The sequence below is a fragment of the Bradyrhizobium sp. LeoA1Lang genome, from assembly GCF_055413685.1.
This window is the reverse complement of record NZ_JBVAPG010000013.1, coordinates 1-55,905: the sequence shown is the minus strand read 5'-3', so window position 1 is coordinate 55,905 and position 55,905 is coordinate 1. Positions and strand designations below refer to the sequence as shown.

The following is a 55,905-nucleotide window of genomic DNA, read 5'->3' as shown; positions in this document are numbered from 1 at the left end:
CTTCCGCCGCGGTGACGCTCGGCGCGCATGCGCAGCTCAACACCTTTGGCATGGTCTCGGGCGCTGGTGTCAGCCGCTATCAGCCGACCATCGTCTTTGCGGGCGAGGGCGCGCGGGTCGACACCAACGGCGTCAACCTGATCAAGGGTCGGCAGCATGCCGACACCACGATGTTCATGGATCACGCGGTGCCGCACTGCGCCAGCCGCGAGGTGTTCCGCGCCGTGATCGACGACCGCGCCCACTCGGTGTTCCAGGGCCGCATCGTCGTCCGTCCGGACGCGCAGAAGACCGACGCCAAGATGATGACGCGGGCGCTCCTGCTCTCCGACGAGGCCGAGGCCGACAACAAGCCGGAACTCGAGATTTTTGCCGACGACGTCACCTGCGGCCATGGCGCGACCACCGGCGCGCTGGACGAAAGCCTCTTGTTCTATCTGCGTGCGCGCGGTCTTCCCGAGAAGGAAGCGCAGGCGCTCCTGATCCAGGCCTTCGTCGGCGAGGCCATCGAATCGATCGCGAACGATTCGCTGCGAGAGCATGTGATCGCGGCGGCACAGCGCTGGCTGGAGGCACGGGGATGAGTACGCATCCGGCGGTCGCCAATGGCGCTTACGATATCGCGCGGGTGCGCGAGGATTTTCCGGCGCTTGCGCTTAAGGTCTACGGCAAGCCGCTGGTCTATCTCGACAACGCGGCCTCCGCGCAGAAACCGAACGCGGTGCTCGACCGTATGGCCGAGGCCTACAAGACCGAATACGCCAATGTGCATCGCGGCCTGCACTACCTCGCCAATGCCGCGACGGAGGCTTACGAAGGCGCCCGCACCAAAGTGGCGAAGTTCGTCAACGCCCGGCGCAGCGAAGAGATCATCTTCACCCGCAACGTCACCGAGGCGATCAACCTGGTCGCCTCCTCATGGGGTGAGCCCAATATCGGGCAGGGCGATGAGATCGTGCTCTCGATCATGGAGCACCATTCCAACATCGTGCCCTGGCATTTCCTGCGTGAGCGGCATGGCGCTGTCATCAAATGGGCGCCGGTCGATGACGACGGCAATTTCCTGATCGAGGAATTCGAGAAGCTCATCTCGCCGCGCACCAAGCTGGTGGCGATCACGCAGATGTCGAACGCGCTCGGAACGCTGGTTCCGGTCAAGGAGGTCGTCAGGATCGCGCATGACCGCGGCATTCCCGTGCTGGTCGACGGCGCGCAGGGTGCCGTGCATCTGCCGATCGACGTCCAGGACCTCGACTGCGATTTCTACGCCTTCACCGGCCACAAGGTTTACGGCCCGACTGGCATCGGCGCGCTCTATGCCAAGCACGAGCACCTGGTCGCGATGCGTCCGTATAACGGCGGCGGCGAGATGATCCGCGAGGTCGCAAAGGACTGGGTCACCTATGGCGACCCGCCGCACAAATTCGAGGCCGGAACCCCGCCGATCGTCCAGGCGATCGGGCTGGGCGCTGCGATCGACTACGTCAATTCGATCGGCAAGGAGCGCATCGCCGCCCATGAGCACGACCTGCTCACCTACGCCCAGGAGCGCCTGCGCGAGATCAATTCGCTGCGGCTGATCGGCACCGCCCGGGAGAAGGGGCCGGTGATCTCCTTCGAGATGAAGGGCGCCCACCCCCATGATGTCGCGACCGTGATCGATCGCCAGGGCATTGCGGTGCGCGCCGGCACCCATTGCGTGATGCCGCTCTTAGAGCGGTTCAATGTCACAGCCACGTGCCGGGCCTCGTTCGGCATGTATAATACGAGGGAAGAGGTCGACCATCTGGCGCAAGCCTTGATCAAGGCCGGGGAATTGTTCGCATGACCGAGACAGCCGACGACGTCAAAACCGCCCATGTGGAGACGAGCTCCGCCTTGCCGCCGGAAGAGACCGAGCGTCTCAGCCAGGAGATCGTGGCCGCGTTGAAGACGGTGTTCGACCCGGAAATCCCGGCCGACATCTATGAGCTCGGATTGATCTACAAGGTCGATCTCAAGGACGACCGCAGCGTCGACGTCTTGATGACGCTGACCACGCCGAACTGCCCGGCGGCCGGCGAATTGCCGACCATGGTGGAGAATGCGCTGGCCAGTGTTCCCGGCATCGGCGTCGTCAACGTCAACCTGGTCTGGGAGCCGGCGTGGACGCCGGATCGGATGAGCGACGAGGCCCGTCTCGTGCTCAATATGTGGTGAGGGTCATTGCCGAAGCTATCCGGTGTCATCGAGACCGCACTCTATGTCGATGACCTCGACCGCGCCCGCGCGTTCTACACCGATGTGCTTGGCCTTGAGCCGCTGACGAGCGATTCGCGGTTTATGGCCTTCGACATAGGAGGCCGCAATGTGCTGCTGCTGTTTCGTCGCGGCGCCACGCTCGAGACGGTTCATCTGCCCGGCGGCACCATTCCGCCGCACGATGGCAACGGCCCGATCCATGCGGCCTTTGCCATCGCCGCGGACGAACTGCCGGCCTGGGAAAAGCGGCTTGGCGAGCACGATGTCGCGATCGAAGGCAGGACCGATTGGCCGCGCGGCGGCAAAAGCATCTACTTCCGCGATCCGGACAATCACCTGCTGGAACTGGTCACACCGGGAGTATGGGCCATCTACTAGGCGAGGCGTTCGGAGGAGTTCTAGCCAATTGCAAACATGAGACCTTCACAGCCGGAATTTCGTTGTTATTTTTGAGATGACAGACTTTGCCGCTCTGCATCGTAGGGAGAGAGAGCCGCTGCAATGGACACCATCGCACCAGTTGCCAAGCCGAAGCCGCGGCCGCGCCCGCAGGTGATGAAACTGACGGACGCCGCGGCAGCGCGGATCACGGAACTGACCAAGCGCGCCGATTCCGAGATCGTCGGCCTTCGCGTCGGCATCAAGAATGGCGGCTGCGCCGGCCAATCCTATACGGTCGAATACGCCCACGAGATCCGGCCGACCGACGAGGTGGTCGAGGACAAGGGCGTGAAGATCCTGGTCGACCCCAAGGCGGTCCTGTTCCTGCTCGGCACCGAGATGGACTACAAGGCCGACAAGATGCAGGCGCAGTTCATCTTCAACAACCCGAACCAGGTCTCCGCCTGCGGCTGCGGCGAGTCGGTGCAGCTCACGCCGGCGAAGGTGTAACGAGCTGCCGCAGCTTGCGCTAACCTCATCCTGAGGAGGCCGCGCTGCGGCCGTCTCGAAGGATGGCCACGGGCGAGAGCGGGGCCTCATGGTTCTCAAGGCGATGCGAAGCATCGTCCGGGGACGCGCTGGCGCGCTCCTCACCATGAGGGGTTGCAGTGGGGGCTGGCGCATGATGGACCGCGAATTCCTGATCGACCTGTTTGCCGATTTTGGTCCGGTCACCATCCGCCGCATGTTCTCCGGCTACGGTATTTCCGCTGACGGTACCAACTTCGCGCTGTCGCTGCGCGCGGGGCTCTATTTCCGTGCCGATGAAGAGACCATTCCGCGGTTTGAAGCGGAAGGCTCGAAGCCGTTCCAATATCAGACGAGCACCCGGACCGTTACGGTGAACTCCTACTGGCAGTTGCCGGCGCGGTTGTTCGACGATTCGGAAGAGCTGGCGCAATGGGCAAGGGCCGCACTCGCCGCCGCGCAGCGCGCCGCGTTGCGCAAGCGGCCGAAGGGGAGGAAGGCGGCGAAGAAGGCCTCGGCGAAGAAAGCCAAGAAGACGCCAAGTCGTAGGGTGGGCAAAGCGAAGCGTGCCCACCGTTCCAGATAGCGCGTGCGATGGTGGGCACGGCGCAAGTGCGCCTTTGCCCACCCTACGCAGCTCCAGCCCGTCATTGCGAGGAGCGCAGCGACGAAGCAATCCATGTCTCCACAAGCGGTGAGATGGATTGCTTCGCTTCGCTCGCAATGACGGGGAAAGAGCATGCTGGAAAACGCGAAAACCGCCGCGAAGCCGTCAAGCAACGCGGCTGCGGATCTCGGCGGTGTATTCGGGGTCGACTTCGCAGACCACGCGATTGCGGCCGGCGCGTTTGGCGGCATAGAGGCAGGCGTCGGCACGTTCGATCAGCGCATCCGTGTCGTCGCCCGCCTTCAGCAGGGAGACACCGACCGAGATGGTGACGCGGCCGAGAATCTCGCCGGTGGATTTCTTCTTCAATTCCTTCGCCATCACGGCGCGGCGGATGTGGTCGGCCACCGTCAGCGCCTGGCGTAGGCTGGTGTTGGGCAGCACGACCGCGAATTCCTCGCCGCCGTAGCGCGCGGTGATGTCCTGGCCCTTGATGGTCTGCTTCAAGGACATGCCGACCAGCCGCAGCACCTGGTCGCCGGTGAGATGGCCGTAGGAATCGTTGAACGATTTGAAATGGTCGATGTCGAACATCAGCAGCGACAGCGGCTGGTCATTGGCGATCGCGGTCTGCACTGCCATCTCGATCGAGCGGTCGAAATATTTGCGGTTGCCGAGTCCGGTCAGCGGATCGGTCAGGCTCTCGGCCCGGATCGCCTCCAAGCTGTGCTGGAGATTGCTGATTTCGGTCTTTGACAGCGCCAGGCGGTTCTCGAGCGCCTTGTTAGTTTCGCGCATCTCGTGCGTGGACTTCACAAGCTGCTCGATGATCGGCTTGAGCTGGTCGCGATTCTTCACGCTCGCGAGCCTTTCGCTGGCGCCGCTCAGGCTTGCGTCGTAGCTCGCAGACATGCCGAGCGCGTCCGAGATCAGCGTCACGACATCGTCGATCTCGCCGATGACACGCGCGCCGACCTTGTCGATACGATCGGAGGTCTTGATGTGGGAGAGATAGGTCTCGTAGATCTGCTCGAGATCGGCTTCGCTCAGCTTGCCGTTGCGCGCCAGAGTCTCGTTGATGATCTTATTGAGCGGAGCGTTGTATCCGGTCGCATAGACGTACCAGATTTCGTAATTGCGGGGGACGGCGGTCTGACGAAGCGACCTGATCTGGCCAAGCGCAACCTCGGCAAAAGCCATCGTGCGTTCGTGTTCGTCCAGCAGCTTGACCACTGATCAAGTCCCCAATGCCGAGCCGCGCCGCTCAGCCGCAATAACTAAAAGTATCGTTGCCACGCTAATGGAGGATAATGAACGCCCCGTAAATAGGGGAATCGCACGCCGCGCGCCGACGATTCTGATGGAAGAATCGGCGGCACGAAAAAAACGAACCAAGCCAAGAGATTAGGGCGTCGGCCTGATCCGGGCCGACGCTGTGCAAAGCGCTAGACGCGGGCCCGCACGGGGCGCAGCAGAAACGCAGGGAGATGCGAATGATCGGCCGGCTCTGAGTCGACGTCGCGCTGCGTGCGTCGCGGCTCCGGACGGCCGATCGAAGGCACGCGCGGGCTAGTGGCGGCCGGCGGCTGCGAATTGGCATTGCGGCTATCGCGGCCGTGACCAACTCGCGGCTCACGTTCGCGCCGCGAGTTGCGGCCGCTGCGCTCGCGCGATCCGTCACGCCGCCGCGCCTCGCGCGGCTGCTCGTCGGTCTCGTTCTCATCCGATTGAATTGTGAAGTCGCCTTCAGCACGCGGGATCGGCTGGCCGATCAGCTTCTCGATCGCAGCGACCGACTTGGTGTCGAGCGGCGTGACGATCGAGATTGCGGTACCGGTGCGGCCCGCGCGGCCAGTGCGGCCGATGCGGTGAACGTAGTCGTCGGGATGATGGGGGACGTCGAAATTGAAGACGTGGCTGACGGCGGGGATGTCGAGGCCGCGGGCGGCGACGTCGGAAGCGACCAGCAGCGGCAGCTCGCCCTTGCGGAACTGATCGAGCGCGGCCGTACGGGCGGACTGGTCCATGTCGCCGTGGAGCGCGCCGACGCTGAAGCCGTGCTTCTGCAGCGACTTGTGAAGAACGGCGACTTCGCGCTTGCGATTGCAGAAGATAATCGCGTTGTTGAGATCTTTGGCCCCGCGCAGCAGGCGGCGGAGGATTTCACGCTTCTGGTGCGGCTCGCGTCCGGAGGGCACCTGCGATTGCGTGACGGTGACGGCGGTGGTGGCGGGCTTGGAGACTTCGACCTTCACGGGGTTGTGGAGGAAGGCCTCGGTGATGCGCCGGATTTCCGGCGGCATGGTGGCGGTGAAGAACAGCGTCTGTCGGGTGAAGGGCACCAGTTTGCAGATGCGCTCGATATCGGGGATGAAGCCCATGTCCAGCATGCGGTCCGCTTCATCGATCACGAGCAGCTCGACGCCGGTGAGCAATAGTCCGCCGCGCTCGGTATGGTCGAGCAGCCGGCCGGGGGTTGCGATCAGGACGTCGACGCCGCGGGTCAATTTGCTGTCCTGGTCGCCGAACGAGACGCCGCCGATCAGGAGCGCCACGTTGAGTTTCTGGCCGGCGCCATAGCGGTCGAAGTTTTCCTTCACCTGGGCGGCGAGCTCGCGCGTCGGCTCGAGGATCAGGGTCCGTGGCATCCTTGCCCGGGCCCGGCCTTTCTCGAGGATGGTGAGCATCGGAAGCACGAAGGCCGCGGTCTTGCCGGTGCCGGTCTGGGCGATGCCGAGGACATCGCGGCGGGCGAGAACGTGGGGAATCGCCTGTTCCTGGATGGGCGTGGGATTGGTGTATCCGGTGGCCGCTACGGCGGCCAAGACCTTGTCGGAAAGGCCGAGATTGGAAAAAGACATTGAGCCTCTTGTCGACACCGCCGTTCGGAATCGAGGGTAAAAAGGCTGCCGCGTTTCGCCCCGAAACGGCGCGCTTCTGAAAAAAGCTCGGGGGCTCTGACTGACGCTGACGGGCGGCAAACTCAGGGAATCGCGTTTCGATCCAAGGCCGCGTTGACCGGAACATAGGTTCGAAATCGCCAAAGTCAATCTGGGAACCGCCTAAATGGCCGAAAAAGCTTAATGTTTTCGCACAAATAACGGGCGAGCTGTCATTTGGCCGTCAAATGGCGGGGCGGTACTGACGGAGCGCGAAACCTCGTACACTGAACCGGTTGGGGCGGTGTACCGACTATGGCATCGACGGTCGCGCGTTACGGGGCGCCCAGAGCATGATCCGGAAAAGTGGAAACCGGTTTTCCCTCGCGACAAACGCGAAGCGTTTGCGCGGAGATCATGCTCAAACAAAGGGATGAGATCATGATCCGATTCCGTCTAATCGGATCATGATCTAGTGAGACGGGGCAGAGAATGGCTGGCTTTCTTTCGAGAGTTCTGATGGTCGCGGGCATTGCCCTGGCATCGGCAACTCTCGCCGCGCCGGCGCGTGCGGAAAAGCGCGTGGCGCTGGTCGTCGGCAACAATGATTACAAAAACGTCCCGAAACTGCAAAAGGCGGTCAACGACGCCCGCACCATGGCCGACACGCTGAAGCAGCTCGGCTTCTCCGTGATGATCGCCGAGAACCAGAACCGGCAGCAATTCTCCGAGACGCTGCTAGCCTTCGACAAGGCGATCGAGCCCGGCGACACTGCGTTCTTCTTCTATGCCGGCCATGGCTTCGAGATCGCCGGCCAGAATTTCCTGCTGCCGACCGACGTGCCGGCGGCGACCGAGGGCCAGGAAGAATTGGTGCGCGACGCCTCTGTTCTCGCCGACCGCATCGTCGAGCGCCTGCAGAACAAGAAGGCGCGCACCTCGATCCTGGTGTTCGACGCCTGCCGCAATAATCCGTTCGAGCGGCCGGGAACGCGCGCAGTCGCCGGCGGCGGCGGGCTGGCGCCGATGACGCAGTTGCCGGAGGGCGTGTTCTCGGTGTTCTCGGCAGGCCCGCGCCAGACCGCCCTCGATCGGCTGTCGAATGACGATACCAATCCCAATTCGGTGTTCACCCGTACCTTCGCCAAGCAGTTGCTGCAGCCCGGCAAGAATCTGGTGCAGGTCGCCCAGCACACCCGGCGCCTGGTCAGCGAGGCGGCCGAGACCATCAGGCACAAGCAGATCCCGGTCTACTTCGATCAGATGGTGGATGACGTGTTCCTGAACGGCATGGCGAAAGGGCCGGATATGGCGGGAGCTGCCGAGGCACCGCAGAAGCTTGCAGCATTGCCGCCGGTTTCGGTGCCGCGCATTCCGAAGGACGATTCCGTCAACGCGCCGATCGCAAGTTTCTCCCGCCATAATGGCGGCTGGACGGTGGTGTTCTCGCTCGCGGACCCTGCGCTCGGAATCTCCTGGCGGATGGGCGACAGCGGCGATTTCCGCGAGACCGGGTTCATCGATACACTCGATCCGCGCACCCGCAAGCGGATGCCCAATCCGTCGATCGAGTTGGCCGCCGATGCGCCGGCCGGCACCATCCAGGTTCGCTATGTCGATGCGGCCGGGGAGACGCAAGGGCCGTTTCCGATCCGCTTCGATCCTGAAGCGGCACTGATCCGCGACCAGCGCAAGATCCTCGACATGACCGCGACGAGCTGGCTGTCGTTCCGCGAGTTCAACGGGCTCCTGGTCTATTACACCCATCTGATGTCCTATCGCTGCGCGATCCGCGAGGCGCGCGTCGGTATCGACAGCGCAGTGCCGGACAAGGTGCTGAAGATGCCGCCCTGCGATGCCCGCGACCCCAGCGTGATCCCGCACGAGGCGCAGCCCTATCTGAAGCTTGCGCCGCAGACCAAGTCGGTCTCGGTGGAGCTCACCTATCGCGACGGCAGCGTGTCGGAGATCAAGACGTTCCGCCGCTAAGCTCGTCTCTCTCGTCATCGTCCGGCTTGACCGGACGATCCAGTATTGCAGAGGCGCCTGAGTTTAATGGAGAGGCTGGCGCATACTGGATGCCCCGCGTTCGCGGGGCACGGCGGCGGAGAGCGATTTCATCAAATTGAGCGTGTCTCGGACGCTATGCTTACACTACAATCGACGTGAAGATCGATGCGGCGTGGAGACAGATCATGGTCGACAACGTGACGCAGCACCCGTCAGCGCGCCGGATAAAGGTGCGCTGCTGCATCGTCGGTGGCGGCCCGGCGGGCATGATGCTTGGCTATCTCCTGGGCCGCGCCGGCATCGATGTGGTGGTGCTGGAGAAGCACGCCGACTTCTTCCGCGACTTTCGCGGCGACACCGTGCATCCCTCGACCCTGCAGGTGATGGATGAACTCGGGCTGATCGACGGCTTCCTCAAGCTGCCGCACCAGGAATTGCAGAAGCTCGAAGGGATGTTCGGCGGCACCAAGGTCCGGATCGCCGATCTCTCCCGCGTCGACGCAAAATACCCGTTCATCGCTTTCATGCCGCAATGGGACTTTCTCAACTTCCTGCGTGAGAACGGCAGGCGTTTCGCCTCGCTGCAGGTGCTGATGAGCACGGAGGCGATCGATCTGATCCGCAATGGCGAAGCGGTCGCCGGCGTGAGGGCGACGACGCCGGAGGGGGCGCTCGACATCGAGGCCGATCTGACGATTGCCTGCGACGGCCGTCACTCCACAGTACGCGAGCGCGCCGGCCTTGCGGTCGAGGAGATTGGCGCGCCGATGGACGTGTTGTGGTTCCGCGTCGGGCGGCGGCCGGACGAAAACGAGAACCTGTTCGCGCGCGTCGAGCCCGGCAAAATGATGGTCACGTTCAACCGCGGCGATTACTGGCAATGCGCTTATGTCATCGCCAAGGGACAATACGACGCCGTCAAGGCGAGGGGACTTGCGGCGCTGCTGGATGACGTGGTGCGGCTGGCGCCGATCCTGAAGTCCGGCATGTCCGATGTCAAAGGCTGGGACGACGTGAAGCTTCTGACGGTTGCGATCAATCGCCTGAAGCGCTGGACGCTGCCGGGGCTGCTCTGCATCGGCGACGCCGCGCATGCGATGTCGCCGGTCGGCGGCGTCGGCGTCAACCTGGCGGTGCAGGACGCGGTCGCGACCGCCAATCTGCTGGCGGCAAAGCTTGCGGGCGGCTGTCCGACCGAGGATGAACTCGACGCTGTGCGTCAGCGGCGCGAATTTCCGATGAAGATGACTCAGACGATGCAGACCATCGTGCAGAACAAGATCATCAGCGCTGCGCTCGGGCCAGCCGGCCAGCCGGTCAAGGTTCCGCTAGTGGTGCGGCTGGTCACCGCCATACCCTGGCTGCAGGGCATCACCGCGCGCTTCGTCGGGATCGGCGTGCGCCCCGAACATGTGCAGTCGCCCGCGCTCTCCTGAATCAGCCCATGATCGAATAGCCGCCATCGACGGGGATGGCGGTGCCGGTGATGAAATCGGAAGCCGGCGAAGCGAGGAACACCGCGATCCCTGAGAGATCGCCGATATCGCCCCAGCGCGCCGCCGGCGTGCGCGCCAGCACCCGCTCATGCAGCCCGGCGATCTCGCTGCGGCCGCGCCGGGTCAGGTCGGTGTCGATCCAGCCGGGCAGGATCGCGTTGATCTGGATGTTGTCGGCCGCCCAGGCACAGGCACAGGAGCGCGTGAACTGCACGATGCCGCCTTTGCTGGCGGCATAGGCCGGCGCGAAGCTGGCGCCGAAGATCGACATCATCGAGCCGATATTGATGATCTTGCCGCCGCCGGCCTCTTTCATCGCCGGATAGACCGCCTGCGAGCACAGGAAGGCACTGGTGAGGTTGGTGGCGATCACGCTATCCCATTCGCCGATATCGAGCGCATGCGGCGGCTTGCGGATATTGATGCCGGCGTTGTTGACGAGGATATCGATCCGCCCGAGCTCGGCTTCGACGCGCGCCACCATGTCGGCGACGGCTTTGCCGTCGGTCACATCGGCGGCGACTGCAACGGCCTTGCCGCCGCGCTGCTGGAGTTCGGCGACCGCGGCCGCCAACTTCTCTTCGTTGCGGCCGACGACGGCGATCGCAGCGCCGGCATCGGCCAGCCCACGCGCCATCCCAAGTCCGATTCCACCATTGCCGCCGGTGACGATCGCAACCTTGCCAGTAAGGTCGAAGAGGGGCGTTCCCATCGTTATTTTCCGTTTCTGTTGAGATCGGGGGAAGATGCCGAATCGGGCGCACCTTTGCCAGCCCCGGCTGTCGCAGGCGTGCCAGCCTTGCAACGAGCGCCAGCCGCAGACGCAAAAAAGCCCCGGACAATGCCGGGGCTTCTGCCTGCTAGTTCAGCAGAGATCAGTACTTGGCGACGAACGGGGTGCCCCAGTTGAAGCGGTAGACGATCGAGGTGCTGATGGTCTGCACCCAGGGCTTGAAGGTCGTCGAAATTCCCGTCGGCACACCAACGAACGACTCCGGTAGGGAGATGCGGTCGTAGAACGCGGAGCGGTATTCGGTCTTCATGAACCAGCCGGGTGCGCTGATGCCGAAGATGTCGAGGTTGTTCTCAACGCCGCCACCGACGAACCAGCCATCACGACGGAAGGAAGGAGTGGTGACTCCGGTCGGGTTCCCGGCCAGGTCGTTCATGGCCGTGCTCGACCATTCCGAGCCCGAATAGCCGCCGTTGACGTAGGAGTAGACATTCGGTGCAACGAGATAGCCGAGGCGCACACCAGCCGCATAGCTGGTCCGAAGCTTCTGGCGTCCCTCAATATTGCCGATTGGATCGGTCAGCGAACCGCGAAGGCTGCCGAACTGGCCGTCGGCAAACACGCCGGCAACCCACCGGCCGTTGAACTGCCAGTCGTAACCGATACCAACGGTACCGAACCAGCCGTCGCCACCGAGCCGCGTGTCGCGCGACAGCGGAATCCCACCAGCGGTGGTTTCAATGTTGCTGTCGGCGTTCCACAGACCGCCGCCGCCACCGCCAAAGACGTAGAAGCCCGTCCAGTTATAGGCCGGTGCAACGGGCGGCGGCGCCTTCGTATACGGCCGAGCGCCAAGATCAGCCGCCGAGGCCGACCCCGTCAGTGCTGCAACCGCGGCCACAGCGAGCGCCAATTTCTTCATGTCCAAATCCCCAACTTGCATGACGAGCGCCTGACGGCTGCGTCGATTCCATTCCGTAGCTGCACAAACTATAGCTATTTCAACCAGGAATGCTGTTGCGGGACAGGCACACTCGCCTGAAAACGCTCCGGTACTCTTCGGCCCGGAGCGGCCTGCGTACCGCGGCAGGATCAAAAATCTGCCGCGTGTACATAGGGTTAGACTGGAAGGCGATGACTAGACGTCGAGCAGGTCGTCGCTGGCAAATTCAGCCTTGTCGGAAATGAAGGCGAACCGCGCCTCGGCCTTGGTGCCCATCAATCGCTCAACCGAATCGGCGGTGCCCTCGCGGTCGTCGGCAAGCAGAACGACCCGCAGCATGGTGCGCTTGGCCGGGTCCATCGTGGTTTCCTTGAGCTGCGCCGGCATCATCTCGCCGAGGCCTTTGAAGCGGTTGACCTCGACCTTGGCGTTGGCATTGAACTCGCTCTTGATCAGCGCGTCCTTGTGCGCGTCGTCGCGGGCATAGACCGATTTGGAGCCGTGGGTGAGCTTGTAGAGCGGCGGCACCGCCAGATAGAGGTGCCCTTCGTCGATCAGCCGTGGCATCTGGCGGTAAAAGAAGGTGATCAGCAGCGACGCGATATGGGCGCCGTCGACGTCGGCGTCGGTCATGATGACGATGCGCTGATACCGCAGATCCTCTTCGCGGTAATGCGCGCCGGTGCCGCAGCCGATCGCCTGCACGAGGTCGCTGAGCTGGACATTGCCCATCAGCTTGTCCTTGCCGGCAGAGGCGACGTTGAGGATTTTGCCGCGCAGGGGCAACACGGCCTGCAGCTTGCGATCGCGCGCCTGCTTGGCGCTGCCGCCGGCCGAGTCGCCTTCGACGATGAAGAGCTCGGAACCTGCAAGTCCGGCGTCGGTACAATCGGCGAGCTTGCCGGGCAGGCGGGCCTTCTTGCCTGCGGTCTTGCGCGCGACCTCTTTCTCCTGGCGGCGGCGCAGCCGCTCCTCGGCGCGGTCGATCACGAAATCGAGCAGCCGGTTGGCCTGCACCGGATTGCCCGACAGCCAGTGATCGAACGGATCCTTGATCGCCTGCTCGACGATGCGCTGGGCCTCCGCCGTGGCCAGCCGGTCCTTGGTTTGGCCCTGGAATTCCGGCTCGCGCACGAACACGCTGAGCATGACCGCCGCGCCGACCATGACGTCTTCCGAGGTCACGGACGCAGCCCGCTTGCCCTGGCCGACGCGCTCGGCGTGGTCCTTCAGGCCGCGCAACAGTGCGCTCCGCATGCCGGATTCATGGGTGCCGCCATCGGGGGTCGGAACCGTGTTGCAGTAGGAGGAGAGGAAGCCGTCGGCATCCGCCGTCCAGGCCACCGCCCATTCGCAGGCGCCGTGGGCGCCGTTGCGGCCCGACTTGCCGGAGAAGATGTCCGGATGCACCAGCGTGTCGGCATGGATCGCGGCGGCGAGGTAATCCTTCAATCCGCCGGGGAAGTGGAAGGTTGCCTCCGCCGGCACATCCTCAACGCCCTTCAAGAGCTCCTGGTCGCAATGCCAACGGATCTCGACACCGCCGAACAGATACGCTTTTGAGCGCGTCATTTTGAACAGGCGCTGCGGCTTGAATGTGGCCTTGGCGCCGAAGATGTCGGTATCGGGCTTGAAGCGGATGCGCGTGCCGCGGCGGTTGCTGACCTTGCCAAGGTCTTCGAGCTTGCCCTTGGGATGGCCGCGCTCGAACGTCATGCGGTGGAGCTTCTGGCCGCGCGCCACCTCGACCTCGAGCCGCGAGGAGAGGGCGTTGACCACGGAAATGCCGACGCCGTGCAGACCGCCCGAGGTCTCATAGACCTTGGAGTCGAACTTGCCGCCCGAATGCAGCGTGCACATGATGACTTCAAGCGCGGACTTTTTCGGGAATTTCGGGTGCGGATCGATCGGGATGCCGCGGCCGTTGTCGGTGACCGTCAGGAAACCGTCCGCGGTCAACTCCACTTCGATGAAGGTGGCGTGCCCCGCCAGCGCCTCGTCCATGGAGTTGTCGATGACTTCGGCGAACAGATGGTGGAGCGCCTTTTCGTCGGTGCCGCCGATATACATGCCGGGCCGCCGGCGGACCGGCTCCAGCCCTTCGAGCACCTCGATATCAGCAGCGGTATAGTCAGCCTCAGCGGAACCCGAGCGCGCAGCGACCTTCAGCGGCGCCCGGCCTTTAGGCTCGGCACCGGCGAACAGGTCGTCATTGGATTTGGTTTTTGCAGCGGATTTCAGTGATTTGGACATGGCTCTTCATAGATTGCGCAAACAGCACGCAGCGAATCAGTCATTCTGACTATGACACGGATAGGCTTAAAAAGTGACCGCCGGGCAGCGGCAATCGATGCCTCGCCCGGCGGTCACAGAAATAGATAGGAACTCTCGATCAGGCGCGCGAGGTGCGGAACACGATCAGGGCAAACAGGGCCATGGAGCCCACCACCAGCAATGAGCCGACGACGGGGGCGATCTCGAACGAGGATCCCTTCAGGAGCACGACGGCCACGCCCGCGGGGAACAGGATCGCGCCCAGAATGTGCATCCAGCCTTGGATCCGGGCCAGCATCGTCGCCCCGGCGGCCGGAATCAGGCGGTAATAGAGCCCAAACAGGAACAAAAGCACGCCGCCGACGAGATTCAGATGGGCGTGCGCCGGCGCCAGGGTGAAATTTTGCTGGATGCCCATGGCAATGCCGCCCAGCATCCCGAGCAGTAGAACGACGGCACTCACGCACATCATCAACGATCCAATCATCAAAAAACCTCATCCTGTGGGAAAACGCTGCGGCCTTGGGGCCGGGACCTGAAATCACGCCCCTTCCTTCGGCTTTGTGACTTGATTGTCACGCAAGGGGCTGGCTTACCTGTCCTTAGGCTATGAGCCCGCAGAAAGGTTCAAGCCACCAGAGCGGGGCGGGGAAGGCGTTCATTATATGGAAGAATTTGCGCGTGCCGTGGCCGATTTCGTGCGCCACCACCAGGTTTGGGCCGCGCCAATCGTGCTCGTGCTGGCGTTCGGCGAGTCGCTCGCGTTCGTTTCGCTGCTGATCCCGGCCTGGGGCGCGCTGGTCGCGATCGGTGCGCTGATCGGGGTGAGTGGTATCAGCTTCTGGCCGGTCTGGATCGCCGGCGGCATCGGCGCGGCACTCGGCGACTGGGTCTCCTATTGGTTCGGCTACCGCTACAAGGAAAAGGTTGCGCAGATGTGGCCGCTATCGCGCTATCCGGAGATCCTGCCGCGCGGCGAAGCCTTCGTGCGCAAATGGGGCGTGCCCAGCATCTTCATTGGCCGGTTCTTTGGACCCTTGCGCGCCTCGGTTCCGCTCGCGGCCGGTATCTTCGAGATGTCATATTGGCCATTCCAGATCGCCAATTTCATCTCCGCGCTGGTGTGGTCGGCGGTGCTGCTGCTGTTCGGGGACGTGATGGCGCACATCGCCGAGTGGTTGTGGCGAACGGTGTGAGACGTGGAATAAGCGCCCGAGGCGGGGGTTAGCCCCGTCGATACCGGGCGCTCCATTTCCGGTGGATTGGGTCCTTGCAGGAAGCCAACGCGGAATTACCGCGGTCATCGTTTCACTGGGAGAGCATCATGGAAATCACACGTCGTCACGCCCTCGCGGGCGCAGCCGCTATTGCTGCTGCGCCGCTGTTGCCGAACATTCCCGCACAGGCCGCGGCGCCGCTCGCGGACAAGCAGGCGCCGAGCTTCTACCGCTACAAGGTCGGTGACATCCAGGTCACCGTGGTGTCCGACGGCAAGAACGTTTTCAAGCTGGAAGACTCCTTCATCACCAATGCGAAGAAGGAGGAAGTGAACGCGGCACTGGAAAAGGCGTTCCTGCCGCGTGATGTCTTCACGATCCATTTCGCCCCGCTCGTGATCAACAGCGGCGGCAAGCTCATCGTGCTCGACACTGGCAACGGCCCCACGGGCAAGGTCAGCAGCAAAGGCGCTAACGGATTGTTCATCGACCATATGACGGCGGCGGGATTCGATCCCAAGGCGGTCGACATGGTCGTGATCTCCCACTTCCACGGCGACCATGTGAATGGTCTCTTGACGGCGGACGGCACGCCGGCGTTTCCGAACGCCGAGGTGCTGGTGCCTGCCGTGGAGTGGAAGTTCTGGATGGACGATGGCGAGATGAGTCGCGCTCCGGCCGGTCGCATGCAGAATCTTTTCAAGAACAACCGCAGCATCTTCGAGGCGAGCCTTCAGAAGAAGGTGACGCCCTACGAATGGGGCAAGGAGGTCGCGCCGGGACTGCTCGCGGTCGAGACCGCCGGCCACACCCCGGGTCACACCTCCTACGTGTTGTCGTCGGGTTCAGGGAAGGTATTCATCCAGTCCGACGTCACCAACAATCCGAATCCGTTCGCGACCAATCCGGGCTGGCACGCCTTCTTCGATCAGGACGCCGACATGGCCGAGAAGACCCGTCGCCGGGTCTACGACATGGTGGCCGCCGAGAAGCTGCAATTGCAGGGTTTCCACTATCCATTCCCCGGCCTCGCCAATGTCGAGAAGGACGGCAATGGCTATCGGGTGATCCCGGTGCCGTGGAATCCCGTGATCTGAATGGCCCCACGCTCGTCATTCCGGGGCGTGCGCCTTTAGCGCGCGAACCCGGAAGTTGCGGCGGGAGATTCCGGGTTCGACGCTACCGCGTCGCCCCGGATTGACGGCGTTGCGCCTTGACGATCAGGCCCCGCACCCCTATAGCCTCACGCATGATCCACGCTGCGACCAATTTCATCGCCCGCCGCCGCCGCGCGTGCGCGGTATGGGCGGTCGTCTGCGTTTAAGATCATCGCCTCTGCCGCCGGATCACCTCCCGCGGCATCTTTCCCAAGAAAAGAAACGCGGTCGGTCTGGCGGCTCCTAGCCACCTCCGGAGTTCGACATGTATACGCCACCGCCGTTCAAGCCCGACCGCGCCGCAAGTCTCGCCTTTGCGGAAGCGCGCGGGTTCGGCCTTGTCTGCGCCTGGGACGGCGCCAAGCCGATCGCTTCGCCGCTGCCGTTCTACCTGTCCTATGGCGCGGACGGGACGCCGCGCGCGGTGTTTCATCTCGCCCGTCACAATCCGCTGATAAAGCTTGCGGGGACTTCGTCCTGGCTGCTGGCCGTCACCGGATCGGATGCCTATGTGTCGGCGGATTGGTATGTCTCACGCGATCAGGTGCCGACTTGGCTTTATCAGGCTGTGCATCTGAGCGGTCCGGTACGGCCGCTGTCGGATGACGAGCTTGCGGTGCAGATCGATACGCTCAGCGCCAAGTTCGAGAACAGGCTGCTGCCGAAGAAGCCGTGGACGTCATCGAAGATGACCGCCGCACGGCTCGAGGCGATGAAGAAGGCAATCGTGGGTCTTGAGATGACGGTTGAAGAGGTCGAGGGTAGCTTCAAGCTCAACCAGCACAAATCCGAAACCGACTACGCAGCGGTGGCGAGCGCGCTCGCTTCGCAGACCGATGCAGGCGCGCAACAGATTGCGCATCTGATGCGCCAAGCGCGGCCGCAGGCCTTTGCAAGTGAACCGAACAAGCTCGAAAGGAGCGAGCCATGAGCCTCTCTGACGTCAAGCCATCCCCGACCGTCGGCAGCGCCGCCAAGCCCGCCGTGTTTGTCGACGGTGCCAGTGGAACAACGGGCCTCGGCATCAACGAGCGGCTTCGGCTGCAGAATGACGTGGTGGTGAAGAGCATTGCCGAAGAAAAGCGCAAGGACGCAGGCGCCAAGCGCGCGCTGATGGAGGAGGTGGATCTGGTGATCCTCTGCCTGCCGGACGATGCCGCGAAGGAGACCGTTGCGTTGATCGATGGCATGGGCGCCGCGGTACCCCGGGTGCTTGACGCATCGACGGCGTTCCGCGTTGCCAGCGACTGGACCTACGGCTTTCCGGAGCTCGCGCCGGATCAGGCGGACAAGATCCGCACCGCTCGGAAGGTTTCCAACCCCGGCTGCTATCCGACCGGCGCGATCGCGCTGCTCCGCCCGCTGGTCGACGCCGGCCTGCTGCCTGCGGACTACCCGGTCACCGTCAACGCCGTCAGCGGCTATTCCGGCGGCGGAAAGTCGATGATCGCAAGCTTCGAGGACGGCACCGCGCCAGCCTTCGAACTTTATGGTCTCGGTTTCGAGCACAAGCATGTGCCGGAGATGCAGCTTTACTCGCGGCTGACGCGCCGGCCGATCTTTGTGCCGTCGGTGGGCAACTACCGGCAGGGCATGCTGGTGTCAGTGCCATTGCAGCTTGAGACGCTGCCGGGCAAGCCCGGTGCGGCCGACCTCCACGCTGCGCTGGCGGAACGCTACGCCGGAAGCCGCTACGTCTCGGTCATGCCGCTTGAGAACGAGGCCGCCAAGGGCGGGCGGATCGAGCCCGAGGCGCTGAACGAGACCAACAGACTCGAACTTTACGTCTTTGCCAGCGACAAGCACCATCAGGCGGTGCTGGTCGCGCGCCTGGACAACCTGGGCAAAGGTGCCTCGGGCGCGGCGGTGCAAAACATGCGGCTGATGCTGGGGCTCGCTGAGGCCTAAGCCTGAAGCGGGCGGCACGGTTCTGTCATGCTGAGCGCTTCGCGCAGCGATGCGCTCAGCATTCTGCCGGAGCGACGTTGGACCATCGGCGCTGAGCGGCGCAATCGGGGCGCGCTCCAGGCTCACCAGGAAACTGGATGAAGTCAGTCGCCGCACATGAGGGCGCTCGTCCGCGATCCGATGGCTGGCGCGCACAGGGCGCATCCTGTCTGCGTACGCTTTTTGCGAACACAATGCGCAAAAAATGATGCTCGTACGCAACGCTTTGCGGTGCAAGACTTCCTATTGCCTTGCAATCAAGTGGTCGCCGAGCGCTCCGCAAACACGGAGATGAAGCTGGCTCGCAGGCTCAGCTTGCCGTTGTGGTGACGACGATGGCGTCCCGACGGTCGGCTGAATCACTTCCAGTCCAAAGGGGCAGGCATGCGGACCGCTACACTCATGAAACAGTGTCTTACTATCTGTGCGATGGCCTTGTCGGTCATGGGTTCGCCAGCCCAGGCGCTCGATAAGGTTGTCTACGGCCTAAACTGGGTGCCACAAGGGGAGCACTGTGGCTTCTTCCAGGCTCAGGCGAAGGGCTACTACAAGGACACTGGCCTCGACGTCGAACTTCGTCCCGGCAATCCAAACGTCAATATGCCCCTCATGGTCGCTGCCGGCGAAATCGACATGGGCATGGGGTCGAGTTTCACAACGCTCAATCTGGTCAATCGGGGCGTGAAGGCCCGTACGGTCGCGGCATTTTTCCAGAAGGACCCGCAGACGCTGGTGGCTCATGCAGGCCAGGGCGTTTCCACCCTGCAGGACCTGAAGGACCGGCGGATCATGATCGGCCAGTTCTCACGAAACGAATTCTGGCAATTCCTGAAAGCCAAGTTCGGCTTCTCGGATGATCAACTGGCGGCCTACAGCTATTCGGCTGCGCCGTTTCTTGCCGATCCCAAGGCCGTGCAGCAAGGCTATATCACCGAAGACGCCTTGCTGCTCGGCAAGGCCTTGCCTGCACCGCCCGTATCGATCCTGCTTGCCGACTATGGCTACGACAATTACGCGACCACGATCTTCGCCACCGACGCCTATATTGAAGGTCATTCCAACACCGTTCAGGCCTTCGTCGAAGCAACCCGAAAGGGGTTCGAAGAATGTATGACGGGTGACGCCACACCGGCCATGAAAGCTATCCTCGCCGTCAATCCAACCGGCGGAGAGGAACTGTTCCGCTTCAAGCTCGACCAGATGCGCAAGCGCGGGCTTGTCCTTGGGGGCGATGCCGACAGGCTGGGGATTGGCGCCATGACGGACGAACGCTGGACCCGCTTCTTCGACACGCTCGCCACGGCAGGAGTCTATCCGAGAACGCTCGACGTGAGATCCGCCTACACGCTGCGATTCAGCAACACCAAATGACCGCTCGACCCCCTGGTATGTTTGCCGAGAGATTTCGATGCCTCAGATGACTCTTCCCATCGTCGATATAGCTCCCTTCGTCCACGGTGACGCTGCGGCCCGCCAGAAGGTCGGACTGGCGTTTGGTCATGCGTTCGAAAGCATCGGTTTCGCCGTTGTGGTCGGGCACGGGGTGCCGGAACAGCTCGCGAGCGACACCTATGGCGCTGTGAAGGACTATTTCGCGCAGCCCATGGCGACGAAGCTGCAGAATGCCGCACCCGAGAAGACCAAGGGGCGCGGCTATCTGCCGATCGGAATCGAGAGTGTCGCCAAGACCCTGTCGGGCGAAACGCCGCCTGACCTGTGCGAGGCCCTGGTGTTTGCGGCTCCACACCGGGAAGCCCACAGCGGCCGGCCGAATATATGGCCCGCCAGTCCGGTCGGGCTTCGAGACTTGGTTGAAGCCTGGTCGGCCGAGATCATGACGCTCACCGCTCATCTCACGCGTCTTTCGGCGTTGGCCCTCGATCTGCCAGAAGACTATTTCGCGTCCTCGTATGCCGATCCATCGATCACGCTGCGCTTTGTACATTATCCCGATCAGCCGCAACCGCCTGCGCCGGGTCAATTGCGCTATGGCGCCCATCATGACTACGGTGGCCTGACCATCCTGCGGCAGGACGAGGCGCCGGGCGGCCTCGAGGTCTGTGATCGCGACGGGACATGGAGCGAGGTTGGCGTCGTTCCGAACTCCTTCGTGATCAATGTCGGCGATCTGATGTCGCGATGGACCAATGGCCGCTGGCGCTCGACGCTGCATCGGGTATCCAACCCCGATCGCAGCCTCACAGGCTCGACCGCGCGCCTGTCCATGGTGGCCTTCACGGGACCGAACGAGTCGGCCGAAGTCGCCTGCCTCCCGACTTGCGTCGATGCGAAGCATCCCGCGCTGTACGAGCCCGTGTTGGCCGGCGACTACATTCGCGCCAAGCTGACGGCATCCATGGATTTGAGCATGAAGCCCGAGGCCAGGCCACAGCCGTGAAGCACTGCAATCAGAGCACCCTGAATATCGCCAGCGCGAGCACGGCTTGCGCGACGAAGCCGATGACGAAGGCGAGGGTGCGGAACACCGGCAGGCCGAGCGTGTAGACGATCAGGTGCGCCACGCGCGACCAGAAATAGACGGCGCAAGCGAGCACGGTCCATTTGGTGGAATAGTCGATTGCATTGAGGATCAGGACCAGCGGGGCGAAGACAATGAGGTTCTCGACCGCGTTGTCATGCGCGAACATCAGCCGGTTCGCCCAGTCGGCGAGAGGCTTGTCGCCGCGCGAGGGGTTGGCCATCGCGCCGGCGAGGCCGCGGACCTGGCAGCGGTTGATGATGTAGGGAATCCACAATATTCCGGTCAGAATCACCGTCAGCGTCAGCCAGAACAGTTCACGCGTCATTGGTTTCCCCTCGATTGATCCGCGTCCCGTCTAGAGCGTGATTTTTCTGCTCCAAGTGGACGCTTGATTATACCGAAGCGGCGCGCATCGCGCTATGCGCGCACCCGGACATAGCTGCCGGGAGCTTCTTCGATCGGCGGCAGCGCTTCAGACCCGACAGCGCGGGCGGGGACTGCCTCGGCATCGATGCTTTCCAGCCATTCGCGCCAATCGGGCCACCACGATCCCTTGTGCTCCTTGGCGCTCTTCAGCCAGTCGGAAAGCCTCGCGTCCTTGATGTTGTCGTTGGTCCAGTACTGGTACTTGTTGGCCGCAGGCGGGTTGACCACGCCGGCGATATGGCCGGAACCGGATAGCACATATTTCACCGGCCCGCCGAAGAACTGCGAGCCGTACAGCACCGACTCGGCCGGCGCGATATGATCCTCGCGGGTCGCGAGGTTGTAGACCGGCACCTTCACCTTGGAGAGGTCGAGCAGCGTGTTGTCCAGCACCATGCTGCCGGAGGAAAGCCGGTTCTCCAGGTAGCAGTTGCGCAGGTAGTAGGAATGGTTCGCCGCCGGCATCCGCGTCGCGTCCGAGTTCCAGTGCAGGAGGTCGAACGAGGTGGGCGGCTGCCCCTTCAGATAGTTGCTGACGACATAGGACCAGATCAGGTCGTTGGAGCGCAGCATGTTGAAGGCCATCGCCATCTTGCTGCCCTCGAGCACGCCCCGCTGCTCCATGTCGCGCTCGAGCGCCGAGATCTGGTCCTCATCGACGAACACCAGGAGGTCGCCGGCATGGGTGAAGTCGACCTGCGCGGCGAAGAACGTGGCCGACGTGACGCGCACGCGGCGCTTCTCGGCGAGCCAGGCGAGCGTCGCGGCAAGCAGGGTGCCGCCGACGCAATAGCCGACGGTGTGCACCTTCATCTCGCCCGTCACCTTCTCGATGACGTCCATCGCGGTCAGCGGTCCCTCGGTCATGTAGTCGGCGAAGGTCTTCTTGCCGAGCTGGCGATCGGGATTGACCCAGGAGATCACGAACACGGTCAATCCCTGGTCCACGCACCATTTGATGAAGGACTTCTCCGGCCTGAGATCGAGGATGTAGTACTTGTTGATCCATGGCGGCACGATCAGGAGCGGCGTGCGCAGCACCGTCTCCGTGGTCGGCGAGTACTGGATCAACTGCATCAATTCGTTTTGATAGATCACCTTGCCCGGCGTGGTCGCCATGTTGACGCCGACCGCGAGGTTGGTCGGGTCGGACTGGCGGATTCGCAGCGTGCCGTGGCCGGCCTCGATGTCCTCAGCCAACATCTTCATGCCGCGAACGAGGTTGTCGCCGTTCGTCTCCATCGTGGTGCGCAGCACTTCCGGATTTGTCAAAACGAAATTCGACGGCGCCAGCGCGTTGGTGATCTGCTGGACGTAGAACTCGGCCTTCTTGCGGGTATGCGGATCGACGCCCTCAGCGTTGCGCACGAGTTCCTGCGCCCATTGCGCGGTGAGCAGATAGAGCTGCAGAATGAAGTCGAAGAACTGGTTCGACCGCCATTCCGGGTCGGCGAAGCGCTTGTCGCGCGGTGGCGGATCGATCGCGGCCTTGGCTTCCTGGCCGGCCATGCGGCGGGCGGCCGAGCCGAACAGGTCGAGATAGGCCTTGCCGAGCTTGGTCTGCAAGTCGGCGGCCCGATCCTGGTCCGAGAGCCAGTATTCGGCGACCGCGGTGAAGGTCTTGATCACCTCCGCAAACTCGCCTCCCGCCTTGTCCTTGATGTCAGCGTTCTCACGCGGCTTCAGATAGGCTGCAAGCGCCTGGCCGGAGCTCTCCAGCGCACGCGCAATGTTCATTGCGAAGGCTTCGCCGTCGAACTTCTTTGTGGCCTGGGTTTCGAGGGTAACGTCGCTCATGCAATGGACATTATCGCTTCAATTGAGCCGCGTCATCGCGCGGTGCGGCAAGGAAGATGTAGGATTTCTCTAGGTTTTCGCATTGTTGCACTGCGACAAATTCCTCCCAGTTCCGACACATTGAAGCCGCATCAATCGGATTTGTTGTTCACGACTTAATCGTTTCGGGCGACAATGGTTTGAACGGTTAGGGCAGGGCCGAAGCGATCAGACGATTTGTCGCTGCAAGGCTCGTACCAGTGATTAGTTACCGGCAAGTGGGGACTTCCGGACGTATGCGTATCGATCGAATGAAAAGGCTGCTCGCGGTCGGCGCGCTGCTCGTGTCCGCGGTTGCGCTTGGCGGCTGCTCCACGTCGATCGCGGATCTTCCCGGCGTCGGGGTGCCAGCCGATGCCCCGGCGCGTCCGAAGGAGGCCGGCGGCTATCTCCCGGTGCACGACATGCCGCCGGATCGTGAGGAGGCGCCGATGAAGCCGGCAGAGCAGGCCAAGATCGAGGCCGAGCTGAAGGCGGCCCGCGACCGCCAGGCTGCAGCCGCGCAGAACGCCGGTAAGTGACGGGGCGGAATCGCTGGCGCTGCCACCGCTACATGCTAAAAGAACCTCAATTCAACCGCATATCCGGTCGCCGAGCCCAGATTTTGCGTCTGGAAACGCTCTAAGTCATTGATTGGGCGTAATTTCCGGGCCAAACCGGGCTTGGTCTCGGCAAACCGCGTACACGCTCGCGATTCTGCCGTGCCGGTCGTCGGAGCAGAGGTCCCATGGAAGAGTTCTATCGCATTCGCCGTCTGCCGCCTTACGTGTTCGAGAAGGTCAACCAGGCCAAGGCAGCCGCGCGCAATGCCGGGGCCGACATCATCGACATGGGCATGGGCAACCCGGACCTGCCGACGCCGCCCCATGTGATCGAGAAGGTGAAGGAAACCCTCGGCAAGCCGCGGACCGACCGCTATTCGGCCTCGCGCGGCATCAACGGTCTCCGCAAGGCGCAGGCTGCGTATTACGCGCGGCGGTTCGACGTGAAGCTCAATCTGGACACCCAGGTGGTGGCGACGCTGGGCTCGAAGGAGGGCTTTGCCAATGTGGCGCAGGCGATCACCGCGCCCGGCGACGTCATCCTGTGCCCGAATCCGAGCTACCCGATCCATGCCTTCGGCTTCCTGATGGCGGGCGGGGTGATCCGCTCGGTGCCGTCGGAGCCGACGCCGCAATTCTTCGAGTCGGTGGAGCGCGCGATCATCCATTCGATCCCGAAACCGCTCGCGCTCGTGGTCTGCTATCCCTCCAACCCGACGGCCTATGTCGCCGATCTCGACTTCTACAAAGACCTCGTCGCCTTTGCGAAGAAGCACGAGATCTTCATCCTGTCGGATCTCGCTTACGCCGAAGTTTATTTCGACGACAACAATCCGCCGCCTTCGGTGCTACAGGTGCCGGGCGCGATGGACGTCACCGTCGAATTCACCTCGATGTCGAAGACCTATTCGATGGCCGGCTGGCGCATGGGCTTTGCGGTCGGCAATGAGCGTATCATCGCGGCGCTGGCGCGGGTGAAATCCTATCTCGATTACGGCGCCTTCACGCCGATCCAGGTGGCCGCGACCGCGGCGCTGAACGGGCCGGACGACTGTATCCGCGAGATGCGCGAGACCTATCGCCGCCGGCGCGACACGCTGGTGGAGGCGTTCGGCCGCGCCGGCTGGGATATCCCGCCGCCGCAAGCTTCGATGTTCGCCTGGGCGCCGCTGCCGAAAGCGTTCGAGGATGTCGGCAGCATGCAGTTCGCAACCCTCTTGGTGGAGAAGTCCGGCGTGGTGGTGTCGCCCGGCGTCGCCTTCGGCGAGCACGGCGAAGGCTTTGTCCGCATCGCGATGGTGGAAAACGAGCAACGTATTCGCCAGGCCGCGCGCGGCGTGCGCCGCTTCCTTGAAAGCGGCATCGAAACGTTGCACAACGTGGTTCCTCTCGCCAACCGGCGCTAGGCATGATCCCGAAAAGTGGAATCCGGTTTTCGGATCAGATCATGCTTAGGTCATAAAGTCCTCCGGCAGGTTTCTTTGCAATGGTCGCACCGCTGAAAGTGGGCATAGCGGGGCTCGGCACCGTTGGCGCCGAAGTCGTCCGCCTGATTGAGCAGCAGGGAGCCGCCTTGGCGGCGCGCAGCGGTCGCGGCGTGCGCGTCGTCGCGGTCACCGCGCGGTCGAAGGCGAAGAAGCGCGGGCTCGATTTGCGCGGTATCGACTGGGTCGAAAGCCCGCAGGCGCTGGCCGAGGATTCCAATGTCGACTGTTTCGTCGAGTTGATGGGCGGCGCCGATGATCCCGCCTTCTCGGCGATCGAGACCGCGCTCAAGGCCGGCAAGTCGGTGGTGACAGCCAACAAGGCGCTGATCGCCAAGCACGGGCTGAAGCTTGCCAAGGCCGCCGAGCAGAATGGTGGCGCACTGAATTACGAGGCCGCGGTCGGCGCGGCGATTCCCGTGATCAAGACGCTGCGCGAGGGGCTCTCCGGCACCAGCGTCAACCGCGTCTACGGCATCCTCAACGGCACCTGCAATTACATCCTGACGCGGATGGAGCATGAGGGATTGTCGTTTGAGGAATGTTTGAAGGATGCGCAGCGGCTCGGTTATGCCGAAGCCAATCCGTCCTTCGATGTCGACGGACACGACACCGCACAAAAGCTTGCGATCCTGGCGAGCCTCGCCTTCGGCACCAAGGTCGCGCAAACCGCTGTCTATGTCGAAGGCATTTCCTCGATCACGCCCGAAGACCTGCGTGCGGCGGAGGAACTCGGATATCGCGTCAAGCTGCTCGGCGTTGCGGTGCGAACCGCAAAGGGCATCGAGCAGCGCGTGCATCCGACCATGGTGCCGAAATCTTCGTCGATTGCCCAAGTGATGGGCGTCACCAACGCGGTGACGATCGACGGCGAGGGCATTCCGCCGATCACCCTGGTCGGGCCGGGGGCAGGCGGGGCGGCGACCGCGTCCGCCGTTGTTGCCGATATAGCCGACGTCGCGCGCGGCATCCGCGCAACGCCGTTCGGCCGGCCGGTCGACAGCCTACGCGCCACGACAAAGGCGCCGATGGAGCGCCATGAAGGCGGATATTACATCCGCCTTCTGGCCCGCGACCACGCCGGCACCGCCGCGACCATCGCAACGCGGCTCGCGGAACAGAAGATTTCGCTGGAATCGATCGTGCAGCGCCACCGCAATGGCGGTGATGTTAACGGTTCGGCCAAAAAAGCTTCACCGGTTCCGGTCATTCTGATTACCTATGCGACCAGTGAAGACGCGGTTCACCGGGCGCTCAAGGCCGTGCAGCGCGACAGGGTCATCAGTGGTCGCCCGCAGGTGATCCGAATTGAGAAAAATTAGTGTGCGATAGCGAACGCCCTCTACGTTAGATGATTGAATGCGGGCGAGGGGCCCGAAGGCTGAAGGAGTGCAGAGATGTCGACCCATATTTCCGTCCCGCCGCAACTCTTGCTCGAGCGCATTCTCACGCTCGAAATCGTGCGGGTAACGGAGCGGGCGGCGGTGTCGGCCGCGCGGCTGCGCGGCCACGGCGAGGAGAAGGCGGCCGACCAGGCCGCCGTCGACGCGATGCGCCGCGAACTCAACAAATTGCCGATCGAGGGCACCATCGTGATCGGCGAAGGCGAGCGCGATGAGGCGCCGATGCTGTTCATCGGCGAGAAAGTCGGACTCAATGCTGGGCCGAAGGTCGATATCGCCGTCGACCCGCTGGAAGGCACCACGCTCTGCGCGAAGAGCATGCCGGGCGCGATCGCCACGATGGCGATGGCCGATGGCGGCACGCTGCTGCACGCGCCCGACGTCTACATGGAAAAGATCGCGATCGGTCCGGGCTACGCCAAGAACGTGATCGAACTCGACGCGTCGCCGGCCGACAACATCCAGCGGCTTGCCAAGGCCAAGGGCGTGCCGGCATCGGCGATCACAGCGCTGGTGCTCGACCGTCCGCGCCATGCCGACATCATCGCGAGCATCCGCTCGACCGGCGCCGCCGTGCGCCTGATCACCGACGGCGACGTGGCCGGCGTGATCCACACCACCAACCCGGACGAAACCGGCGTCGACATCTACATGGGCACCGGCGGTGCGCCCGAGGGCGTGCTGGCCGCGGCAGCGCTGCGCTGCATCGGCGGCCAGATGCAGTGCCGCCTCATCCTCGACAGCGACGAGAAGCGCGAGCGCGCGCAGAAGATGGGCATCACCGATCCGAAGATGATCTACGGCATCGAGGACATGGCGCGTGGCGACTGTCTGTTCGCCGCCACCGGCGTCACCACAGGCTCGCTGCTGACAGGCGTCAAGTTCAAGAAGGACACGATCGAGACCGAGACGGTGGTGATGCGCTCGGTCACCGGCACCGTGCGCTACATCAAGGCGGAGCACCGCCAGCTCGAGAAGTTCCATCTCGACTGAAGTGAGCCGTCATTCCGGGGAGCGCTGATGCGCGCCCCGGAATGACAAGAAAAAACGGGAGGCGAGCATGGCCGATCTTTCGGCGGTAAAGGCGTTGGTGTTCGACGTGTTCGGCACCGTTGTCGACTGGCGCACCAGCCTGATCAACGACTTCACGAACTGGTCGAAGACGCGCGGCATCGAAGCCGACTGGACCGCCCTCGTTGACGGTTGGCGCGCGGTCTATGTCGCCTCGATGGATGAGGTGCGCAAACATCCCGAACACGGCTATGTCATCCTCGACGTGCTGCACCGCCGCTCGCTGGAGAAGCTGGTCGAGCAGCGGGGCGTCAAGGGATTGACCGACGCCGACCTGCAGTACCTGACGATGGGATGGCACCGCCTGCATCCCTGGCCCGACAGCGTGGCGGGGCTGGCGCGGCTGAAGACGAAATACATCATCTCGCCGCTCTCGAACGGCAATGTCGCACTGCTGACCAACATGGCGAAGTTCGCAGGGCTCCCTTGGGATCTCATCATGTCGGCCGAATTGTTCGAGCACTACAAGCCCGATCCGGAAACCTATCTCGGCGCCGCGAAATTGTTGTGCCTGCCGCCGGAGCAGGTGATGATGGTGGCCGCGCACAACGGCGATCTCAAGCACGCGCAACAGAACGGCCTGAAGACCGCCTTTGTGGCGCGTCCGACCGAATACGGCCCGCTGCAGAAAGTCGACTTCGAAGCAACCGGCGACTGGGACATCGTCGCCAAGGACTTTGGCGCGATCGCCGATCGGATGGGCTGCTAGTTCGTCGCGAGAAGAACGCAGCGGAAAACCTAAGAGGAACCCGCCACGCAAAAGCTCCTCATCCTGAGGAGCGGCCTCAGGGCCGCGTCTCGAAGGATGGCCGCGGGTGACAGTGGGGCCTCATGGTTCGAGACGCCGCGGTGCGGCTCCTCATCATGAGGGGTGCACAGCAACGCGCTGGGTTGCGGCACTCCTCTAGGAAGCCGCCCCGCAGAGAATGACGCCGTACCAGCCGAGACCCCTGTAGGTCTCGTAGCCCGGCGTGGCGTGGAAGGCGACCAATGCGCCGGAGCGGTCGTGGTAGAAGCCGCTGCGCTGGCCGCCCAGCGACAGCGAGACGTGCTCGGTCAGAAGGCCCTTGCCGTCGGACGCCGCGATCACCCGGAAATTGGAATCGATCAGCAGCACGCGCGCTTTGTCGGCGGCGCCGACGCGTACACCCTGGACGATGGCGCGCGCCTGCGGCTCCCAGTCGAAATGGATCGCGAGCACGCCTGTCGGTTTGCCATGGGCCTTGCCGCCTTCGCGGACGCTGGCGCAATAGGTCGCGACCTGGGCATTGCCGAGCAACGGCTGGCACTCGACGTCGCCGGCGACATAATCGTCCCCCGAGCGCAGGTCGCGCGCCTGACGAAACCATTTTGTAGCCGCGACATTCTGGCCGATCACCTTGAAGCGATCGGCGCGCCCGTTGGCGAGCACATTGCCTTCGAGATCGCAAAGCCAGAGATCGAGATAGACGGTGTAGGCGGAAAGGATCACGCCAAGCCGCTCGGAAGCGTGTGCGACCACTGCCGGTTGCGGTGATGCGGCGCAGTCGACGACGGCGGAATCGGTCGCCCACCAGCGCACGTCGCAGGTGCGTTCATAGAGGTTGCGGTCGATCAGTTCGATCGCATTCAGCGAAAGGTCCACCATGCGCTCGCCGCGCGAGCGGTCGGTCATGCGCTCGATCGAGCTCATGAGACTGCCGGTGCGCCGCGTTAGTTGCGTCTCGAGTTCGCGCGCGATGGTCTCGACCTGCTGGCCGACGCCTCGCACTTCCTGCGCCACCACTGCAAAGCCGGCGCCTTGCGCACCGGCGCGCGAGCTCTCGATCAGCGCATTCAGCGCCAGCATTTTCATCTGGTTGGTGATCTTCTGGATCGACCTGGTCTTCTCGCAGGCGATCTGGTTGACCTCCGCGGTCAGCCGCGCGATCAGGGCCGAAATGTCGGATTCATCGTCGACGTCAGGTGAGACCGCCGATTCGCTCGCGATTGATTTCGCGCGCGGGAGCGCGATGGACATAGGCGGACTTCCCCTGCATTAAGCCTTTGACCGCTTCCTGCGGACGGAACGGAACCAAAAAAATCGCACATCAAACGTGCGTCCTTTTTCGAGGATTTCGGCTAACGTCGGCTTAATTTTCCGAAATTGCCACCTATGTGGGACTGCACTTTATTTCGGCACTCCGCTGTTTCCTGTCGTGAATCCCTCTCCTGACACCGCCCGGCGAAGGCGTCGACAACCCCTGCAAGCCAATTCCGCAACGTCCGCCTCCTGCGAAAAGCGGGCAAAACCGCCTGGTAACGCTTCGCGATCGCCCGCTCAGGGTCGAGGATGGCAGCACTGATTCGCTCTCATGCGAGCGCCACTCGTCGTCGGGATCGTTATGACGCTGCACACCGCCATCCTGCCTGTGGAGATGCCGCCGGCCTTTCTCGGCGTGGCGCGCTCGCTCACGGGCAAATTCTGGCGCGACCGTTTGGACGCGCGGGGAGCGGCGCGGGCGCTCGCGATCGCGCAGCGCCACCAACTGCCGGAAATGCTGGCGCGCGTGCTCGCGGGCCGCGACGTCGCGATCGATGACTTGCCGGATTTCCTCGATCCGACCATCCGCAAATTGATGCCGGATCCCTTCACCGTGACCGCGATGGAGGCGGCGGCAAGGCGGATCGCGGATGCGGCGGTGCGTAACGAGAAGGTCGCGATCTTCGGCGACTACGACGTCGACGGCGCAACCTCGGCGGCGCTGCTCACCTGGCACTTGCGGCATTGCGGGCTCGATCCGCTGATCCACATTCCCGACCGCCTGTTCGAGGGCTACGGCCCGAACACGGAGGCCGTGCGTGCGCTCGCCGCCAAGGGCGCGACGCTCCTCGTCACCGTCGATTGCGGCACCACGAGCCTGGAGCCGCTGGCGGAGGCGCGGCAGCTCGGCATGTCCGTGGTCGTCATCGATCACCATCAATGCGGCGAGGCGCTGCCCGAGGTCGACGCGCTGGTCAATCCGAACCGGCCCGACGATCTCTCCGGCCTTGGCCATCTCGCAGCCGTTGGTCTTGTGCTGGTGACGCTGGTTGCGGTGAACCGGGAATTGCGCCAGCGGGGCTTTTGGACGCCCGAATTGCCGGAGCCGGATCTGCTGGGCATGCTGCATCACGTCGCGCTCGGGACGGTGGCCGACGTCGCGCCGCTGATCGGGCTCAACCGCGCCCTCGTCGCCAAGGGGCTGATCGCGCTGCGCAGGCGCGACCATGTCGGGCATACCGCGCTGATGGATGTGGCCCGGCTCAACGGCCCGCCAGAGGCCTGGCATCTCGGCTTCATGCTGGGGCCGCGCATCAACGCGGGTGGGCGGATCGGGCGCGCCGATCTCGGTGTGCGGCTGCTCCTGGAAAGCGACCCCTCGGAGGCGGCGCGGATCGCGGCCGAGCTCGACCGCCTCAACAGCGAGCGGCGCGTCATCGAGCAGGCGGCTGAAGCGCAGGCCGAGGCGGAGGCGCTGGCCTCGCTCGGATTGGAGGACAAGGGCTCCGTCATCGTCACGGCCGCCGAGGGCTGGCATCCCGGCGTCGTCGGTCTCGTGGCCTCGCGCCTCAAAGAGAAATTCGGCAGGCCAGCCTTTGCCATCGCGCTTGAGCCTGGCGGCATCGGCACCGGCTCGGGCCGCTCGATCGGCGGCGTCGATCTCGGCAAGGCGGTGCGGCAGGCGGTGGCGGACGGCCTGCTGCTCAAGGGCGGCGGCCATGCGATGGCGGCGGGCATAACGCTGCGAAAGGAGAAGCTCGCCGAGTTCCGCGCCTATCTGGAAAGCGTGCTCGCGGCCGACGTCGCCAATTCGCGCCACGAGAACGAATTGTTCATCGACGGCGCGGTGAGCGCGCGCGCCGTAACGGTGGAATTTGCTGCGATGCTGAACCGCGCCGGCCCGTTCGGCGCCGGCAATCCGGAGCCGGTGATCGCGCTGCCGGCGCACCAGCTCGTCTATGCCGATGAAGTCGGGCAGGCGCATCTGCGGCTGCGCTTCAAATCCGGCGACGGCGCGATCGTGAACGGCATGGCTTTCCGTTCCGTCGGCCAAAAGCTCGGCAATGCGCTGATCCAGAATCGCGGCCAGCCGCTCCATGTCGCAGGCTCCCTTGCGATCGACCGTTGGCAAGGCACCGAACGTGTGCAATTGCGTGTGCTCGACGTCGCGGTCCCCGATCAGGGGCCTTCGGTGATCAGATAAGAAAACAGTCGGGGAGAGCACATGGCGGGACAGGTGGAAGGCAAGGTGGCGCTGGTCACCGGCGCGGCCTCGGGTATTGGCGCGGCGGTCGCGGAATTGCTGGCTCAGGAGGGGGCCACGGTCGTGGCGACCGATATCGACGAGCTCAGGGGACCGGAGCTCGTTGCCGGCATCAGCAAGGCCCGCGGCAAAGCGGTGTTTCTGCAACAGGACGTGACCAGCGAGGCACGCTGGGTGGAGATCATCTCGGAGATCGAGAAACGGTTCGGCCGGCTCGATGTGCTGGTCTCCAATGCCGGCATCGGCATCTCCGTGCCGTCGATCACCGACATGACGCTCGCCGACTGGCGCCGGCAGACCGCGATTAATCTCGACGGTGTTTTCCTCTCGGTGAAATATTCTCTGCCGCTGATGCGGAAGAGCGGCGGCGGATCCGTCATCATGATGTCCTCGCTTGCGGGCCTGCGCGGCGCGGCGGGCCTTGCCGGATACTCCGCGACCAAAGGCGGCGTGCGGCTGCTTGCGAAGTCTGTCGCGATGGAATGCGCCGCCATAGGTGACGGCATCCGCGTCAATTCGGTGCATCCCGGCATCATCGACACCCCGATCTGGGGCAAGATCCCGACGGAGGCGACGGGAAACCGCGCCAACGCGCCGATCGATCCGGAAGAGCGCGCGAAGCTCGCAACTCCGCTCGGCCGCGCCGGCCAGGCGGCGGAGATCGCCAGCGGCGTGCTGTATCTGGCCTCGGATGCGTCGCGCTACGTGACGGGAACTGAGCTCGTCATCGACGGCGGGATGAATGCAGGTGCCGTCGCGCGCAGGGCGTGACAGCAGTCAATCCCTCTCGTCATTCCGGGATGCGCCGAAGGCGTAGGCCCGGAATCCATTGGGCAGCGGTCGCGAGGGGAGAAATGGATTCCGGGCTCGATGCTTTGCATCGCCCCGGAATGACGACCTGGTGACGACACACGCTACGGACCCTGCCGCAACCGCGCCAGTACCTTCAGTCCACCGTAACCGTCGGCGGGCAGCAGGCTCATCTTGGTCTGATAATCCCGGATCGCCTTCATGGTGTCGTTGCCGACGCGGCCGTCGGTGCCGCCGGTATCGAAGCCGGCCTTGGTCAGCCGGGTCTGCATTTCCTGCACCTCAGCAAGCGTCAGTGCGCGCTCGGAGCCGGGGAAGGGATGGATGAAGAGCGGCGCGCCGAGAATGCGGTCGCCGAGATGGCAGATCGCCAGCGCGTAGTTCATCGAGGGGTTGTAGCTGCGCACGGCATAGAAATTCGGACCCAGCAGGAAGGCGGGGCCGCCCGCGACCGGTATCCAGAGTTGCGCCGATGCATTCGGCTGCGGGAACGGCTGGCCGTCGGCGCGGGTCACGCCGGCGCTGGCCCACGCCGCGTAGGTGCGGCTGCCGCTCATGCTGCCATTGGCGCGTACTTCATAGCCCCAATGTTGGCCGCGGTGATATTTGCCGCGGTTGACGAGGTATTTCGCGGTTGATCCGAGTGCATCGTCCGGCCGGCCGAATGGCGAGACCTTGCCATCGCCGTCATAGTCAAAGCCGACATTGAGCCACACTTCCGGCATCCATTGCGAATGCCCCATGGCGCCGGCCCAGGAGCCGCGCATCTCCTCCGGTGTGCTCCAGCCGCGATCGACGATCCTGAGCGCGTTGATCAACTCAGTCTCCCAATAGGCCTTGCGACGCGGCTCGTTCCAGGCGAGCGCGGCAAGTGCAGGGAATACCGGCTTCATGTGGTTCTGCTGCACCAGCGGATCGCCGTAAGCGGATTCAACGCCCCACAACGCCAGCAGCGTGCCGCGCTCGACGCCAAAATCCTTCTCGATCCGCGCGAACAGCGCCTCGTTCTTCTTGAGCGCCTCGCGCCCATTGATGATGCGCCAGTCGGAGACGCGACGGTTGATGTACTGCCAGATCTGCTCGTTGAATTCCGGCTGCTTCTGCATCTGCCGGAACACGCTCATGTCGGGCTCGATGCGGCCCATCACGCGCGTCCAGGTGGCCGCCGAGATTCCCTTGGCGAGCGCGCGGGCGCGAAAATTGTCGCGCCATTGGTCGAAGCCGGGTGGTGCTGCGGCAAGCGCTGAGAACGGGCCAGCCAGCAGGGTGCCAGCCGCGATGCTGCCTTGCAGGAAAGCCCGGCGGGCAGGGGATTTCAAAGAATCAATCTGCTTCATGCTGCCAATCTAGCGACGCCATCAAAGTACACAAAAAGTCACATCGCCGCGGGAACCTAGCTATCCTGCAGCTCTGTGGCGATTTTGGACAGCCAGCGCCGCACGATCAGTTCCGCCTTGGGGGGCAGCCCTTTAGCCAGCCGCCGGTCCACGGCATGGGCGTGGCGCCGGCATTTTTCCAGGAGCGCAGTTCCGCGCCTTGTCAGCGTCCACTGCAGGACGCGGCCGTGAACCGGGTGCGGTGTCTTCCGGATCGCGCCGTCGCGCTCGAGATTGCGGATGATGACGCCGACGGTCTGCGGCGTCAGCAGCGCCACCCGCGCCAGATCGGCGCCGGACAGCCCGGGATAGGCCCGCAGCATCGTCAGCACGACGAATTGCGGCGGGGTGACGCCGAGCTTTCCCAGCGCGCGTTCCATTGTCAGCCGGGTCGCGGCCTGCGCCTGCCGCAGGAGATAAGCGAGGTAGCCTTGCTCGCCGCGTTTGCCCTGGCCGGGCGGCGGCGGACGGGGCGTCGCGACCGTTAGATTTTCCGCCGCGTGCGTTTTCCTATTCCGAGCGGGATTTTTCGATTTTCCGCCTTTTGACGTCTTGCGAACCGTGACCGATTTCTTGCCGGTGAACCGAGCCTTGCGCGACATATCAGTGCTCTTATAGTGTATCAGTATACTGATAACATGAGGCGAAACCGATGTCACACGCGAGAGCCGAATACGCTGACTTTCAGAAACTCGCACCCGAAGTCTACGAGGCCGTGCGGGCGCTGGGCCAGATGGCGGCCAAGGCCGGGCTCGACAAACAGTTGCTTGAACTGGTCAAGCTGCGCGCCTCGCAGATCAACGGCTGCGCCTTTTGTGTGCAGTTTCATGTCCTGCAGGCAGAGAGCCTCGGCATATCCGCCGACAAGCTCAATCTCGTCGTGGTTTGGCGCGAGGCTCCGCAATTCTCAAGCCGCGAGCGCGCCGCGCTGGCCTGGACCGAAGCGCTGACGACGCTGGGCGACGGCGTGAGCGACGAGGTTTATGCTGAGGCGCGCGCGGAATTCTCCGAGCAGGAACTGAACTATCTCACCTCGGCGATCGCAGCGATCAACGTCTGGAACAGGTATGGCGTCGCCTATCGCTGGACGCCGCCGGCACGGAAGCCGCCCGCAGTCGGCGCAGCCGCGTCGTGAATCCGGAAGGCAAAGGGGGCGAATAACGTCTTTCTCCAAAGGAGAACAACATGGCATCGATGCTGGCGACAACTCCTTTCGCACCGACGCGGCCGATCTCGCTCGCGGTCATTGCCGGTCTTGCCTGTGCCATGGTCACCGCAAAGACATTGCCGGCGATGATGGACACGTTATCCGGCGCCATCGCGCCGCTTTGCGCGAATGCCGCCGAGGGATCGCCGCTCGACAAGGTCGAGCCGATCGGCTCGTACGCTCTGCCAAACGTGCCGGGCAAACGTGTCACCATCGTGCGCGTGTTCTACGGCCCCGGAGGTTTCACGCGCGCGCATCGGCATGCTGGCTCGGTGACGGCCTACATCACCAAGGGCGAAATCCGCTCGCAGCTCGGCGGCGGACCGCTTGAGACGTTCAAGGTCGGCCAGTCCTTCTTCGAGCCGCCGGGCTCGACGCACCTGGTCTCAGCCAATGCGAGCAATACGGAGCCCGCGGAATTGATTGCTGTGTTCGTGGCCGACGAGGGCGCGGAGCTCACGACGTTTCTCGAGTAGTGCGGTTCGGCGGGTTTGTAAACGCGTCGCGGCGGACGCGCTAGATTCCGGCGCGCGCCAGTGGATCGCGGCCGAACCGATTGTCTCCGTATCCTCCGGGAAAGAAGCTCAGAAAGGCAACGATCAGCAGATATGGAATAGACACGCTGATGTTGATCGCGCTGGCAACAAGTGGAATGGCGAGAAGGGTCAGCAGCCACCATCCGGAGACATTCAGATCGTGCAACCGTTTCGCCAATATGGCGATGAGCGGCCACAGAACGATCAGCAGCGCCAGCCGGACCGAGCCGTCATACGGCGGATTGACGTCGGGTGAGACGTAATACCGGACCGGCGGAATGGTGAGGTTACGCCAGCTACGGACCAGCAGAATGTAGACCAAGACAATCCCGAGAAAGCCGAGTCGGAATTCCTGCCGGCTGATCCGGCCGTTCGGCGACAGAAAATACCAGGCGAAGGTCGAGAACATGCGCGATCGTGGTTTCACTTGAGTTTGCTGCCCACCATACATTGCAGGCACTTAACGATCGCGGAATCGACTTCGGAGATTTAGCTCCTTTCCGTCAATCGCCTGGTCGGCAATCAGTTGCCGCCACCTTCCTGCGGATCGAGACGTTGGATCACGTCTTCCGGCTGCGCGTGCGCCACCGCGGCTGCCGCGGGCGGTTCGGGGCCGATCTCGCGGCCGCGGCCGCGGATCAGGCGTTCGTAGGCTGAGACCAGCGTGGTGTAGGGATTGACCCAGAGCCAGCCGTCGCGCGTGAACACCTGCACGTCGAAATGCAGGTGGCGCGTGGTGCCGTTGGGATGATCGAGATAATTCGAGACCACGCCGATCTTTTCGCCCTCCGTGACGCGGCGTCCGTTGAGAAGGCTGTCCGCATCCATCGCCGACGGGTTCATATGCATATATCGGAAGCGAATATGCTCGGTCTGGGTGTTGACCTGCAGCGTCGCCCCCTGTTGGCCCCGTGAACGGATCACGACGCCATCGCGCACGGCAACGATCGCTTGCCGCTTGGGATCGCAGGGCTCCCCGCTTTCGCTGTTGGGCGGGCAGGCGCCCGGGCGGATATCCTGCCCCTGGTGGCCAAAGCCGTTGGCGCACTGGCCGACTTCGAAGCTGCGCGCCTCGCAAAAACTGTCCTGCCAGGGATATTGGTCGGCGCGCCTGCCGAACGATTGCGAATGGACGAAGGCCGGCGCCTTCGCCAAAGGAAAGCGGATCTGCGAATACGCGGTCAGATCGGTGCGGCCACCCTGCTTGTGGTAACCGCTGTTGGCGACGATGTCGCCGCTCGGCCGATAGGTGAACTCGGGTGAAACGGCTGCCGGCCGCTCGGCGCTCACGGAGGCGATGTCCCGCCGCAGCCGCGAGGGTTGGCCGCCGGCGACGCGTAGCGCCTTCAGGAAACGCTCGGCGACCGGATAGGCTTCGCGGCAGGCCAGTCGCCGCAGCCGCGGCGTGCTATCGAGGCAGTGGATCGAGACCACATAGGGCACGCCGAAGCGGGTGAAGGCGTAGCGCACATAGCCTTCGCGGATGATGCGTCGGATATCAGGGTATTGCGCCGAAAGCGATTTGACCGGTTCGGCTCTGCCGCCGAGCCGATCGTTGAGATCATAGAGGAGCAGCGAGCCGGTGATATGCACCTCGACCGGTCTTGCGAAAGTCCGCTCCGGCATCCCGTTGCCTGCTCCCGGCTCGAGTGCGAACATCGCATCATAACCGGCGGCTCCTGCATGGAAGAGATCGGCCGGACGGAAGTCCGCCTGATAGCGCGACACCGACAAGCTCTCCGGCGTGCCGCTCTGCCGCGCTTCGAGATAGCTTGCGGTGTCGAACGGCAGGAGCACCGGGATCGGGCTGCGGCCGATGCCGGGGAATAGCTGCGAGGTGATCGCGTTCAATTGCACCAGCGCGGGCCGTGAGCGCGGATCGTACGAAGGCACGCGGCGCTGGCTCGCAAAGGTGAAGTTTGCGGCGATCGAAGGCTGGGTATTGATCTCGGCGCGGAGCTGATCGAGCACCGCGCGCCATTCGACGCGCACGGCCGAGATCGAAGGAGTACGGAATTCGTCGGCAGAAGCGGCGAAGGGGCTGGCGAGGAGCGATGCGAAAGCTGCCAGCCAAGGTGCGACGAAGCGGACAGCTTTCACTTTCAACGCGTCGTCCCCCGGCGCGGTACCCCGTTAGCTCGATCGGCTAATCCTTCGCGCGTTCGACGTAGGAGCCGTCTTCGGTCATCACCACGATGCGCGTGCCGGTCGAGATATGCGGCGGCACAGCGGTGCGGATGCCGTTCGAGAGCATTGCGGGCTTGTAGGAGGACGAGGCGGTCTGGCCCTTCGTCACCGGCTCGGTCTCGACGACCTCGAGGGTGGCGCGCTGCGGCAATTGGATCGCGACCGGATTGCCATCATGCATCGAGAGCTTCACGGTCATGTTTTCCTGCAGATACGGCGCGGACGACCCGACGATGTCCTTTGGAACCTGGACCTGGTCGTAGGTCTCGCCATTCATGAAGTGGAAGCCGTCGGCGTCCTCATAGAGGTAATTGAAGTTGCGATCCTCAACCGTTGCCTTCTCGACCTGGTCGGTGGTCTTGTAGCGTTCGGAGACCTTCACACCGTCGCCGATGCGACGCATTTCGATCTGGCTGACCGGGGTTCCCTTGCCGGGATGGATGTTTTCGGCGGAAAGGACAACGTAAAGCTTGCCATCCTGCTCGATGATGTTGCCCTTGCGGATGGAACTGGCGATGACTCTCAAAGTGGTTTTCCTGAATGGTTCGGCCGCCGGCTCGGCTCGGCTGATGCGCTCGGCGGCCTGGCGGCAGTTTCGGGCTGCAACATACTGATTTGCCCCCGAGATGCCAGCCTTTTGCGGCCGGTTTCGGCAGGTTGCTGACAGGTGTGGCGTCCTCTGGCGGCTGTCAACCGCGCGAACTGCGAGCCGGAACGTGGTCCAGCCCCGCCATGTGGACAACGCATTCGCCGTCGGGCATCAAGGGGGCGCCGCTTGTCGATGGAAATCTAGTGATTTCAATGGTCTTTATCGATTTTCTCAACCTGTTGATGGATAACCCGACGCATCGCGTGAAGCGTCCTTTAGCGGGAGCGCAGCCATGAGTGGCGTCGACCGCCCGTCGCCCTGGTGGAATCCAGCTCGGCACGCCGACAGAAAGCCGTTTCTCGAGGCGCGCAGCGCCGTGACCAAGGCGGTGCGGGCCTGGTTCGAGGGGCGAGGATTTTCGGAGGTCGAGACCGGCATCCTGCAGGTTTCGCCCGGCAATGAGACCCATCTGCATGCGCCGCGCACGGAGTTGACGCGGGCCGATGGAGGCCGGGTGCCGCGCTACTTGCGGACATCACCCGAGTTCGCCTGCAAGAAGCTGCTCGCCGCAGGCGAAACCAAGATCTTCGAGTTCGCGCGCGTGTTCCGCGACCGCGAACGCGGTGACCTCCATTTGCCCGAGTTCACCATGCTGGAATGGTACCGCGCCAATGATGACATCGACGCCGTGATAGCCGATACCCTCCTTGTTATCGCTGAGGCCGCACATGCGACTGGCATCGGGCGCTTCTCGTTCCGCGGCAAGACCGCAGAGGTCGGTGGGGTGCCTGAACTGCTGACGGTTGCGTCCGCCTTTGAGCGCTTTGCCGGCATCGATCTTCTGGCCACCATCGTTGACGGCGAGGGTGACCGTGGGGCGCTTGCGGATGCAGCCCAGGAACGGATACGGATCGCCGAGGATGACACCTGGTCGGATATTTTCAGCAAGGTTCTGGTCGAGCACGTCGAGCCGCATCTCGGGCGGGGGCGCCTGACTGTGCTGTCCGACTATCCGATCCCGGAAGCGGCGCTGGCGCGCGCGAAACCGTCCGACCCGCGCGTGGCCGAGCGCTTCGAGGTCTATGCTTGCGGCGTCGAGCTCGCTAACGGATTTGGTGAATTGACCGATGCCGCCGAGCAGCGCCGACGTTTCGCCGGGGCCATGGACGAGAAGGAGCGCCGCTATGGCGGGCGTTACCCGCTGGATGAGGATTTTCTCGCCGCCGTCGGCGCGATGCCCGAGGCGAGCGGCGTGGCGCTCGGCTTCGACCGGCTGGTGATGCTGGCAAGCGGCGCGCTGCGGATCGACCAGGTGGTGTGGACGCCGCCGGCAGGAGAGACATGAACCGGATCGACCGAAAGCTGACCGCAACGTTGCGCCAGCCCGCCGAACTGATCGAGCGCGGCCTTGCGCCAGAGGCAGCACTTGCCGATCTCGAACAGGTCGCCGCGCGCTATGCGATCGCGGTGACGCCTGATATTGCGGCGCTCATCGAGCCGGACGATCCCAACGATCCGATCGCGCGGCAGTTCATTCCCGCCGCGGATGAACTCGTGACGCAAGTGGGCGAGAACGCTGATCCGATCGGCGACGATGCGCATTCGCCTGTTCCCGGCATCGTGCACCGCTATCCGGACCGGGTGCTGTTCAAGCTCGTCCATGTCTGCGCGGTCTATTGCCGGTTCTGCTTCCGCCGCGAGATGGTCGGGCCGGGCAAGGCGACCGCGTTGTCGGAGGATGCCTATCGCGACGCGCTTTCCTATATCCGCTCGCGCCCGGAGATATGGGAGGTGATCCTGACCGGCGGCGATCCATTGATGCTGTCGCCGCGGCGGCTCGCCGAGATCATGGCCGACATCGCTGCCATCGATCACGTCAAGATCATTCGCCTGCACACGCGCGTGCCGGTGGCCGATCCGGCCCGCGTCAGTCCGGAGATGGTCCGCGCGCTGCGTGTGGAGGGCGCCACGACCTGGATCGCGATCCACGCCAATCATCCGCGCGAACTGACGCCCGAGGCGCGCGCCGCCTGCGCGCGGCTGGCGGATGCCGGCATTCCCCTGGTGAGCCAGACCGTGCTGCTCAAGGGCGTCAATGATGATGCCGCCACGTTGGAGGCTTTGATGCGGGCCTTCGTCGAATGCCGGATCAAGCCCTATTACCTGCATCACGGCGATCTCGCGCCCGGCACCGCGCATCTGCGCACGACCATCGAAGAGGGGCAGGAACTGATGCGATCGTTGCGGGGCCGCGTCTCGGGCCTGTGCCAGCCCGATTACGTGCTCGACATTCCCGGCGGCCATGGCAAGGCGCCGATCGGGCCGCGCTATTTGACGCAGGACAATCCCCCACAACGTGAAGGAGTTAATGAAACACGCTACCGTGTGGTGGATTATTGCGGTGACGTGCATCTCTATCCACCTAAGGTGTGATCGCAGGCGCACGAATGTCGACGTTCCCGAATGGGCGCGATAGAGTATGTCGAGAGGCAGGAGAATCAGGATGCGGAAAACAATCTTGTCGATGGCACTTGTGACCCTGATCGGTGCGCCTGCCTTTGCGCAGGGCGGAACCACGACAGTGCCGAAAAGCAGTCCCGACGTGAAGTCGATTCCGGAGGCGCCGATCGGTCACCGTCAACCGCGTCGCGGCGAGGTGCCGACCGAAGGCAATATCAGCGACCCGAACAATCCGGTGAACAAGGAAGACGCCGCCCTTGATCGCAAGATCAAGAGCATCTGCAGGGGTTGCTGAGGCGACCGCCGGGCGCTGCGACGCCCAGCGGGTCGTAGCAGGCGTCTAGGCCAACCGTTCCCGGACATCGCGGCGCTCCGCCTTGCGGCGTGCCTCGACCGCATCGGCGAGCACGTTGAGCGAGGAGACCGTCGTCTCCCAATCGACGCAGCCGTCGGTGATGCTCTGCCCGTAGGTGAGCGCGACCCCCGGCACCACGTCCTGCCGCCCGGCGACCAGGTTGCTCTCGATCATCGCGCCCATGATGCGCATCTCGCCGCCGGAAACCTGGCCGGCGATGTCGGCGACGACCAGCGGCTGGTTCTCCGGCTTCTTGCTGCTGTTGGCGTGGCTGGCGTCGATCATCATGCGCTGGTTGACGCCTGAGCGCGCCAGCTCTGCCGCGGCGGTATCGACGCTTGCCGCATCATAGTTCGGCGCGCGGCCGCCGCGCAGGATGATGTGGCAGTCCTCGTTGCCGCTGGTCGCCGCGATCGCCGAGCGGCCGCCTTTCGTCACCGCCATGAAATGGTGCGGGTAGGAGGCCGACTTCACGGCGTCGGCGGCGATACGCACATCGCCGTCGGTGCCGTTCTTGAAGCCGACGGGGCAGGACAGCCCGGAGGCAAGCTCACGGTGGATCTGGCTCTCGGTGGTGCGCGCGCCGATCGCGGCCCAACTGACGAGATCGGCGATATATTGCGGCGTCGTCATATCAAGGAATTCGCTGCCGGCGGGCAGGCCGAGATTGTTGACGGCGGAGAGTACGCTGCGGGCAAGCCGCAGGCCCTTGTTGATGTCGAAACTGCCGTCGAGGTTGGGATCGTTGATCAGCCCCTTCCATCCGACGATGGTGCGCGGCTTCTCGAAATAAACCCGCATCACGATCTCGAGCCGGTCAGAGAGCTGCTCGCGCAAGGTGGCGAGGCGCTCGGCGTAATCGATGGCCGCTTCGGGATCGTGGACGGAGCAGGGGCCGACGACGACCAGGAGGCGGTCGTCCTTGCCGTTCAGGATGGCGTGGATGGCGTTGCGCGCCGCCATCACCACCCGCGTCGCCGTCAAGGTGCGCGGGACCTCGCGCATCACCTCTTCGGGCGTACTCAGCTCTTTCAGTTCTCTAATTCGAAGATCGTCAGTGGTACTCAACACGGCGGGCTCCTTTGATTTTTGAACCTGCCGGCCAACAAAAAAGCCGCCAGGTCTGGCGGCTGTTCGGACGTCTTGCTGCAATTTCACTAAATTGAGCGCGATCCTCCCGCCGCCAGCGAGCTGTCGTAGCTAAAGTACCAAAAATAGCTGGTGGCGGCGTTGATCATGGCTGGCTCTATAGCGGATGGATGCGGCCTTGTCACCTCCAAAGATTCGGTTCTGATTCAATCAGAACCGAATCTTTAGTTTCTTGTTTTGACGCGTTTTCTTCACGCGAACCGGTATCCACTTCGCTCGAAAACGCTCTAAATCACGGGTCGGTGCTGTGGGCGGCGAGTGCCATGCCGATCAGGCTGGCCCCGCCGAACAACAGATTGAGGCCAACCAGGAGCCCAAGCGCCCATTCCGCCGAGCCGGGCAGTCCGGCGACGATGATGAAGGCGATCAGGATGTCCATCAGTCCCGCGATCAAGAGCCACGACCAGCGCCCGGTCAATTCGCGCCGGTGCTCCAGCGCATACATGATGGTGGCGACGCCTTCGGCAACGAAATAGGCCCCGACCACGATGGTCAGCGTCAGCACGCCCTGCATCGGCCGCGCCAGCAGGATCAGGCCGGCGAGCACGGCGAGCGCCGCCGAGATCAGCGACCACCAGAAGCCCGGCATCTCGCGCGCCCAGTAGGTGACGATCAATCCGCCGATGCCTGAGATCAGGAACAACCAGCCGAGGAAGATGGTCACGGCGAGGCTCGCGAAGGCCGGCACGATCAACGCGGCGAGGCCAAGAACCGCGAGCAGGATGCCTTCGAACAGGAAGGCCTTCCAATGCGCCTTCACCGAGGCGTTGACTTCGGACTGCAATTTGTCGAGGTTGTCTGGAAGGGTCATCGCAGCGCTCCCGGCAGGTGCCTAATTGCACGAGCGATCCTAGAGCATATCCGGTTCCGATTATATCAGATTAGCCCGGCCCCGGCGCCGACGAAAAGCCCTCCGATGTCGTGCGAATTCGATTTCGCCCGAAGATGTAGATCGCAGTGGTCGCGATCAGCAGCGCTATGCCGATCACGATGGAGATCGCGGCGAGCGAGACCAGGATCGCTGCCGGATTGTGCTCGGGATTGATCAGCCAGCGACGGATCGACGCCAGCACGAAGGCCAGCCCCAGAAAGCCGGCACCGCTGCCGAGGACGAGCACGGCCCACATCCGCCGCAACTGGCTCAGCCGTTCACGCGCAAGCGCGGTGCGCGGGGCATGATGGCGGCCGACCCGGTAGATCAGGCGGATGGCGAAGCCGATCGAGCTGAACCCGATCAGGACGCTTGCCGAGCCAAGGATCATCCGGAGCGTGGAGCCGAGATCGCCGCCCCGTTGCAGGGTCAGGAGCGGGAAGTCGAACGCGGCATGCAGCAGGACCGGGGCGAGCAGCACCATGCCCCAGCTCGACAAGCGCGCCCAGGCGCGGTTCTTGCGGTGTGCGCCAAGTGCGGTGCCGGAGCGTGCGATCGCGACATAGGCGCCGGCGATGATGCCGAGCGCGCCATGAAACGGCACCGTGAGCACGCTGCGCAGCACGGCGAGCGCGCGCCACATCTCGGCGTGCTGGACCAGGTAGGCGAGGTTCTCGTAGGCGGCGAAACCGAGCCCTACGGCGGCGCCGTAGACCACCGGGTCCATCGGATCGGCGGAGGCGCGGCGCCGCGACGACACGGCGATGATCACTGCGATCTTGACGATCTCCTCAGGGAGAGCGACGCCGAACAGCGAGCGCACCACCAGCGTCATCCAGGGGTTTTCCGGTATCGCCAGCAATGCGTTGAACGGAGCCCGCACCAGCCCGAGCAGCGAGATGCTGGCCGCGCCGAGCACGAAAGCGAGCCAGACCTGCGCCGGCGGGCCCGGGCGCTCGTCGGCGGCGATGACGAGCCAGAGCATCAGAAGCGCCGGCGCAATGGCGGCGGCGCCGATGACGGTTGGGAGAGACTCGAGCAATAACATCTGCGGGTAATCAAAACCGGGTACGACTAACGAAAATGGCCACAAAGCCGGCGCTTGGCAAGGCAACGTAACCGCTTTGCGATGGGTTCGGCGCGCCACATTCACGACTTTTTGTCGCATTGCACGGTCGGTCATTCCCGGTGTCCCGGCCCCGAGCCGGGATCCTGCAGTCCGTAGCCCGTAGGATGGGCAAAGCGAAGCGTGCCCACCAATCAAGCACTCCGCTCGCGATGGTGGGCATGCTTCCGCTGGAGTCCGTTTAAGCGACCGTGCGTGAAGTCGCTTTGCCCACCCTACGAGTCCCTCGCGCCTTGCACCGCTGTCATCGTCCGCGAAGGCGGACGATCCAGTATTCCAGAGGCGGCGGTGCTTGAGCCGAGAGGCTGCCGGATACTGGATGCCCCGCCTTCGCGAGGCATGACGGTGGAGTAGGGTAAGGGACATGAGTCCGTATTCTCGCGGCGCGTTACGCCCGAGGTTTGCATCACTTTCCACCCTCTCATCGAACAGAGGGCGCAGGGAAAGCCGGGTGCCGGTTGCACCCATGGGTCCCGTGCAACAAGAAGCACGGGGGTAGGACCACAGGTTCAACCGAAGCATTCCGGCTTTCCCTGCGCGATGGTGTTACGGCTTACTTCGTACTCTCCCCGGTGACCGGGCTTTCTTGCCACCGTCGCTCTGCTCAACGAACAGAACTTAGCGCCAGCGTCGGGGCGCCAGGACCACACGACTTCGCCGTCCGCTGACATCACGCTCGTCAGTCGTGACACCCGCGTCCACCGCATCTCACCGCAACGTTCGTGACGATCGCGACCCGCCCCTCTCTTGGGTGAGACCCGCGGAGTCATAGTGCTGATTTGCCCGACGGCGAAAGCGGAATATTTTTCGCATGAAGGATGGACACGTTTCTGCTGATTTGCCCGTCGGGTTGTTATGTCGCAGTTCGCGCCTCAACACACGCTGTCATTCCGGGGCGATGCGAAGCATCGAGCCCGGAATCCATCCAGCCGCAGAACACGTGGCGAAATGGATTCCGGGCTCGCGCTGCGCACGCCCCGGAATGACGGAGAGTGAGATCCGTGGCGCGCGTTCACCGCACAAGCAGTCGCCGGCATGCATCGACAAACACCTTTGCCCCGGTGACGATGTCGGCGTCGTCGGTGTTCTCGCTCCAGTGATGGCTGATGCCGGCGATCGAGGGCACGAACAGCATGCCTGATGGCATGATGGTGGCGAGGACCTGGGCGTCATGGCCGGCGCCGCTTGGCATCCGGATCGACTTGCCGTCGGCAAAGCGCGCGCTGGCGGCTTCGATCGCGTCCTGGAACGCGGCATCCATCGTCGCCGGCGTGCCGGTGCGGATGCGCTCGACCTCGACGCTGCAGCGGCCTTCCGCCGTGACCTCGGCGGCCATGCGGCGCAAATGCGCCTCCAGGCGTTCGATCACGCCCGGATCGTCGTCGCGCATCTGGAACAGCATTTCGGCGCGGCCGGGAATGATGCTGGGCGCGCCGGGGTCGAGCGTGATGCGGCCGGTGGTCCATACCGTGCGCGGGCCGCACAGGGCTGGGAAGCTGTCGTCGATCGCGACGCAGAATTTGGCGAGCGCAAGGCCAGCATCGCGGCGGATCGCCATCTGTGTGGTGCCGGCGTGGTTCTGCTCGCCGGTGAACGTGATGCGATATTGCCAGATGCCGACGATGGAGGTGACGACGCCGATCTTGAGGCCGCTGTCTTCGAGTGTCCGGCCTTGCTCGATATGGGCCTCGAGATATCCGACGTGCCGTCCGCGTTCGGCGGTGACGCGCGGGCGGCCGGCAAGCCCGACGCTCGCCAGCGCTTCACGCATGGGACGGCCGCTGCTGCGGTCGCGCGCGGCATCGACCTCCGCTTCGGTCACGGCGCCAACGTAGGAACGGCTGCCAAGGAAATGGCCGAAATGTCCTTCCTCGTCGCACGAGGCGGCAACCTCGACTGCACCTTTAAGGTTCGCGTCGGGATTGATGATGCGGGCAGCTTCGAGCGCATAGACGACGCCGAGCGGTCCATCCAGCCAGCCGGCAAAATTCTGGCTTTCGAGATGCGAGCCGGCCAGGAGCTTTGGTCCAGGCTTTGCGCTGGTGCCGAGAACATTGCCGATGCCGTCGATGGTGGGGGCGAGGCCGGCTTCCGGGAGCTTTGCGGCAAGCCACGCGATCGAGCGCATATGCGGCTCCGAAAAGGTCGGCTTGTGCACGCCGGTCTTGTACGCGCCGATGGCGCGGAGCGCATTGAGATCGGCGAGAACGCGGGCGCCGTCGACAGGCAGGTTCGGATCGGGCATGGCGGATGCACCGTTGATGGTTTCTTCCGTCCAGGCTCGCATACGCCGCGCGCTGGGGAAAGCGGGCTTTGCCGGGGGGTACGCCTTCGGTCGGGACAGACCTCTGGTCTGCGCGGACCAAACAGCATAAATGACGGATCGGTGAAGCCATATTGATTTGGCGCAAGCCAGGACGAGCCAAACTTGCTTTCAATGCGCGATCAGCCCCATCAGACGGGCAGCGAAATAATCGGGGAGACGGCCATGGGCGAGATCACTCTCTTTGTCGCCATGCCATTCGACCTGACCGATGATGGTCTCGTCGCCGGCGAGCCTTTCAAATGCGCGAGCCCTGCGGCGGCGATCGAGCGCGCCAAAGGTTTTTGGCAGGTCCTGGGCCATGCCGGAGCCGTCGCGTTCGTCCGCGTCGGCTATCCGGAATCGACGACCACCGTGCTGCGCGCGTTCGGCAATGTGCCGGACGATCTGTTGGGCGGCTGTCATGATCCCAAGCGGACCTTCCTGACCCACTAAAACCCAAGCCTGATCACAACATCGGCATCGCTGGGGCGGGCAAATTGCCCCGCCTTCACCATGATTTGGGGGCGTAAATCCTGCCAATGCCGAGCAAAAGCATGGGCAAGACAGCGCCAATGACGGCTCATCTCCCTAAGACAGCAGAGGAGGAGCACGAGGAGCAGCTTCGTAACCTTGTCCGCGTTGTTTCAGCCTGCACCTTGGGACTTTGGTCCTTTGCTGCAGGCATCCTGATCGGGACCTTTCTTCTGTTTTGAATAGTGTTGTAGGGGTCGTCAGAAGCGACCTATTGCGCAGCTAACACGCGAACCTTCCTGCAATTTGCATGTAAGCGTCTTCGCGGCTCCGACGCTCTAAATCACGCGGTCAGCCACCCAAACGCACGGCTCAGGTATACTCGCGCGTCCTTTTCCACCGGTGTCCCGTGGGCCATCAGCACCTTCTGAGCTGGCCATGCGAGAATGTAGTCCAGAGACTTTCGCGCAGCGCGGCGGTTGGTAAAGGCGATACGAAACTTGCGCGGCACCGACGGCTCGGGCCCCACCATGAGGTCCAGCTTCGCGACCATGGCCCGCCAGCCGGAATTGCGGTCGGCCGGAATCTGCTGGAGCAGATCGGTAAACAGCACGGTCCCGCTCTTGATGTGAAAAAACACCACCTCCGTCGTGATCAGGTTGCCGTGCATCAGGACCTGATCGATCTCCTCGATCCAATCCGGGCTCGGGACACCTCCGAGGTCAGCATCAAAGACGATGTCCTCGCGTTTCCTGCGCAATCCCGGTGGGGCGTAGATCTTGGCGCCAGGGTAGGCGCGCTTCCACTGTGGAAGGAACAGGTGATGAAGTGAATTGGGAGCAATGATGTGCCGCACCGGACCTGCGGCATCGACCTCCGCCCGCAGGCTATCGGTGAGTTCTATCGGCGACCAGATGAAGAGGCCTCCATCCGACAGTCTGATGACGGCCATCCGGGTGGGATAATGAAATCCGGCTACTGCTACGTCGGGTCCATCCGCAGTCCAGATCTCGTAAGCGAATTCCTTCAACATAGCCGATCCAACTGGTGCCGTTCGAGGAGATTACCTCTTTCCCAAATCCTGTGCGAAACGCAGGAGGTAGCCGTCAGGATCTTGCACCAGGAATTGCCTGTTCCCGCGCTCCTCTCCGGCGATCCGATACCAGGCGTCATGACACTCTCTGAAGAGGGGCCATTTCTCATGCTTCAGTGCATCGAGAAGAGGTGCCACGGAGTCGACGAAGATCTGAAAGTTGATGCCGCGTCCCAACGGTTGTTGTAGAGCCCCAGTCTCCCAGTTACCATTTTGTTGCTTCAGCATGACCTGAGCTCCTTGCAGCTCGAGGTACATGAAGCGATTTTCGGGGCGCTGATACGCAATCTGGAAACCAAGTATCTTGCACCAGAATGTCTTGCTCGTTTCCAGGTCAAACACGTCCAGCTCGGGGACGAGGCGAGCAAAGCCGCCAGTTGGCAATCTATCTGCTGGTATTCCCATGGCCCACCAGTCCTCAGAATTTGAACCTCTGAAAATATGACGGGTCGATTTAGCGTATCGAATCGATGAGAGAAAGCCGGGAGCAACCATGCACTCGGATTTGAGTCGCTTCCGAGCAGCCGGACGTCTATGTTGTGCTTATGTCGCGCCTGATGTGTCTGTCGATTGCCGTCGTCCTGTCACTGCTGCCGGTCGTAGCGCCGGCTGCGCCGGTTCACAAACGAGCGCCGCCACGCTGGCACGGCTACGGTTTCCTTCCGGGCTATCAGCAGCCACCGAACAACAGCCTTCCACTTTACAAGCAGAAAACTTTGGCTTCGCGCATGGCGCGTCGCGACCGGCGCCATTGGTACATCGATCCAGTCCCACGTTATTACGGGTGGGATGGCGACTGGCATTATTTCGGTCGGCCTGGCTTCTACGGCGGTCGCTACAATGGCGGCAGCTTCGGTCCTTGCTGGACGCGGACGCCGATCGGGCCGATCTGGAATTGCGGCTGATTAGCCCGTTGCTCAAAGACCGTGCGCGTACATCCCTTTGCCGACAGCGGTCGCTCATGTTCCGAAGCTTCCTTTACGAGGCGAGGCTCCCAGAGCATTCCGGTCCTATCTGCTGACGGAGGAGAAAGGCTAGGGCGTGATCTGACCCAAGGCGCAAATCGATTGATTTAGATCAAGAAGAGCTGTGTAGCATCCGCGATTTTGGACTCCAAGCGGACCTGTGGCGCTGTCCCAGCCGCGAATGGGATGTTGGTCGGGGGCTGCATAGCAGCCGCAATGGGCCCGAGTTCCAATGGGTGTTGCCATTCACCCAACATACTGCCCGATGACCAGCAAGTAACAGATCGCACGGAGATAGATGTCGCCAGAGACGATGGATGTCCGCAACTTCGGAGACATGCCGGTATCGTAGGAGGCAACCATGCGCGATGACGAACAAGGCAACAAGTCCAATCGTTCTTCCCCCGCGAAAAGGATCGAGATCAGTCGACGCCGTCTGCTCGGCTCCACCTCACTCCTTGCTGCATCAGTGATTACGTCGACTGCGCTTCCGCGCACGGCATCTGCCGCGACAGACACGGTACTGCCGAGGCCGGAGCCGCCCTTCTCGGGGAAGATCGAGCGCACAGTGAAGGGTTCGGTCTCCGACTTTCCAAAAGGGGTCGAGGCCCCGGCGGGGGCACCGAACGTCCTCCTGATCTTGACTGACGATGTGGGCTTCGGCGCGACCAGCACGTTTGGAGGGCCCATCCAGACCCCCAACTTCCAGCGGCTCGCGGACAACGGGCTTCGCTACAACAGTTATCACACCACCGCGCTGTGTTCTCCTACCAGGGCAGCACTGATCACCGGACGCAACCACCATTCGGTGGCGAGCGGGGTCATCACCGAGTTCGCGACCGGTTATCCCGGCTACAATTCGCTGGTGCCGAAGAGCGCCGGCTCTGTGGGGGCCGTTCTCAGGGAGAATGGCTACAATACATCGTGGTTCGGCAAGATGCACAATGTGCCGGACTGGATGTCCAGTCAGGCAGGCCCGTTCGATCTGTGGCCGAATGGCCTGGGCTTTGAGTATTTCTATGGGTTCATTGGCGGTGATAGCGACCAATGGCACCCGGCACTCTACGAGAATACGACGCCAATCGAGCCCTATTTGGGCGACCCTGCTTATATCCTGGATCGCGATCTCGCCGACAAGGCGATTGCCTGGATGCGGATGCAGCACGCGCTCGCGCCCAACAAGCCGTGGCTGCTCTACTACGCGACCGGCACTGCGCATGCACCACATCACGCGCCGAAAGACTGGATCGCGAAATACAAGGGGCAGTTCGATCAAGGGTGGGACACGCTGCGCGAGGAGACGCTCGCGAGGCAGATCAAGCTGGGAGTTGTGCCGCCCAATACCAAGCTGACCGCCCGCCCGGAACAGATCCCAGCGTGGGATTCCTTGTCGGCGGACCAGAAGCGCCTGTATGCGCGGATGATGGAAGTGTACGCGGGCGCCTTGTCACACGCTGACTACAACATCGGTCGTCTGCTCGACGCTGTCGAACAATCAGGCCAGATGGATAACACACTCGTCGTTTTCATGATGGGCGATAATGGCGCGAGCGCCGTGGGCAGCCTGCAAGGGACGACCAACGAGGTCGCTACCGCCGCCAATGGCGTGACGGAGAGCCTCCCGTTTCTGCTCTCGATGATCGACGAGCTGGGCGGCCCGCTGACCTACAACCACTATCCGGTCGGCTGGGCGCACGCGATGGACACCCCGATGCAATGGACGAAGCAGATTGCATCGCACTTCGGCGGTACTCGCAACGGCATGGTGATATCGTGGCCGGCACGCATCAAGGACAAGGGCGGCTTGCGAACCCAGTTCTGCCACGTGATCGATATCGTGCCGACGATCTATGAGGCCGCGAAGGTCACGCCTCCGGATATCATGGATGGCGTGAAGCAGAAGCCATTGGATGGCGTGAGCCTCGTCTATACCTTTGACAGCGGCACGACGCCGACACAACACACCGCCCAATATTTCGAGATGTTGGGGAACCGGGCCATCTACAAGGATGGCTGGATGGCGAGCACGACGCCGCTTCGCCTGCCCTGGGTGACCAGCGGATACGAGCCCAACCCCGATGACTTCAAATGGGAGCTTTACAACATCAGTGAAGACTTCAGCCAGTCGAACGATCTGGCGGCAAAGTCCCCCGGGAAGCTCAAAGAGCTGCAGGATGCGTTCGATGTAGAAGCAAAGAAATACAATGTCTATCCGCTCGACTCCAGCTTCGCATCCCGGGTTGATCCGGCAATTCGGCCGAGCCTGACCCGCGGCCGGAGCGAGTTCGCCTACTTTCCGGGTATGATCCGGATTCCGGAGGGATCGGCGCCGGACTTCAAGAACAAGTCGTGGACGATCGCTGCCGAAGTAGCCATCCCGCAGGGCGGAGCGAACGGCGTCTTGGCCACGATCGGAGGCCGTTTCGGCGGCTGGGCACTGCTGGCGATGGACGGCAAGCCCGTCTTCGCCTACGCGCTTTCGAACCAGCCGGACCACAAGTTCAAAGTGGCATCCGATCAGTCGCTCCCGGCTGGTAATCATATCCTCCGCGTCAAATTCGAATACGAAGGTGGCGGCATCGGCAAGGGCGCGATAGCCACCTTGCTAGTAGACGAAAAACAGGTTGCACAGGGACGGATTCCACAAACCCTGCCTTGTCGGTTCTCGCTCGATGAAACCTTCGATGTCGGTCAAGATACGGGAACTCCGGTACTGGAGGAATATGCCGACAAAATGCCGTTCCGCTTTTCCGGAACGCTCAAACGATTTGTCGTCGTGCTCGAACCGCAGAAGCTTAGCGACGACGAACAACGCCGACTTCACGAGCAATTGGCCAAGGCCATGACGGCCGTTCACTGATCGATCAAGAGGCGGCGGAATCGAGCTCCTCGATGCCCACCTCCCGAAGAACCGGAGAGCGACCCATCGCCGCTGTCGGCTCATGGCCAAAGCAGCCATTCCGGAAGGGTAGGCGGCCACGCCAGAACGCTTTGGCCAACAACGGTGTACGCGTAAAAATGTGATCCAAATTTAAGGTGACGCGCCGATGCAGCGGGCTACTTTCGCTGCACACTGTTCGATGACCTCGATGATTGGGCGTGCGGAATGGGACGTTTTGCAACGACAGTTGACCTCTATGAGCAATTCCGGCCGCCATATCCTGCCGCGTTCTTCCGTGAGGTCGCCCAGCGCTTGGCGCTGACGAAGCAGCATGCGCTGATCGATCTCGGCACCGGGCCCGGCCTGCTCGCGCTCGGCCTTGCGGACTATGTCGGACGCATTGTCGCCGTCGATCCCGAGCCGAACATGTTGGCGGCCGCGCGACAAGCGGCCAAGCAGGGCAGACGGGAGGTGACGCTGGTCGAGAGCAGGGCGGAGGACTTGCCCGAGAGCATCGGGCGCTTCGATCTTGTTACCATCGGGCGAGCGCTCCACTGGCTGGACGAGAGCACCTTGGGCCCGCTGTTCGAACGGCTGGTGGCGCCGGGTGGCGTCGTCGCCATATGCGCGTCCGGCTCCGTGACAGACGGGCGCAATGTATGGCTTGAGGAATACACCGCAGCACGGCGTGACTGGTCGGACAAAAATCTATGGTCCGAGTCGCGTTCGGGGCAACGCGTGCATCGCGAGCTTTCCTCCGTGCTGCAAGGCACCGCATTCCAGGCCGCCGAGATGATCCGGGTCGAGAGCGTGAAGCAAACCAGCGTGGCTGACTTGGCGCAACGCATGTTGACCTTCTCGTCCTCCTCGCCGGCCGTCTTGGGCGAGAAGGTCGAGCCGATGCTGCGCGATGTCGAGGTGCGCTTGATGCCGATGAGCCGGGACGGTGTGCTGACCGAGTTCGTTGTTTCGACTGCGGAGATCGTGCGCCGTCGGTAGGAAGAGCAGGGGACTCAAAAGCTGCTCCCCACTGACTTACGCATTCTTCCTTCTCGCGATCTCCATCGCCGCTTCGGCCATCTTTTCGCTCTGATCAATGGGCATCTAGCTAAAACGATTTGTTAGCCATTCTGCACTTAGCTCACAGCATCAGTTGTATCAGAGTATCGCCATGCGTCATGTTCGGAACCCGGCCTGCCGGATCGTCATCCTGCTTCTTCCGCTCGCGCTTGGTGCCTGCGCGCAATATGGCGTGACGAATACGGCTTCGACCGGGCCGAGAACGTTTGCTTGGGACGGGGCGGGCGAGGATCCGAACGCGCCGCGGCGAACGCCCAGACACTCAGCGAAGGTGGCTCAGGCGACCGTGCCATCCGCGGATGAGCGGGAGCAGGTTTCTGACGAAGATGCCGATCGCAAGCTCGCCAGCAAGCTCGTGATCTGCAAAGGCTGCATCAAGCCGCAGGAGACTGCAGAGCGGCCCGACGGATCGCGCGTCGCCAGTCGCTAATCCCGACGGATGGCGACCGGTATCTGTGTTCAAGTCTCATCAATCCGCATCGCCGTCCGGTGGTGCGCCGCCGCCGGCAGCGCCTGCCGGGCCGCTCTACCAGCCCGGCGTTCCCCTCTACGAGAATTATGGACAGGTGCTGCTTACGGCGGCTTCGGATCGCTCGGACCGAGCCGTTCCGGGCGCAGGTCGCGGCGGCACGCCGCAGCCTCAGGCAAGCAAATCGCGCTAATTGTGAACCGACTGTAATCCTTGTCTCTCTGGTATTGGCCGCACGTCGCGACCATATTTCGATCAGGTCCAATGAGGCGAATGGCGGAGGATCGATGGCCGACGCTATGGAACTTCGGAAGCGAGCGGAAATGTTCGAGCGGCGCGCCGAGGAGGCGAAGGATCCGATCTCGCGGGCGCATTACCGCGAGATGGCTGCGCATTACCGAACACTGGCCGTCGAGCACCAGCCTGTCCGCAACGAGGAATCGGCCGATCATTAGGTGATCGCTCGCCTCGCAGCCTCAGCCCTTGAAACGGCAAGTATAGCGCGCGGATTCGCGGCAGCGCAACCGAATCCCTGCAGGTCGGGAACAATGACTAGCTAACCCCGGCGAGGAGGGGTAGGGTTTTCGTCTTACCGCTGAGCGGCAAAAGGGCGACAGCTCTCGCGCGTTATTGCAATTGCACCTGCCTTTGGTTTGGACAAATGCCCAGCGAAATGATGATCCGCAGGCTGCGGGTCAATTCCAAATTGAGCGACGATGATGTTTCCGCGCTCCGCTCCTTGCGTGTTCAGGTCAAGGAATTTCCGGAAGAAACGGTCGTCGTTCGCGAAGGCGAACACGCGACGCATTGCTGCGTGATCCTGAGTGGCTTTGCCTATCGCGCCAAGGTGGCGGAGAACGGCAAGCGACAGATCCTGTCGTTCCACCCCGCAGGCGACATGCCGGACCTGCAGGGTCTTTTCCTTGACCGAATGGACCACGATCTGGTGACGCTGTCGCGCGCTCGGATCGGCTTCATCGAGCATCGTTCCATCCATCAGCTCATCGAGGTGCGGCCATCGATCGCGCAGGCGCTCTGGCGTGAAACGCTGGTGGACGCGGCTGTCTTCAGGGAGTGGATTGTGAGCCTGGGCACGCGGACGGCCGCGGGACGCATGGCCCATCTCATTGCCGAACTCCGCCAGCGGCTGACCGCAATGGGGCTGGCCGCGGATGACGAGTTCGAATTTCCGATCACCCAGTCGAGGCTGGCGGAGGCGCTGGGGCTAAGCGCGGTACATGTCAACCGGGTGCTTCAGTCCTTTCGTGCCGAGGGCGTGCTCGACATTCAGAAGAACATGGTGAAGCTGAGCGACATCGAGAAGCTCGTGGAGATCGGAGGGTTCAACGATACCTATCTGCATCAGCAATGAAGCTTTGCGGAACGAGAGGGAGCTGCCTCGCGTTGGCGCAAAATGCATATCTATCAGTTTCACATTGCCGGGCTCAGGCCTTTCCATGACCGGGAGGGCATGGAACTGCCGGATGCTGAAACCGCCTGGGCGGAAGCCCTGCGACTGGTGCGCGATATCGAGGGATCGCTGCAACCGGGTGAAAGCTGGTCGCTGGACGTCGTCGAAGACGGCACGACGATTTTCCGTATCAGCCTCGCGACTGAAGACTTGCGGATCCGGCGTGGCAGCGGTCCCGCCACAACAATGACGCGCTCGAAAACGCTCTAGCTGTGGTCTTTCAGGAGGTTGTCCATCTGGTCCGAACCGAGGAAGCTGAGGTTGCGAAGCTTCAGTGTTCCCCGGAGAGACCAGATGAACAGCCACAAGAATGCGCGTTTGACGCCCAAAGGTCGAGAGGCGATGGTACGCAGCGTGGTGGAAGGTGGGCTGAGCCAGGCCGACGCGGCCTACCAGTTCAACACGACACCGAAGACGGTCGCCAAATGGGTCGAGCGGTTCCGCGCCGAAGGTGTGAATGGGTTGCGCGACCGTTCCTCAAGGCCCCTTTCATTGCCAGGCCAAACAGCGCCCGCCACATGCACGATGATCGAGGCGTTGCGCCGGCAGCGCCACACCGGCAAGCAGATCGCCGCCGAGGTC

The 55,905-nt window shown here is 63.2% G+C and carries 55 protein-coding genes (1 of these 55 only partly in view); 35 read left to right on the top strand and 20 right to left on the bottom strand.

Features of this window, described 5'->3' with window-relative positions; all coding sequences use genetic code 11:
• The 6 genes from sufD to ACZYOF_RS07355 form a co-directional block, all read left to right on the top strand.
• Positions 1–584, top strand: the end of a protein-coding gene (sufD, locus tag ACZYOF_RS07380; protein WP_463715306.1) for a Fe-S cluster assembly protein SufD. 742 nt of this gene lie to the left of the window's left edge; 584 of the gene's 1,326 nt are visible here — the last part of the coding sequence; its start codon lies off the left edge, out of view; it ends in the stop codon at positions 582–584.
• A complete protein-coding gene (locus ACZYOF_RS07375) occupies positions 581–1,828 on the top strand; it encodes a cysteine desulfurase (RefSeq protein ID WP_463715305.1) in 1,248 nt (415 codons plus the stop codon). The genes sufD and ACZYOF_RS07375 overlap by 4 nt, the downstream gene beginning before the upstream one ends.
• Positions 1,825–2,199, top strand: coding sequence for an SUF system Fe-S cluster assembly protein (locus ACZYOF_RS07370; protein ID WP_130578796.1), 375 nt, complete (start codon positions 1,825–1,827; stop codon positions 2,197–2,199). The genes ACZYOF_RS07375 and ACZYOF_RS07370 overlap by 4 nt, the downstream gene beginning before the upstream one ends.
• A gap of 6 nt (positions 2,200–2,205) precedes the next feature.
• On the top strand, positions 2,206–2,619 hold the full coding sequence (locus ACZYOF_RS07365) for a VOC family protein (RefSeq protein ID WP_463715304.1): 414 nt from the start codon (positions 2,206–2,208) through the stop codon (positions 2,617–2,619).
• 123 nt (positions 2,620–2,742) lie between these two features.
• Positions 2,743–3,132, top strand: coding sequence for a HesB/IscA family protein (locus tag ACZYOF_RS07360; RefSeq protein WP_027584369.1), 390 nt, complete (start codon positions 2,743–2,745; stop codon positions 3,130–3,132).
• Positions 3,133–3,307: 175 nt separating this feature from the next.
• Complete coding sequence (locus ACZYOF_RS07355; RefSeq protein WP_130584211.1) at positions 3,308–3,736, top strand: TfoX/Sxy family protein; 429 nt, start codon at positions 3,308–3,310, stop codon at positions 3,734–3,736.
• Positions 3,737–3,922: 186 nt separating this feature from the next.
• On the opposite strand, the gene ACZYOF_RS07350 is transcribed toward ACZYOF_RS07355, so the two are convergent.
• Together ACZYOF_RS07350 and ACZYOF_RS07345 are read right to left on the bottom strand one after the other, a co-directional pair.
• Positions 3,923–4,990, bottom strand: a complete 1,068-nt coding sequence (locus tag ACZYOF_RS07350; protein ID WP_130584209.1) for a GGDEF domain-containing protein — start codon at positions 4,988–4,990, stop codon at positions 3,923–3,925.
• A gap of 212 nt (positions 4,991–5,202) precedes the next feature.
• Positions 5,203–6,618 (bottom strand): DEAD/DEAH box helicase, encoded by a 1,416-nt coding sequence (locus ACZYOF_RS07345; protein WP_463715303.1) that lies wholly within the window; start codon positions 6,616–6,618, stop codon positions 5,203–5,205.
• A gap of 537 nt (positions 6,619–7,155) precedes the next feature.
• On the opposite strand from ACZYOF_RS07345, the gene ACZYOF_RS07340 reads away from it, so the two are divergent.
• Complete coding sequence (locus ACZYOF_RS07340) at positions 7,156–8,625, top strand: caspase family protein (RefSeq protein WP_463715302.1); 1,470 nt, start codon at positions 7,156–7,158, stop codon at positions 8,623–8,625.
• Positions 8,626–8,831: 206 nt separating this feature from the next.
• Complete coding sequence (locus tag ACZYOF_RS07335; RefSeq protein WP_130578367.1) at positions 8,832–10,082, top strand: FAD-dependent oxidoreductase; 1,251 nt, start codon at positions 8,832–8,834, stop codon at positions 10,080–10,082.
• A 1-nt stretch (position 10,083) separates the two neighbouring features.
• Here ACZYOF_RS07335 and ACZYOF_RS07330 read toward each other — a convergent pair whose 3' ends face one another.
• The 4 genes from ACZYOF_RS07330 to ACZYOF_RS07315 form a co-directional block, all read right to left on the bottom strand.
• Complete coding sequence (locus tag ACZYOF_RS07330; protein ID WP_130578368.1) at positions 10,084–10,854, bottom strand: SDR family NAD(P)-dependent oxidoreductase; 771 nt, start codon at positions 10,852–10,854, stop codon at positions 10,084–10,086.
• A 163-nt stretch (positions 10,855–11,017) separates the two neighbouring features.
• A complete protein-coding gene (locus ACZYOF_RS07325) occupies positions 11,018–11,797 on the bottom strand; it encodes an outer membrane protein (protein ID WP_130578369.1) in 780 nt (259 codons plus the stop codon).
• Between the two features lie 216 nt (positions 11,798–12,013).
• Positions 12,014–14,071, bottom strand: a complete 2,058-nt coding sequence (parE, locus tag ACZYOF_RS07320) for a DNA topoisomerase IV subunit B (protein ID WP_130578370.1) — start codon at positions 14,069–14,071, stop codon at positions 12,014–12,016.
• 139 nt (positions 14,072–14,210) lie between these two features.
• Complete coding sequence (locus ACZYOF_RS07315; RefSeq protein ID WP_130578371.1) at positions 14,211–14,579, bottom strand: hypothetical protein; 369 nt, start codon at positions 14,577–14,579, stop codon at positions 14,211–14,213.
• A 178-nt stretch (positions 14,580–14,757) separates the two neighbouring features.
• Between ACZYOF_RS07315 and ACZYOF_RS07310 the strand changes: the two genes are divergently transcribed.
• The 6 genes from ACZYOF_RS07310 to ACZYOF_RS07285 all read left to right on the top strand — a co-directional run bounded on the left by ACZYOF_RS07310 (position 14,758) and on the right by ACZYOF_RS07285 (position 20,811).
• Positions 14,758–15,288 carry a DedA family protein gene (locus ACZYOF_RS07310; protein ID WP_130578372.1) on the top strand — a complete coding sequence of 177 codons (531 nt, stop codon included), beginning with the start codon at positions 14,758–14,760 and terminating at the stop codon, positions 15,286–15,288.
• 128 nt (positions 15,289–15,416) lie between these two features.
• A complete protein-coding gene (locus ACZYOF_RS07305; protein WP_130578373.1) occupies positions 15,417–16,406 on the top strand; it encodes an MBL fold metallo-hydrolase in 990 nt (329 codons plus the stop codon).
• Positions 16,407–16,731: 325 nt separating this feature from the next.
• Entirely contained in the window at positions 16,732–17,397 is a 666-nt protein-coding gene (locus tag ACZYOF_RS07300) for an FMN-binding negative transcriptional regulator (protein WP_463715301.1), read from the top strand.
• Positions 17,394–18,374, top strand: coding sequence for an N-acetyl-gamma-glutamyl-phosphate reductase (gene argC / locus ACZYOF_RS07295; RefSeq protein ID WP_463715300.1), 981 nt, complete (start codon positions 17,394–17,396; stop codon positions 18,372–18,374). Before ACZYOF_RS07300 ends, argC begins: the two co-directional genes overlap by 4 nt.
• Positions 18,375–18,842: 468 nt before the next feature.
• Positions 18,843–19,784 carry an ABC transporter substrate-binding protein gene (locus ACZYOF_RS07290; RefSeq protein ID WP_463715326.1) on the top strand — a complete coding sequence of 314 codons (942 nt, stop codon included), beginning with the start codon at positions 18,843–18,845 and terminating at the stop codon, positions 19,782–19,784.
• Positions 19,785–19,821: 37 nt separating this feature from the next.
• Positions 19,822–20,811 carry an isopenicillin N synthase family dioxygenase gene (locus ACZYOF_RS07285; protein WP_463715299.1) on the top strand — a complete coding sequence of 330 codons (990 nt, stop codon included), beginning with the start codon at positions 19,822–19,824 and terminating at the stop codon, positions 20,809–20,811.
• Between the two features lie 10 nt (positions 20,812–20,821).
• Here ACZYOF_RS07285 and ACZYOF_RS07280 read toward each other — a convergent pair whose 3' ends face one another.
• Together ACZYOF_RS07280 and ACZYOF_RS07275 are read right to left on the bottom strand one after the other, a co-directional pair.
• Positions 20,822–21,220, bottom strand: coding sequence for an MAPEG family protein (locus tag ACZYOF_RS07280; RefSeq protein ID WP_463715298.1), 399 nt, complete (start codon positions 21,218–21,220; stop codon positions 20,822–20,824).
• Between the two features lie 92 nt (positions 21,221–21,312).
• Positions 21,313–23,118, bottom strand: coding sequence for a PHA/PHB synthase family protein (locus tag ACZYOF_RS07275; RefSeq protein ID WP_282527945.1), 1,806 nt, complete (start codon positions 23,116–23,118; stop codon positions 21,313–21,315).
• A gap of 275 nt (positions 23,119–23,393) precedes the next feature.
• On the opposite strand from ACZYOF_RS07275, the gene ACZYOF_RS07270 reads away from it, so the two are divergent.
• The 5 genes from ACZYOF_RS07270 to ACZYOF_RS07250 all read left to right on the top strand — a co-directional run bounded on the left by ACZYOF_RS07270 (position 23,394) and on the right by ACZYOF_RS07250 (position 28,366).
• The gene (locus tag ACZYOF_RS07270; protein WP_463715297.1) at positions 23,394–23,678 is read left to right on the top strand and encodes a hypothetical protein; all 285 of its coding nucleotides are present in this window, start codon (positions 23,394–23,396) and stop codon (positions 23,676–23,678) included.
• Positions 23,679–23,884: 206 nt separating this feature from the next.
• Positions 23,885–25,105, top strand: a complete 1,221-nt coding sequence (locus ACZYOF_RS07265) for an LL-diaminopimelate aminotransferase (protein WP_463715296.1) — start codon at positions 23,885–23,887, stop codon at positions 25,103–25,105.
• Between the two features lie 80 nt (positions 25,106–25,185).
• Entirely contained in the window at positions 25,186–26,505 is a 1,320-nt protein-coding gene (locus ACZYOF_RS07260) for a homoserine dehydrogenase (RefSeq protein WP_130578382.1), read from the top strand.
• A 75-nt stretch (positions 26,506–26,580) separates the two neighbouring features.
• Positions 26,581–27,579, top strand: coding sequence for a class II fructose-bisphosphatase (glpX, locus tag ACZYOF_RS07255; protein WP_130578383.1), 999 nt, complete (start codon positions 26,581–26,583; stop codon positions 27,577–27,579).
• A gap of 67 nt (positions 27,580–27,646) precedes the next feature.
• Entirely contained in the window at positions 27,647–28,366 is a 720-nt protein-coding gene (locus ACZYOF_RS07250) for a haloacid dehalogenase type II (RefSeq protein WP_463715295.1), read from the top strand.
• A gap of 195 nt (positions 28,367–28,561) precedes the next feature.
• On the opposite strand, the gene ACZYOF_RS07245 is transcribed toward ACZYOF_RS07250, so the two are convergent.
• Complete coding sequence (locus ACZYOF_RS07245; protein ID WP_130578385.1) at positions 28,562–29,656, bottom strand: methyl-accepting chemotaxis protein; 1,095 nt, start codon at positions 29,654–29,656, stop codon at positions 28,562–28,564.
• A 364-nt stretch (positions 29,657–30,020) separates the two neighbouring features.
• Between ACZYOF_RS07245 and recJ the strand changes: the two genes are divergently transcribed.
• Positions 30,021–31,862 carry a single-stranded-DNA-specific exonuclease RecJ gene (gene recJ, locus ACZYOF_RS07240; RefSeq protein WP_463715325.1) on the top strand — a complete coding sequence of 614 codons (1,842 nt, stop codon included), beginning with the start codon at positions 30,021–30,023 and terminating at the stop codon, positions 31,860–31,862.
• Positions 31,863–31,883: 21 nt separating this feature from the next.
• The gene (locus ACZYOF_RS07235) at positions 31,884–32,693 is read left to right on the top strand and encodes an SDR family NAD(P)-dependent oxidoreductase (protein WP_282527939.1); all 810 of its coding nucleotides are present in this window, start codon (positions 31,884–31,886) and stop codon (positions 32,691–32,693) included.
• A 143-nt stretch (positions 32,694–32,836) separates the two neighbouring features.
• On the opposite strand, the gene ACZYOF_RS07230 is transcribed toward ACZYOF_RS07235, so the two are convergent.
• Positions 32,837–34,069, bottom strand: coding sequence for a lytic murein transglycosylase (locus ACZYOF_RS07230; protein ID WP_463715294.1), 1,233 nt, complete (start codon positions 34,067–34,069; stop codon positions 32,837–32,839).
• A gap of 56 nt (positions 34,070–34,125) precedes the next feature.
• Positions 34,126–34,710, bottom strand: a complete 585-nt coding sequence (locus ACZYOF_RS07225; protein WP_282527937.1) for a MarR family winged helix-turn-helix transcriptional regulator — start codon at positions 34,708–34,710, stop codon at positions 34,126–34,128.
• Positions 34,711–34,760: 50 nt separating this feature from the next.
• On the opposite strand from ACZYOF_RS07225, the gene ACZYOF_RS07220 reads away from it, so the two are divergent.
• Positions 34,761–35,243, top strand: coding sequence for a carboxymuconolactone decarboxylase family protein (locus ACZYOF_RS07220; protein ID WP_130578390.1), 483 nt, complete (start codon positions 34,761–34,763; stop codon positions 35,241–35,243).
• Positions 35,244–35,293: 50 nt separating this feature from the next.
• Complete coding sequence (locus tag ACZYOF_RS07215) at positions 35,294–35,791, top strand: cupin domain-containing protein (protein WP_463715293.1); 498 nt, start codon at positions 35,294–35,296, stop codon at positions 35,789–35,791.
• A 40-nt stretch (positions 35,792–35,831) separates the two neighbouring features.
• Here the strand turns inward: ACZYOF_RS07215 and ACZYOF_RS07210 are convergent, their stop codons facing one another.
• The 3 genes from ACZYOF_RS07210 to efp form a co-directional block, all read right to left on the bottom strand.
• Positions 35,832–36,278 carry a DUF805 domain-containing protein gene (locus ACZYOF_RS07210; RefSeq protein ID WP_282527934.1) on the bottom strand — a complete coding sequence of 149 codons (447 nt, stop codon included), beginning with the start codon at positions 36,276–36,278 and terminating at the stop codon, positions 35,832–35,834.
• 95 nt (positions 36,279–36,373) lie between these two features.
• Positions 36,374–37,951, bottom strand: coding sequence for a peptidoglycan DD-metalloendopeptidase family protein (locus ACZYOF_RS07205; RefSeq protein ID WP_463715324.1), 1,578 nt, complete (start codon positions 37,949–37,951; stop codon positions 36,374–36,376).
• A 46-nt stretch (positions 37,952–37,997) separates the two neighbouring features.
• On the bottom strand, positions 37,998–38,564 hold the full coding sequence (gene efp, locus ACZYOF_RS07200; protein ID WP_130578393.1) for an elongation factor P: 567 nt from the start codon (positions 38,562–38,564) through the stop codon (positions 37,998–38,000).
• Between the two features lie 355 nt (positions 38,565–38,919).
• Here efp and epmA point away from each other — a divergent pair, with 355 nt between their 5' ends.
• From epmA to ACZYOF_RS07185, 3 genes are all read left to right on the top strand, one after another.
• Complete coding sequence (gene epmA / locus ACZYOF_RS07195; protein ID WP_463715292.1) at positions 38,920–39,972, top strand: EF-P lysine aminoacylase EpmA; 1,053 nt, start codon at positions 38,920–38,922, stop codon at positions 39,970–39,972.
• Positions 39,969–41,060: a lysine-2,3-aminomutase-like protein gene (locus ACZYOF_RS07190; RefSeq protein ID WP_463715291.1), complete on the top strand. Its 1,092-nt coding sequence runs from the start codon at positions 39,969–39,971 to the stop codon at positions 41,058–41,060. Before epmA ends, ACZYOF_RS07190 begins: the two co-directional genes overlap by 4 nt.
• A 70-nt stretch (positions 41,061–41,130) precedes the next feature.
• A complete protein-coding gene (locus ACZYOF_RS07185; RefSeq protein WP_282527930.1) occupies positions 41,131–41,382 on the top strand; it encodes a hypothetical protein in 252 nt (83 codons plus the stop codon).
• A 45-nt stretch (positions 41,383–41,427) separates the two neighbouring features.
• Here the strand turns inward: ACZYOF_RS07185 and ACZYOF_RS07180 are convergent, their stop codons facing one another.
• The 4 genes from ACZYOF_RS07180 to ACZYOF_RS07165 form a co-directional block, all read right to left on the bottom strand.
• The gene (locus ACZYOF_RS07180) at positions 41,428–42,513 is read right to left on the bottom strand and encodes a 3-deoxy-7-phosphoheptulonate synthase (RefSeq protein ID WP_463715290.1); all 1,086 of its coding nucleotides are present in this window, start codon (positions 42,511–42,513) and stop codon (positions 41,428–41,430) included.
• 310 nt (positions 42,514–42,823) lie between these two features.
• A complete protein-coding gene (locus tag ACZYOF_RS07175) occupies positions 42,824–43,402 on the bottom strand; it encodes an HdeD family acid-resistance protein (protein ID WP_394565579.1) in 579 nt (192 codons plus the stop codon).
• A 70-nt stretch (positions 43,403–43,472) separates the two neighbouring features.
• Positions 43,473–44,510, bottom strand: coding sequence for a PrsW family intramembrane metalloprotease (locus tag ACZYOF_RS07170; protein ID WP_463715289.1), 1,038 nt, complete (start codon positions 44,508–44,510; stop codon positions 43,473–43,475).
• A gap of 1,090 nt (positions 44,511–45,600) precedes the next feature.
• A complete protein-coding gene (locus ACZYOF_RS07165; RefSeq protein WP_463715288.1) occupies positions 45,601–46,833 on the bottom strand; it encodes a hydantoinase/carbamoylase family amidase in 1,233 nt (410 codons plus the stop codon).
• A 243-nt stretch (positions 46,834–47,076) separates the two neighbouring features.
• On the opposite strand from ACZYOF_RS07165, the gene ACZYOF_RS07160 reads away from it, so the two are divergent.
• The gene (locus ACZYOF_RS07160) at positions 47,077–47,346 is read left to right on the top strand and encodes a hypothetical protein (protein WP_130580617.1); all 270 of its coding nucleotides are present in this window, start codon (positions 47,077–47,079) and stop codon (positions 47,344–47,346) included.
• A 361-nt stretch (positions 47,347–47,707) separates the two neighbouring features.
• Here the strand turns inward: ACZYOF_RS07160 and ACZYOF_RS07155 are convergent, their stop codons facing one another.
• Both ACZYOF_RS07155 and ACZYOF_RS07150 read right to left on the bottom strand, forming a co-directional pair.
• Positions 47,708–48,397, bottom strand: a complete 690-nt coding sequence (locus ACZYOF_RS07155) for a DUF4336 domain-containing protein (protein ID WP_463715287.1) — start codon at positions 48,395–48,397, stop codon at positions 47,708–47,710.
• 30 nt (positions 48,398–48,427) lie between these two features.
• Complete coding sequence (locus ACZYOF_RS07150) at positions 48,428–48,862, bottom strand: bleomycin resistance protein (protein WP_463715286.1); 435 nt, start codon at positions 48,860–48,862, stop codon at positions 48,428–48,430.
• Between the two features lie 140 nt (positions 48,863–49,002).
• Here ACZYOF_RS07150 and ACZYOF_RS07145 point away from each other — a divergent pair, with 140 nt between their 5' ends.
• The 8 genes from ACZYOF_RS07145 to ACZYOF_RS07110 form a co-directional block, all read left to right on the top strand.
• On the top strand, positions 49,003–49,362 hold the full coding sequence (locus tag ACZYOF_RS07145) for a hypothetical protein (RefSeq protein ID WP_282531608.1): 360 nt from the start codon (positions 49,003–49,005) through the stop codon (positions 49,360–49,362).
• Positions 49,363–49,783: 421 nt separating this feature from the next.
• Positions 49,784–52,282: an arylsulfatase gene (locus tag ACZYOF_RS07140; RefSeq protein WP_463715285.1), complete on the top strand. Its 2,499-nt coding sequence runs from the start codon at positions 49,784–49,786 to the stop codon at positions 52,280–52,282.
• A 246-nt stretch (positions 52,283–52,528) separates the two neighbouring features.
• Positions 52,529–53,302, top strand: a complete 774-nt coding sequence (locus tag ACZYOF_RS07135; protein ID WP_463715284.1) for a class I SAM-dependent methyltransferase — start codon at positions 52,529–52,531, stop codon at positions 53,300–53,302.
• Between the two features lie 172 nt (positions 53,303–53,474).
• Positions 53,475–53,813, top strand: coding sequence for a hypothetical protein (locus ACZYOF_RS07130; protein ID WP_130580613.1), 339 nt, complete (start codon positions 53,475–53,477; stop codon positions 53,811–53,813).
• A gap of 326 nt (positions 53,814–54,139) precedes the next feature.
• Positions 54,140–54,307: a hypothetical protein gene (locus tag ACZYOF_RS07125; protein WP_155255580.1), complete on the top strand. Its 168-nt coding sequence runs from the start codon at positions 54,140–54,142 to the stop codon at positions 54,305–54,307.
• A gap of 206 nt (positions 54,308–54,513) precedes the next feature.
• Positions 54,514–55,224 carry a Crp/Fnr family transcriptional regulator gene (locus ACZYOF_RS07120; protein ID WP_130580612.1) on the top strand — a complete coding sequence of 237 codons (711 nt, stop codon included), beginning with the start codon at positions 54,514–54,516 and terminating at the stop codon, positions 55,222–55,224.
• 42 nt (positions 55,225–55,266) lie between these two features.
• A complete protein-coding gene (locus ACZYOF_RS07115) occupies positions 55,267–55,533 on the top strand; it encodes a DUF6894 family protein (RefSeq protein WP_130580611.1) in 267 nt (88 codons plus the stop codon).
• An 84-nt stretch (positions 55,534–55,617) separates the two neighbouring features.
• Positions 55,618–55,905 (top strand): leucine zipper domain-containing protein (locus ACZYOF_RS07110; RefSeq protein ID WP_463715283.1); only part of this gene is annotated, 288 nt, incomplete at its 3' end.

Coding starts and splice junctions, on each gene's coding strand:
- ACZYOF_RS07375 (WP_463715305.1), top strand. CDS start 581: ATGAGTACGCATCCGGCGGTCGCCAATGGCGCTTACGATATCGCGCGG.
- ACZYOF_RS07370 (WP_130578796.1), top strand. CDS start 1,825: ATGACCGAGACAGCCGACGACGTCAAAACCGCCCATGTGGAGACGAGC.
- ACZYOF_RS07360 (WP_027584369.1), top strand. CDS start 2,743: ATGGACACCATCGCACCAGTTGCCAAGCCGAAGCCGCGGCCGCGCCCG.
- ACZYOF_RS07355 (WP_130584211.1), top strand. CDS start 3,308: ATGGACCGCGAATTCCTGATCGACCTGTTTGCCGATTTTGGTCCGGTC.
- ACZYOF_RS07345 (WP_463715303.1), bottom strand. CDS start 6,618: ATGTCTTTTTCCAATCTCGGCCTTTCCGACAAGGTCTTGGCCGCCGTA.
- ACZYOF_RS07340 (WP_463715302.1), top strand. CDS start 7,156: ATGGTCGCGGGCATTGCCCTGGCATCGGCAACTCTCGCCGCGCCGGCG.
- ACZYOF_RS07335 (WP_130578367.1), top strand. CDS start 8,832: ATGGTCGACAACGTGACGCAGCACCCGTCAGCGCGCCGGATAAAGGTG.
- ACZYOF_RS07330 (WP_130578368.1), bottom strand. CDS start 10,854: ATGGGAACGCCCCTCTTCGACCTTACTGGCAAGGTTGCGATCGTCACC.
- ACZYOF_RS07325 (WP_130578369.1), bottom strand. CDS start 11,797: ATGAAGAAATTGGCGCTCGCTGTGGCCGCGGTTGCAGCACTGACGGGG.
- parE (WP_130578370.1), bottom strand. CDS start 14,071: ATGTCCAAATCACTGAAATCCGCTGCAAAAACCAAATCCAATGACGAC.
- ACZYOF_RS07315 (WP_130578371.1), bottom strand. CDS start 14,579: ATGATTGGATCGTTGATGATGTGCGTGAGTGCCGTCGTTCTACTGCTC.
- ACZYOF_RS07310 (WP_130578372.1), top strand. CDS start 14,758: ATGGAAGAATTTGCGCGTGCCGTGGCCGATTTCGTGCGCCACCACCAG.
- ACZYOF_RS07305 (WP_130578373.1), top strand. CDS start 15,417: ATGGAAATCACACGTCGTCACGCCCTCGCGGGCGCAGCCGCTATTGCT.
- ACZYOF_RS07300 (WP_463715301.1), top strand. CDS start 16,732: ATGTATACGCCACCGCCGTTCAAGCCCGACCGCGCCGCAAGTCTCGCC.
- argC (WP_463715300.1), top strand. CDS start 17,394: ATGAGCCTCTCTGACGTCAAGCCATCCCCGACCGTCGGCAGCGCCGCC.
- ACZYOF_RS07290 (WP_463715326.1), top strand. CDS start 18,843: ATGGCCTTGTCGGTCATGGGTTCGCCAGCCCAGGCGCTCGATAAGGTT.
- ACZYOF_RS07285 (WP_463715299.1), top strand. CDS start 19,822: ATGCCTCAGATGACTCTTCCCATCGTCGATATAGCTCCCTTCGTCCAC.
- ACZYOF_RS07280 (WP_463715298.1), bottom strand. CDS start 21,220: ATGACGCGTGAACTGTTCTGGCTGACGCTGACGGTGATTCTGACCGGA.
- ACZYOF_RS07275 (WP_282527945.1), bottom strand. CDS start 23,118: ATGAGCGACGTTACCCTCGAAACCCAGGCCACAAAGAAGTTCGACGGC.
- ACZYOF_RS07270 (WP_463715297.1), top strand. CDS start 23,394: ATGCGTATCGATCGAATGAAAAGGCTGCTCGCGGTCGGCGCGCTGCTC.
- ACZYOF_RS07265 (WP_463715296.1), top strand. CDS start 23,885: ATGGAAGAGTTCTATCGCATTCGCCGTCTGCCGCCTTACGTGTTCGAG.
- ACZYOF_RS07260 (WP_130578382.1), top strand. CDS start 25,186: ATGGTCGCACCGCTGAAAGTGGGCATAGCGGGGCTCGGCACCGTTGGC.
- glpX (WP_130578383.1), top strand. CDS start 26,581: ATGTCGACCCATATTTCCGTCCCGCCGCAACTCTTGCTCGAGCGCATT.
- ACZYOF_RS07250 (WP_463715295.1), top strand. CDS start 27,647: ATGGCCGATCTTTCGGCGGTAAAGGCGTTGGTGTTCGACGTGTTCGGC.
- ACZYOF_RS07245 (WP_130578385.1), bottom strand. CDS start 29,656: ATGTCCATCGCGCTCCCGCGCGCGAAATCAATCGCGAGCGAATCGGCG.
- recJ (WP_463715325.1), top strand. CDS start 30,021: ATGACGCTGCACACCGCCATCCTGCCTGTGGAGATGCCGCCGGCCTTT.
- ACZYOF_RS07235 (WP_282527939.1), top strand. CDS start 31,884: ATGGCGGGACAGGTGGAAGGCAAGGTGGCGCTGGTCACCGGCGCGGCC.
- ACZYOF_RS07230 (WP_463715294.1), bottom strand. CDS start 34,069: ATGAAGCAGATTGATTCTTTGAAATCCCCTGCCCGCCGGGCTTTCCTG.
- ACZYOF_RS07225 (WP_282527937.1), bottom strand. CDS start 34,710: ATGTCGCGCAAGGCTCGGTTCACCGGCAAGAAATCGGTCACGGTTCGC.
- ACZYOF_RS07220 (WP_130578390.1), top strand. CDS start 34,761: ATGTCACACGCGAGAGCCGAATACGCTGACTTTCAGAAACTCGCACCC.
- ACZYOF_RS07215 (WP_463715293.1), top strand. CDS start 35,294: ATGGCATCGATGCTGGCGACAACTCCTTTCGCACCGACGCGGCCGATC.
- epmA (WP_463715292.1), top strand. CDS start 38,920: ATGAGTGGCGTCGACCGCCCGTCGCCCTGGTGGAATCCAGCTCGGCAC.
- ACZYOF_RS07190 (WP_463715291.1), top strand. CDS start 39,969: ATGAACCGGATCGACCGAAAGCTGACCGCAACGTTGCGCCAGCCCGCC.
- ACZYOF_RS07185 (WP_282527930.1), top strand. CDS start 41,131: ATGCGGAAAACAATCTTGTCGATGGCACTTGTGACCCTGATCGGTGCG.
- ACZYOF_RS07175 (WP_394565579.1), bottom strand. CDS start 43,402: ATGACCCTTCCAGACAACCTCGACAAATTGCAGTCCGAAGTCAACGCC.
- ACZYOF_RS07170 (WP_463715289.1), bottom strand. CDS start 44,510: ATGTTATTGCTCGAGTCTCTCCCAACCGTCATCGGCGCCGCCGCCATT.
- ACZYOF_RS07165 (WP_463715288.1), bottom strand. CDS start 46,833: ATGCCCGATCCGAACCTGCCTGTCGACGGCGCCCGCGTTCTCGCCGAT.
- ACZYOF_RS07160 (WP_130580617.1), top strand. CDS start 47,077: ATGGGCGAGATCACTCTCTTTGTCGCCATGCCATTCGACCTGACCGAT.
- ACZYOF_RS07155 (WP_463715287.1), bottom strand. CDS start 48,397: ATGTTGAAGGAATTCGCTTACGAGATCTGGACTGCGGATGGACCCGAC.
- ACZYOF_RS07150 (WP_463715286.1), bottom strand. CDS start 48,862: ATGGGAATACCAGCAGATAGATTGCCAACTGGCGGCTTTGCTCGCCTC.
- ACZYOF_RS07145 (WP_282531608.1), top strand. CDS start 49,003: ATGTCGCGCCTGATGTGTCTGTCGATTGCCGTCGTCCTGTCACTGCTG.
- ACZYOF_RS07140 (WP_463715285.1), top strand. CDS start 49,784: ATGCGCGATGACGAACAAGGCAACAAGTCCAATCGTTCTTCCCCCGCG.
- ACZYOF_RS07135 (WP_463715284.1), top strand. CDS start 52,529: ATGGGACGTTTTGCAACGACAGTTGACCTCTATGAGCAATTCCGGCCG.
- ACZYOF_RS07130 (WP_130580613.1), top strand. CDS start 53,475: ATGCGTCATGTTCGGAACCCGGCCTGCCGGATCGTCATCCTGCTTCTT.
- ACZYOF_RS07125 (WP_155255580.1), top strand. CDS start 54,140: ATGGCCGACGCTATGGAACTTCGGAAGCGAGCGGAAATGTTCGAGCGG.
- ACZYOF_RS07120 (WP_130580612.1), top strand. CDS start 54,514: ATGCCCAGCGAAATGATGATCCGCAGGCTGCGGGTCAATTCCAAATTG.
- ACZYOF_RS07115 (WP_130580611.1), top strand. CDS start 55,267: ATGCATATCTATCAGTTTCACATTGCCGGGCTCAGGCCTTTCCATGAC.